Origin of the sequence: Prevotella sp. TCVGH (assembly GCF_023522295.1) — a bacterium.
Lineage (GTDB): Bacteria > Bacteroidota > Bacteroidia > Bacteroidales > Bacteroidaceae > Prevotella > Prevotella timonensis.
In genome coordinates, this window is the sequence record NZ_QFFX01000023.1 from 1 (window position 1) to 46194 (window position 46194).

General features: G+C 40.5%; 42 protein-coding genes and 4 pseudogenes. 22 read left to right on the plus strand and 24 right to left on the minus strand.

Annotated features, from left to right (window positions below; translation table 11 throughout):
- Window positions 1-250: 250 nt before the first annotated feature.
- Together DEM91_RS05980 and DEM91_RS05985 are read right to left on the minus strand one after the other, a co-directional pair.
- Window positions 251-1039 (minus strand): ABC transporter permease, encoded by a 789-nt coding sequence (locus DEM91_RS05980; RefSeq protein WP_249858325.1) that lies wholly within the window; start codon window positions 1037-1039, stop codon window positions 251-253.
- Between the two features lie 4 nt (window positions 1040-1043).
- Entirely contained in the window at window positions 1044-1667 is a 624-nt protein-coding gene (locus tag DEM91_RS05985; protein ID WP_249858326.1) for an ATP-binding cassette domain-containing protein, read from the minus strand.
- Window positions 1668-2353: 686 nt separating this feature from the next.
- Here DEM91_RS05985 and DEM91_RS05990 point away from each other — a divergent pair.
- Both DEM91_RS05990 and DEM91_RS05995 read left to right on the plus strand, forming a co-directional pair.
- Entirely contained in the window at window positions 2354-3403 is a 1050-nt protein-coding gene (locus DEM91_RS05990) for an agmatine deiminase family protein (protein WP_249858327.1), read from the plus strand.
- Between the two features lie 53 nt (window positions 3404-3456).
- Entirely contained in the window at window positions 3457-4344 is an 888-nt protein-coding gene (locus tag DEM91_RS05995) for a carbon-nitrogen hydrolase (RefSeq protein WP_249858328.1), read from the plus strand.
- 236 nt (window positions 4345-4580) lie between these two features.
- On the opposite strand, the gene DEM91_RS06000 is transcribed toward DEM91_RS05995, so the two are convergent.
- Entirely contained in the window at window positions 4581-5558 is a 978-nt protein-coding gene (locus DEM91_RS06000) for an ROK family protein (RefSeq protein WP_249858329.1), read from the minus strand.
- 251 nt (window positions 5559-5809) lie between these two features.
- On the opposite strand from DEM91_RS06000, the gene DEM91_RS06005 reads away from it, so the two are divergent.
- The 4 genes from DEM91_RS06005 (at window position 5810) to DEM91_RS06020 (ending at window position 9626) form a co-directional block, all read left to right on the plus strand.
- A complete protein-coding gene (locus DEM91_RS06005) occupies window positions 5810-6478 on the plus strand; it encodes a LysE family translocator (protein ID WP_195252175.1) in 669 nt (222 codons plus the stop codon).
- Between the two features lie 92 nt (window positions 6479-6570).
- Window positions 6571-7119, plus strand: coding sequence for a DUF4924 family protein (locus tag DEM91_RS06010; protein ID WP_249858330.1), 549 nt, complete (start codon window positions 6571-6573; stop codon window positions 7117-7119).
- Window positions 7120-7122: 3 nt separating this feature from the next.
- Entirely contained in the window at window positions 7123-7971 is an 849-nt protein-coding gene (rfbD, locus tag DEM91_RS06015) for a dTDP-4-dehydrorhamnose reductase (RefSeq protein WP_249858331.1), read from the plus strand.
- An 89-nt stretch (window positions 7972-8060) separates the two neighbouring features.
- Window positions 8061-9626 (plus strand): peptide chain release factor 3, encoded by a 1566-nt coding sequence (locus DEM91_RS06020; RefSeq protein WP_249858332.1) that lies wholly within the window; start codon window positions 8061-8063, stop codon window positions 9624-9626.
- 148 nt (window positions 9627-9774) lie between these two features.
- Here the strand turns inward: DEM91_RS06020 and rny are convergent, their stop codons facing one another.
- The 4 genes from rny to DEM91_RS06040 form a co-directional block, all read right to left on the minus strand.
- Window positions 9775-11307: a ribonuclease Y gene (rny, locus tag DEM91_RS06025; protein ID WP_008123292.1), complete on the minus strand. Its 1533-nt coding sequence runs from the start codon at window positions 11305-11307 to the stop codon at window positions 9775-9777.
- A gap of 165 nt (window positions 11308-11472) precedes the next feature.
- A complete protein-coding gene (locus tag DEM91_RS06030; RefSeq protein WP_036926553.1) occupies window positions 11473-11784 on the minus strand; it encodes a cell division protein ZapA in 312 nt (103 codons plus the stop codon).
- A gap of 8 nt (window positions 11785-11792) precedes the next feature.
- On the minus strand, window positions 11793-12086 hold the full coding sequence (locus DEM91_RS06035; RefSeq protein ID WP_036926489.1) for a hypothetical protein: 294 nt from the start codon (window positions 12084-12086) through the stop codon (window positions 11793-11795).
- 137 nt (window positions 12087-12223) lie between these two features.
- Window positions 12224-12850 (minus strand): hypothetical protein, encoded by a 627-nt coding sequence (locus tag DEM91_RS06040; protein ID WP_036926554.1) that lies wholly within the window; start codon window positions 12848-12850, stop codon window positions 12224-12226.
- 304 nt (window positions 12851-13154) lie between these two features.
- Here DEM91_RS06040 and rfbA point away from each other — a divergent pair, with 304 nt between their 5' ends.
- From rfbA to DEM91_RS06055, 3 genes are all read left to right on the plus strand, one after another.
- Complete coding sequence (gene rfbA, locus DEM91_RS06045; protein WP_195252178.1) at window positions 13155-14036, plus strand: glucose-1-phosphate thymidylyltransferase RfbA; 882 nt, start codon at window positions 13155-13157, stop codon at window positions 14034-14036.
- A 60-nt stretch (window positions 14037-14096) separates the two neighbouring features.
- On the plus strand, window positions 14097-16595 hold the full coding sequence (locus DEM91_RS06050) for a GumC family protein (RefSeq protein WP_195252179.1): 2499 nt from the start codon (window positions 14097-14099) through the stop codon (window positions 16593-16595).
- A gap of 78 nt (window positions 16596-16673) precedes the next feature.
- Complete coding sequence (locus DEM91_RS06055) at window positions 16674-17111, plus strand: BT0820 family HAD-type phosphatase (RefSeq protein ID WP_195252180.1); 438 nt, start codon at window positions 16674-16676, stop codon at window positions 17109-17111.
- Between the two features lie 335 nt (window positions 17112-17446).
- Here the strand turns inward: DEM91_RS06055 and rplI are convergent, their stop codons facing one another.
- From rplI to DEM91_RS06085, 6 genes are all read right to left on the minus strand, one after another.
- Entirely contained in the window at window positions 17447-18025 is a 579-nt protein-coding gene (rplI, locus tag DEM91_RS06060) for a 50S ribosomal protein L9 (protein WP_195252181.1), read from the minus strand.
- An 18-nt stretch (window positions 18026-18043) separates the two neighbouring features.
- The gene (rpsR, locus tag DEM91_RS06065) at window positions 18044-18313 is read right to left on the minus strand and encodes a 30S ribosomal protein S18 (protein ID WP_008123278.1); all 270 of its coding nucleotides are present in this window, start codon (window positions 18311-18313) and stop codon (window positions 18044-18046) included.
- A 2-nt stretch (window positions 18314-18315) separates the two neighbouring features.
- The gene (rpsF, locus tag DEM91_RS06070; RefSeq protein ID WP_025071601.1) at window positions 18316-18660 is read right to left on the minus strand and encodes a 30S ribosomal protein S6; all 345 of its coding nucleotides are present in this window, start codon (window positions 18658-18660) and stop codon (window positions 18316-18318) included.
- Between the two features lie 659 nt (window positions 18661-19319).
- Window positions 19320-20018, minus strand: a complete 699-nt coding sequence (locus DEM91_RS06075; RefSeq protein ID WP_008123271.1) for a response regulator transcription factor — start codon at window positions 20016-20018, stop codon at window positions 19320-19322.
- Window positions 20019-20045: 27 nt separating this feature from the next.
- Window positions 20046-21605 (minus strand): sensor histidine kinase, encoded by a 1560-nt coding sequence (locus DEM91_RS06080; RefSeq protein WP_028900789.1) that lies wholly within the window; start codon window positions 21603-21605, stop codon window positions 20046-20048.
- Window positions 21606-21832: 227 nt separating this feature from the next.
- The gene (locus tag DEM91_RS06085) at window positions 21833-23995 is read right to left on the minus strand and encodes an elongation factor G (RefSeq protein WP_249858333.1); all 2163 of its coding nucleotides are present in this window, start codon (window positions 23993-23995) and stop codon (window positions 21833-21835) included.
- A 131-nt stretch (window positions 23996-24126) separates the two neighbouring features.
- Here DEM91_RS06085 and hemW point away from each other — a divergent pair, with 131 nt between their 5' ends.
- A complete protein-coding gene (gene hemW, locus DEM91_RS06090; RefSeq protein WP_195252183.1) occupies window positions 24127-25287 on the plus strand; it encodes a radical SAM family heme chaperone HemW in 1161 nt (386 codons plus the stop codon).
- On the opposite strand, the gene DEM91_RS06095 is transcribed toward hemW, so the two are convergent.
- Window positions 25262-25606, minus strand: a complete 345-nt coding sequence (locus DEM91_RS06095; RefSeq protein ID WP_195252184.1) for a hypothetical protein — start codon at window positions 25604-25606, stop codon at window positions 25262-25264. The two genes, hemW and DEM91_RS06095, sit on opposite strands and share 26 nt — an antisense overlap.
- Window positions 25596-26966: a uracil-xanthine permease family protein gene (locus tag DEM91_RS06100; RefSeq protein WP_195252185.1), complete on the minus strand. Its 1371-nt coding sequence runs from the start codon at window positions 26964-26966 to the stop codon at window positions 25596-25598. Before DEM91_RS06100 ends, DEM91_RS06095 begins: the two co-directional genes overlap by 11 nt.
- 169 nt (window positions 26967-27135) lie before the next feature.
- Between DEM91_RS06100 and DEM91_RS06105 the strand changes: the two genes are divergently transcribed.
- From DEM91_RS06105 to DEM91_RS06125, 5 genes are all read left to right on the plus strand, one after another.
- Window positions 27136-28290 carry a lactonase family protein gene (locus DEM91_RS06105; RefSeq protein WP_195252186.1) on the plus strand — a complete coding sequence of 385 codons (1155 nt, stop codon included), beginning with the start codon at window positions 27136-27138 and terminating at the stop codon, window positions 28288-28290.
- Window positions 28291-28669: 379 nt separating this feature from the next.
- Window positions 28670-29899 (plus strand): site-specific integrase, encoded by a 1230-nt coding sequence (locus DEM91_RS06110; protein WP_061315253.1) that lies wholly within the window; start codon window positions 28670-28672, stop codon window positions 29897-29899.
- A 12-nt stretch (window positions 29900-29911) separates the two neighbouring features.
- On the plus strand, window positions 29912-31156 hold the full coding sequence (locus DEM91_RS06115) for a site-specific integrase (RefSeq protein ID WP_036861480.1): 1245 nt from the start codon (window positions 29912-29914) through the stop codon (window positions 31154-31156).
- Entirely contained in the window at window positions 31153-31557 is a 405-nt protein-coding gene (locus DEM91_RS06120; RefSeq protein WP_036861476.1) for a hypothetical protein, read from the plus strand. Before DEM91_RS06115 ends, DEM91_RS06120 begins: the two co-directional genes overlap by 4 nt.
- 220 nt (window positions 31558-31777) lie before the next feature.
- Window positions 31778-32236, plus strand: a complete 459-nt coding sequence (locus DEM91_RS06125; protein ID WP_036861588.1) for a GNAT family N-acetyltransferase — start codon at window positions 31778-31780, stop codon at window positions 32234-32236.
- Between the two features lie 63 nt (window positions 32237-32299).
- On the opposite strand, the pseudogene DEM91_RS12665 reads toward DEM91_RS06125, so the two are convergent.
- From DEM91_RS12665 to DEM91_RS06170, 9 genes and pseudogenes are all read right to left on the minus strand, one after another.
- Window positions 32300-32377, minus strand: a pseudogene (locus tag DEM91_RS12665) (class I SAM-dependent methyltransferase); the annotation flags it as partial.
- Between the two features lie 25 nt (window positions 32378-32402).
- Window positions 32403-32933 (minus strand): HXXEE domain-containing protein, encoded by a 531-nt coding sequence (locus DEM91_RS06135; RefSeq protein ID WP_036861473.1) that lies wholly within the window; start codon window positions 32931-32933, stop codon window positions 32403-32405.
- Window positions 32934-33494, minus strand: coding sequence for a GNAT family N-acetyltransferase (locus tag DEM91_RS06140; RefSeq protein ID WP_036861470.1), 561 nt, complete (start codon window positions 33492-33494; stop codon window positions 32934-32936).
- Between the two features lie 20 nt (window positions 33495-33514).
- A pseudogene (dinD, locus tag DEM91_RS06145) lies at window positions 33515-34392 on the minus strand (DNA damage-inducible protein D).
- Window positions 34385-34996: a hypothetical protein gene (locus tag DEM91_RS06150; protein WP_036861468.1), complete on the minus strand. Its 612-nt coding sequence runs from the start codon at window positions 34994-34996 to the stop codon at window positions 34385-34387. The pseudogene dinD and the gene DEM91_RS06150 overlap by 8 nt, the downstream one beginning before the upstream one ends.
- Before the next feature lie 331 nt (window positions 34997-35327).
- Window positions 35328-36020: a hypothetical protein gene (locus tag DEM91_RS06155; protein WP_052041076.1), complete on the minus strand. Its 693-nt coding sequence runs from the start codon at window positions 36018-36020 to the stop codon at window positions 35328-35330.
- On the minus strand, window positions 35992-38886 hold the full coding sequence (locus DEM91_RS06160; protein ID WP_036861583.1) for a class I SAM-dependent DNA methyltransferase: 2895 nt from the start codon (window positions 38884-38886) through the stop codon (window positions 35992-35994). Before DEM91_RS06160 ends, DEM91_RS06155 begins: the two co-directional genes overlap by 29 nt.
- A gap of 275 nt (window positions 38887-39161) precedes the next feature.
- The gene (locus tag DEM91_RS06165; RefSeq protein WP_036861465.1) at window positions 39162-39467 is read right to left on the minus strand and encodes a helix-turn-helix domain-containing protein; all 306 of its coding nucleotides are present in this window, start codon (window positions 39465-39467) and stop codon (window positions 39162-39164) included.
- Window positions 39464-39754, minus strand: a complete 291-nt coding sequence (locus DEM91_RS06170; RefSeq protein ID WP_036861463.1) for a helix-turn-helix domain-containing protein — start codon at window positions 39752-39754, stop codon at window positions 39464-39466. The genes DEM91_RS06165 and DEM91_RS06170 overlap by 4 nt, the downstream gene beginning before the upstream one ends.
- Window positions 39755-40232: 478 nt before the next feature.
- Here DEM91_RS06170 and DEM91_RS06175 point away from each other — a divergent pair.
- The 7 genes and pseudogenes from DEM91_RS06175 to DEM91_RS06205 all read left to right on the plus strand — a co-directional run.
- A pseudogene (locus DEM91_RS06175) lies at window positions 40233-41669 on the plus strand (VapE domain-containing protein).
- A 180-nt stretch (window positions 41670-41849) separates the two neighbouring features.
- A complete protein-coding gene (locus DEM91_RS06180) occupies window positions 41850-42812 on the plus strand; it encodes a toprim domain-containing protein (RefSeq protein ID WP_036861455.1) in 963 nt (320 codons plus the stop codon).
- A 4-nt stretch (window positions 42813-42816) separates the two neighbouring features.
- A complete protein-coding gene (locus DEM91_RS06185; RefSeq protein WP_021669629.1) occupies window positions 42817-43278 on the plus strand; it encodes a DUF3408 domain-containing protein in 462 nt (153 codons plus the stop codon).
- 341 nt (window positions 43279-43619) lie between these two features.
- Entirely contained in the window at window positions 43620-44051 is a 432-nt protein-coding gene (locus DEM91_RS06190; RefSeq protein WP_004346518.1) for a plasmid mobilization protein, read from the plus strand.
- On the plus strand, window positions 44035-45102 hold the full coding sequence (locus tag DEM91_RS06195; RefSeq protein ID WP_036861451.1) for a relaxase/mobilization nuclease domain-containing protein: 1068 nt from the start codon (window positions 44035-44037) through the stop codon (window positions 45100-45102). Before DEM91_RS06190 ends, DEM91_RS06195 begins: the two co-directional genes overlap by 17 nt.
- Window positions 45103-45620: 518 nt before the next feature.
- A complete protein-coding gene (locus DEM91_RS06200) occupies window positions 45621-46001 on the plus strand; it encodes a transposase (RefSeq protein WP_249858334.1) in 381 nt (126 codons plus the stop codon).
- Window positions 46001-46194: pseudogene (locus DEM91_RS06205) on the plus strand (IS3 family transposase); the annotation flags it as partial. The gene DEM91_RS06200 and the pseudogene DEM91_RS06205, both read left to right, overlap by 1 nt.

The window sequence follows — 46194 nt, forward strand, 5'->3', positions numbered from 1 at the left end:
CCAAATTTATTTAGTTATGTTTTGTTAATCAACTCGCTCATTTTCAAACAATTATGTGATTATTAACAGAGTATTGATTTATAGAACCAGCCTTCTGTCATTTATCTCTTTTGTAATTTTACTAATGTCTTTTTGGCTCTATTTTTTTTCTTTGAACCAATTCTCTACGAAGAGACAATGATTGATAACGTAGGACAGTTACGGACAAGGAACTATCACAAAAACTACACGCATCCCTTAACAAAACAGTTCATTCTGCTTGTTGATGTGGCTTATCGCCCTTCAATTGATGATAATCATCCAACAAGTATCTGCGTGACACCACCACCGTGACAATGACAGAAATTATCGAAGCACTAAACATGGCTATCAACAATACCAACTGGAAAGCCAAGGCAGTAAAAACGCCTGCGCCTGCTAACATCATACTCCACAAAATAATAGGAGACACGCCTATTAACATCCGCCCCATAGTGGAGATGTTAAGAAGCGTTGCTCGCTCTATGGTGCGTCGAAACAAATAGCCAAGAGCCTGAGAATGTTTCATGCCATTCCCTAATAGATAATGGTAGAGCTGGCTGTGATGACGCAATCCCATGAAATAAATGTGTAACGCCTGACTGTTCACTTGTATCAAATGCCCCGTCAACAAACCGACAACAGGAATAAGGAAACGAACTTCCAGTGGATTTCTTACACCCACAACAAGCCACAAAACATAAAGCCCAACCACCAAGACGCCTGTGAACGTACCAGCCATTACGGGTACAAACAACTGCCGAATAGGTAATTTAGCACGTCTCACCGTGAGTATCGCACCTATCGTCACCATGAGCAAAGCGAACAAAAGGGTTATGCCCCACTGGTTCAGTGCCATCACTTCATACAGCAGAAATCCTAAGACAAGGAGTAGCCCCATCATCCTTACGGTGGCTCTCACTGTCTTTGTGAGTAAGGTAGAATGATATAGGTACAACACATAACACGGGATAAGCAACAGCAAAAATCCCCACACATATTGCATGAACGTGATTTCCATTTCTTTACTTTGTTAATTTTACTATTACATCAGCCACCTGAGCACTCTCCTCGTCCATGGTAGTGAAACATACGATGCTATCTTCTGAGCTCAAACTTTTTATATACGAGGTAACAATCTTCAAACTTTCCTCTGTTTGATACAAAGTTGGCTGATTCATAAGAATTATTTTTCGGTCTAATATTCCTGCCACCGATAGTACGATGCGTTGCTGAACATCAGTAGGGAGAGACTCCCATACTGCATCATAACAACTTCTCTCAATGGCTAAAGCTTCCCATTCTTTCCAAAGTGCTTTCTTCTGCTCTTTCATCACTGACAGAGAATTACCCATGAGCGTGCGCAAGAGTTTGGATACCTGCATGTTTCCAAATGCAAAATTTGCAGGTACATACGCTATCTTCTGCCTGAAAAAGGGTGCGGAGAGTGGCATTATTTCTTCACCGTCGATGGATACATACCCCTTATTCAAAGGAAGAAAGCCCAAAAAGGCGTGTACCAAGGCAGTCAATGCCTCACTGTTACATCCCACAATAGCTGTTATTTGTCCTTCTCTTGCCATAAAAGAACAATTCTCGAGCAGTGTCTTCCCTGCTATGGTGATGGTGGCATCTTTGATTTCTATCATACATTGGCAAATTTACACAAAAAAAACAAACTGATAGTCAACTAACTTACAAAAACGATATGAATCTTTCTTTTCTGTGTGAATATCGGTGTGAATAATTGGAGGAACGCTGCATGGAAGGAAATAAAATGCTGAATTTTCTTTACAAAGTGCCTCTCATAACTCGCGTGAAAACAACTAACGCCAAAGTTGGTCACAAATACGCGAGAAATGAACGACCTTCATAACACATTGATATTGATAACGTTACGCTTATTTTTTCTCTTTTCATTCTATTTTTTACCATTTCTTGCAGATTAAAGAATTGAGATAAGCTTACTATTTGCATGCTTTAAGCCGGCTGAAGCATGTGAATAACACCTCTAATGTGTGTTTCCAAGACCGTTAAATCAATGTTCCGACTTGAAAAGACATCTATTCTGTTAAAATCAGCCCATTTTTGCATGTCGTTTGCCTATTAATTTTTTCTATTTCGCAGATTTTAGATGGTCGTTTTTTGGTAAAATGATAGGACAAAAACAACGTATTTCATTACTAAATAATAAAATTAAAGAAGACGATTCTTTTCGGTATGAGTATTCGTGTAAATATAATGCACCAAACATAGGTTTTTGAAGAAATCGCACCACAACTCATTTTTTTCATGTATATTTGTAACAATTATTAAAAGCATACTTTATCTGTAAATGGATTTAGAAGACGTAAAATACTACCTGCCAGCCGAATGGGAGCCGCAAAAAGCAGTGCAATTGACATGGCCACATGCCCATACCGATTGGCAACCCTATTTGCAAGACATCATTGACACCGAAATACAACTGGCAAGGGTGATTGCAAAATATCAGGAGGTGCTCATTGTCACACAAGATGTGGCAGAGACGAAACGCCACTTCTCGGCTGAGGAAAGGCAACGAATTAGGTTCGTAGAATGCCCTCTCAATGACACTTGGGCTCGCGACCATGGCTTCATCACCTTACTGTCCAAAGACGGCAAAGCAGCTCCCCTACTCTTAGATTTTCAATTTAACGGTTGGGGAAACAAGTTTGAAGCTTCCAAGGACAATCTGATTAACAGGCAGTTGGTAGCGCAAAACGCAGTAACAGGCGAATATGTAGATTACAACGACTTTGTTTTGGAGGGCGGTTCCATAGAAAGCGACGGCAAGGGAACCATCCTGACCACCAGTCTCTGCTTGCTCGCTCCAAACAGAAACCAACCGCTGACAAAGCAAGAAATAGAACGAAAGTTGCTCAACAGATTGCACGCCAACCGCATTTTATGGATAGACTACGGAAAGTTGGTGGGTGATGACACGGATGGACACATAGACACCACCGTGCGCTTTGCCCTAGATGACACCTTATTATATATAGGTACCGATGACGAGGAGGACGTGCAATACAACGACTTCAAAAAAATGGAACAACAGTTGAAAACTTTCCGAACGATTGATAGAAAGCCTTATCGGCTACTGAGACTCCCTATTCCCCAGCCTATTTTCTACCAAGGTGAACGTCTGCCAGCCACTTACGCCAACTTCGTTGTCATTAATGGGGCGGTGATAGTCCCGACCTATCAACAAGATGAACTAGACAGGCAAGCACTCGACATCATTGGGACAGCCTTCCCCCACCGTGACATCTTTCCTTTAGATGCCACGACGGTTATCAAGCAACATGGTTCGCTGCACTGTCTTACCATGCAATATCCAGAAAATTTTGAACATGAAGCATAGTCTACTCGTAAACTTGTAAACTCATAAACTAAAAAACTCATAAACTAAAAAACATGCACGAAATAAGAATAGGATTATTACAATTGCGGAACACCGAATGTGTAGACGATAACAAAAAGAAAATAGCCGAGAATATCACCGACTTGGCGCAGCGTGGCGCACAGCTCATCGTACTGCAAGAGTTGCACAATTCGCTCTACTTCTGTCAGGTGGAAGATGTCAACAACTTCGATTTGGCAGAACCGATACCTGGTCCATCAACCGAGTATTATGGCAAACTCGCTCAACAATTAGGTGTCGTCATCGTTACCTCCTTATTTGAGAAACGAGCTCCCGGCCTGTATCACAACACGGCTGTAGTGATTGAGAAAGACGGAACTATCGCTGGTAAATACCGCAAGATGCACATACCTGACGACCCCGCTTACTATGAAAAGTTTTATTTCACTCCTGGAGATTTAGGTTTCCACCCTATTGACACCTCCGTAGGACGCTTAGGTGTATTGGTATGTTGGGATCAATGGTATCCCGAGGCAGCCCGACTCATGGCATTGCAAGGAGCACAACTCCTCATCTATCCCACAGCCATTGGTTACGAAAGCAGCGATGACGAAGATGAGCAACAACGACAACGCAACGCATGGATGACCGTTCAACGAGGGCATGCAGTAGCCAATGGGCTGCCAGTCATCACTGTCAATCGAGTTGGACACGAAGACGACCCTTCTGGACAAACCAATGGCATTAACTTTTGGGGTAGTTCGTTTGTGGCTGGTCCACAAGGAGAACTGTATTATCAGGCATGTGATGACGATGAAGAAAGCGTGGTGATAGACATCGACCTAGACCATAGCGAACAAGTACGCCGCTGGTGGCCATTCTTACGAGACCGACGGATTGATAACTATCAGGACATCTTGAAAAGATATATCGATAATTAGAGAATTTCAGCTAATTCCCTAATTATCAACACAGTCATTTGTACTGGACAATGCAATGACGAAGTAAAGAAAAAAGGGGCTACGCCAAGCAGCGCACCCCTTGATACGGTTTAAGTCAAGCTTCCTTTTTATTCCTTTCGTTCATATCAATTATTGAGAGCCCATCTCAGTTTTAATACAGGTATATGAATTGAAAAGAGGAAGAAGTATCTAACAATAGCGATGTGACGAGACTGTTATATTTCCCAACCAATAGCACTCGCACCGAGTACTGCAGCTGAAGAACCGTCTAAGCCACTGATTAAGAACTTTGCCTTATCCTTATAAATCTTCAATACATTTTTATCATAGCTTTCTTTGAGCGGCTTCATGAGCAAATCGCCAGCCTTGGTAAGTCCACCAAAGAAGATGAAGGCCTCTGGAGAACTGAATGCGGCAAAATTAGCACAAGCCTCGCCTAACATCTCTCCAGTAGTCTGATAAACATGTTGTGCGAGCTTGTCTCCTTTTTCTGCTGCGATGCTAACATCTAAAGAAGTAATATCTTCCAATATCATCTCGCGCAACGAAGAAGGTTCTTCGGTGGTCTCTAACAATTCACGAGCTGTTCGAGCAACGCCTGTTGCCGAGCAATACGCCTCAAGACAACCGTTACGTCCACAGCCACAAGAACGTCCGTCCTCACGACGTACCACTACATGTCCTAACTCTCCTGCAAAGCCATCGCTTCCATAAACAAGCTGCCCATTGACAACAATTCCAGAACCTACTCCTGTACCCAAAGTAATCACGATAAAATTTTTCATACCACGAGCCACACCATAGGTCATTTCGCCAATGGCAGCAGCATTGGCATCGTTGGTCAAAGCTACAGGAATGCCTAATTTCTCGGAAAACATCTTCGCCAAAGGTACTACCCCATTATGTCCCCAGCTCAAATTAGGCGCAAACTCAATAGTACCATTATAATAGTTACCATTGGGAGCACCAATACCCATAGCCTTGATAGTGTCGATACCGCCCACTTGGTCGATGATGAGCTGCAAAGCCTCTACGGAAGCTGCTACATAATCATTTACATCTTCATAACCTTGTGTCTTAATTGAAGTCGTAGCCTTAATGTCTCCACGACTATCTACTATACCAAAAACGGAGTTTGTTCCGCCTAAGTCCAAACCGATAACATACGGCTTTAATTTAGATAATGATTTCATTTTAGATATTGTTTTAATTTAGAAGTTAACGTATTAATGAATTTTTTCGTCCACGAGCAGAAGCGTCAATAATACTCCTTAAAAGTCTCCAGTTTGATAACATTCAAATAGAAATAATTTACTAAATACACATCAACGCTTCATGAATTGAACAAATCGATTACGCAAAGTTATTAAAAATATAACTTCAACCAAAGTTTTAATCTATAAATTTGTCCATATCGCATAATTTTTGCAATTTTGCATACCGTATGCCGTTTGAATTTCATATTGATATCATTGACCAGATATGGAAAGGAGTAATCATTGGAGTGATTGCATCAGGACTAATGGGGCCCGTGGGTGTTCTGTGCATCCAACGAACCCTGAATAAAGGACGATGGTACGGATTTGTTACAGGTGTAGGGGCGGCTTGTTCCGATATTATCTATGCACTGTTAACGGGGCTTGGAATGAGTTTCGTCTTAGACTTGATTACCAATCCGAAGAATATGTTTATCTTACAAATATCAGGAAGTCTGTTATTACTGCTATTTGGGATTTATAGTTTTAGAAATAACCCTACGAACCACATGCACGTTAGTGGCACGAAAAAAGGAACATATACCTACAATGGCATTACGGCATTTTGGCTTACATTTCTGAATCCACTCATCATTTTATTGCTTATCGCCATGTTCGCGCAATTTAACTTCGTGATTCCTAACCACCCTATTGAGATGTGTAGCGGATATCTTGGAATCTTTGGTGGTGCCGTATTATGGTGGTATGGGCTGACTTGGCTAATAGATAAAATACGAGGGAAGTTCGATACGAACGGCATCATCATCATCAATAAAATCATTGGAACCATTGTTATCCTGTGTTCATTGGTGATTCTCATCGGTACTGTTTTCAATTTGTATACGGTACATTATTAGCAACACTTGCGATTCAAGGTATCCTTGTTAAAGGAGTGTACATCTACGTAAGACAGGGGCGACAATTGGAATACTAAAAAACTTCATACAACGTGTATATATCTCAACAATTACGCAAAAAGAACATTGCCGAATATCTTTTGTATATGTGGCAAATAGAGGATCTCATAAGAGCCTACGACTGCTCATTGGCTCGAATCCGAAGAGAGTATATTTCTCAATTTGACTATTCTGACGAACAGAAAGATGAAATGACTGATTGGTATGGCAATTTGATTAGAATGATGAACGAAGAGGGGAAACGAGAAAAAGGGCATCTCCAAATTAACGAAATCATTCTACAAGATTTGATTGACTTACACAGTCAGCTACTTCAAAGCACGAACTTTCCTTTTTACAACTCAGAATATTATAAGGTACTGCCGTTCATTGTCGAATTACGACAAAAAGGAGCAAAGGACCAGCATGAAATATTAGTGTGCCTAAATGCACTATACGGTGTCATGCTTCTACGTTTACAACACAAAGAGATAACACCAGAAACAGCCCATGCCATTGAAGAAATAACCACTTTCATCGGGATGCTGTCCGATTATTATATCAAAGACAAGAATCATGGAATTCAATTTGAGGAGGAATAATTTATGAATATACTTATCACAGGTTGCAACGGACAATTGGGACGCGAGATGCAACGGCTTGAAAAGCAGATGAAAGAACACCAATGGTGGAATACAGACGTAGAGGAGTTGGATATCACTGACCAAAAAGCCATTGAAGAGTTTGTGACTACTCACGAGATAGACGGAATAGTGAACTGTGCAGCCTATACCGCTGTCGACAAAGCGGAGGAAAACAAACAATTGGCAACTGCACTAAACGCTGAAGCTCCCGCCTATTTGGCAGCAGCCATAGGCAAAAGAAAAGGGTGGATAATACAAATCAGTACAGATTATATATTTGACGGAACGCAACATACTCCCTATACAGAAATCGATACCCCGTGCCCTAACAGTGTGTATGGCGCAACAAAATTGGCAGGAGAAGTAGCTGTTAGGCAAATTTGTCCTGAGCATGTCATCATTCGAACGGCATGGCTCTACTCCATTCATGGACATAACTTTGTAAAAACCATGATTAAATTAGGCAAGGAAAAGTCGGAGCTGGGCGTCATCTTCGACCAAATAGGAACACCGACCTATGCAGGAGATTTGGCTCAAGCCATCATGACAATCATCAAGAAGGGCATTGTTCCTGGCACCTATCACTATTCCAACGAAGGTGTCATTAGTTGGTATGACTTCACAAAAGCCATTCATCGGTTGGCAGGCATTACCAGGTGTCACGTAAAGCCATTACACACAGCAGACTATCCAACAGCTGCCAAACGTCCACATTACAGTGTGTTGGACAAAACGAAAATAAAAACAACTTACGATATTGAAATACCTTATTGGGAAGAGAGTTTAGCAAAGATGATAGAGGAAAGCTAAATCATATAAGGTGGATTCTTCGACCTGCCACCTTGTACTTCATCCTTTTTCAATTAACAATAAAAACAAACACATCAACGGAATACAACATGAATGAAATACAACGTCGTCGAACCTTTGCCATCATTTCACATCCAGATGCAGGAAAAACGACACTTACTGAAAAATTCCTGCTCTTTGGAGGTCAAATACAAGTTGCTGGAGCCGTCAAGAGTCATAAAATAAAGAAGACAGCTACCAGTGACTGGATGGACATTGAAAAGCAACGTGGAATATCAGTGTCTACGTCGGTCATGGAGTTCGACTACCAAGGCTATAAGATTAACATTTTGGACACTCCAGGACACCAAGACTTTGCAGAAGACACATATCGCACACTTACGGCTGTAGATTCTGCTATTATTGTGGTCGACTCTGCAAAAGGAGTGGAAGCCCAAACACGCAAGCTGATGGAAGTTTGTAGGATGCGCCAAACGCCAGTGATTATCTTTATTAACAAAATGGACCGTGAAGGTCGTGACCCTTTCGATGTACTTGACGAACTGGAACAAGAGTTACAAATTAAAGTGCGCCCTTTGAGTTGGCCTATCGGGCAAGGAGTTCGCTTCAAAGGGGTGTACAACATCTATGAACAACAATTAAATTTGTTCACTCCGAACAAACAACGTGTCACCGAGAAGGTTGAGGTAGATGTTGAGAGTGAAGAGTTAGAGAAAAAGGTTGGCGAAAAAGAAGCTCATCGTTTACGTGAAGACCTTGAACTGGTGAATGGCGTTTATCCAACTTTTGATCAAGAATCCTACCGTGCAGCAGAAGTGGCGCCCGTCTTCTTTGGGTCAGCACTAAACAATTTTGGCGTCCAAGAACTATTGAATTGCTTTGTAGAAATTGCACCAAGTCCTCGCCCCACCTTAGCTGAAGAGAGATTGGTACATCCAGAGGAGCCTAAGTTTACTGGCTTTATCTTTAAGATTACTGCCAACATAGACCCTAACCATCGCTCCTGCATCGCTTTCTGCAAAGTATGCTCTGGAAAGTTTGTTCGCAACCAGCCCTATCTTCATGTACGCAATGGGAAAACGGTCAGGTTTAGTTCACCTACTCAATTCATGGCGCAACGTAAGAGTACCATTGAAGAAGCCTATCCTGGTGACATTGTTGGCTTGCCAGATAATAACATCTTCAAAATTGGAGATACACTCACTGAAGGCGAAATGATTCATTTTAAGGGACTACCTTCGTTCTCACCAGAAATGTTCAAATACATCGAAAATGATGACCCCATGAAATCTAAGCAACTCAACAAGGGTATTGAACAACTCATGGACGAAGGCGTTGCCCAGCTATTCATCAACCAGTTTAACCAACGAAAAGTTATCGGCACCGTGGGACAACTTCAATTTGAAGTTATCCAATACCGATTAGAGAATGAATATAATGCGAAATGCAAATGGGAACCTGTTCATTTGTATAAAGCGTGCTGGATAGAATCGGACAATGAAGAAGAACTGGAAAACTTCAAGAGAAGGAAATACCAATATATGGCAAAAGACCGAGAGGGAAGAGATGTCTTCCTTGCTGACTCCCAATATGTTTTATCAATGGCGCAGCAAGATTTCGAACATATTAAATTTCACTTTACCAGTGAATTTTAAGACATTCATATCATCAGATAATCAAGAGGTATAAAGAACTTCCTCCATACTCTTTGTGATTTCTGAAATAAATCTATAAAATAAATCGACCGTACTTTAAGTAACAAATACGGTCGATTTATTTTATAGATGATAACCAAAGATGCGGTTATTTGGCGTATGCTACACTCCTTGTCTCGCGGATAACAGTAATCTTAACTTGTCCTGGATACGTCATTTCATTTTGAATCTTTGTAGCAATCTCATCCGACAACTTTAAGGTCTCCGCATCATCCATTTTGTCTGCTCCCACAATGACACGAAGCTCTCTACCAGCCTGAATAGCATAAGTTTTGGTTACGCCAGGGTAACTCATCGCAATTGCCTCAAGATCGTTCAAGCGTTTGATATAAGCCTCTACAATTTCTCGACGTGCACCTGGACGAGCTCCAGATATGGCATCACAAACTTGAACAATGGGTGCCAACAACGTTTGCATCTCTACCTCATCATGATGAGCTGCAATAGCATTGACTATCTCTGGTTTTTCCTTGAACTTCTCTGCTATCTTGCCTCCATAAAGAGCATGTGGCAACTCACTCTCCTCGTCAGGCACTTTTCCTATATCGTGCAAAAGTCCTGCACGTTTTGCTTTTTTAGGATTCAAACCCAACTCAGCTGCCATGACCGCACAAAGGTTTGCTGTCTCACGCGCATGCTGTAATAAATTCTGTCCATAGCTTGAACGATACTTCATTTTTCCAACAATTCGCACCAATTCGGGATGAAGTCCATGGATACCCAAGTCTATCACTGTCCGCTTACCAGTTTCGATAATTTCATTATCAAGTTGTTTCTTCACCTTTGCCACCACTTCTTCAATTCGAGCAGGATGTATACGTCCATCCGCTACCAATTGATGAAGTGCCAAACGACAAATCTCACGTCGTACAGGGTCGAATGCGGAAATGACAATAGCCTCTGGTGTATCATCTACAACAATCTCAACCCCTGTAGCAGCTTCTAAAGCACGAATGTTTCGGCCTTCTCTTCCAATAATACGACCTTTGACCTCATCATTATCGATGTGGAAAACACTGACAGAGTTTTCGATAGCTGTTTCAGTGGCAACGCGTTGAATTGTCTGGATAACTATTTTCTTAGCTTCTTGATTGGCATTCAGTTTCGCTTCGTCCATTATCTCGTTAATATAACTGGCAGCATCTGTTTTCGCCTCATCCTTTAAGCTTTCCACTAATCTTCGCTTTGCTTCTTCTGCAGTAAGCCCAGACAGTTCTTCGAGTTTCTCACGTTCTTGTAACTGAAGTTTATCAAGGTCGGCTTGTTTGATTTCCAACAATTTCTTTTCGTTGTCTATACGCTGTTGCTGTCTATCAACTTCTTGTTTGCGACGAGCCAATTCTTCTTGTCGCTGATTTAAGCCAAGCTCTTTCTGTTTGAGTTTATTCTCACTCTGTTGGATTTTCTGATTACGACTTTGAACTTCTTTTTCAAGTTCAGACTTCTTATTCAAGAACTTTTCTTTAACCTCCAGCAGTTTCTTTTCTTTGAGAACCTCTGCTTCTTTATTTGCAGCCGCTATTATCTCATTGTATTTCTTCTTAACAACGTATTGATAAACTGCATAGCCTATTGCGCCAATGACGGCAATGGCTATTATCATTGTGATAATTGTACCCATATTATATAATATAAATTTAATTTCATTTCTAAACTTTACCGTGGAAATGAAAAATCAGATTGGTAGCAGATTGATTTCCATACAATCAATGCAGGCTCTACTTCAAAAAAGTAAAAGACAAATAGGCAGCCTCTCAGTTATTCATCCAGCAATTCTTCGATTCAATCAAGGAATTTGCTTCTTGAATGCCTCTTCAATCTCGGTCGTTAATTGTGCCATCATTTCATGAAAAGGCTTCACGTCATTGCGTCCAGACTCTTTCTCATATCTTAACGCAATATCGATCAGTGCCATATAGAGTATTTCTTTCTCACTCCTTTTGGTCTTAAAAAGTGAGGAGTACGTATTTACAGTGTCCGTAATGAGTTTTGCTGCCTGGCGATAATATTCTTCATCATCCCTCAGAACAGTTACGCTCATGTCTGTATCGTAAACATGTAATCTTATTTGTAGCTTATCTCTATTGTCTCCTGCCATCACTCCGACTATTTTCCACTCAGTAGTGTGATACATTTATTAACATCCCTGATGAGCTTGGATAATTTCTTCTTCGCGACATCCATATCCACATTAGAAACTTGAATCATCCTTGCCATCTTGAGACTATTGTAATTCTGTTTTGCTTGTTCCAGCTGTGCTTCGAGTTCTTTTATCTTCGCATTCTGCTCATCCACCATTTCGTACAAGCCATCATTCTCCTGTTTCATTTCTTGATATTGGAGAATCATTTGCCTGACACGTGTGGTGAAAAGCGATAAAGTCTTCTCGTTCGCATTCATAGATTTACAATTTGGTTACAAATTTAACTTAATAAATTGATAATCACAAATTATCCATCATATTTTTTGCGCTTTACTTTAGCACAGAGCATTGCAAAAGTGAATTTATAAAAGTCATTGATACTGAAAAACAAATGTTATTTCTGCTCATTATCAGCGGGTTTTGGCTCTTTCTTTGCCAACATCACCAATTGATATACGAAGTCAGTAACCCACTTTTGCGAAAACCCTAAACGGTTGTTATACTTTCTAATGGTGACAACCGCTTTCATTGCAGCAGCATCTGTATAATCGTTCTTAGTGAAAATATCGTTAACGGTCTTCTCAGTCATAGTATAAATAGCACTCTTAAAGATTGAAGGAACTCGTAACTTAAACTTCATCAGATTACCTATCAGCATCATTAGCTCCTGTGTAAACCCTTGAAATTGCAAAAGGTAAGTCTGAACATCTTCCATTCTGCGACAGTTACGACGGATACTCTGATCAATCTCCTTACAGAAATTGTCGTTTGTCTTGTAGATATCTTTCAGCATTTTCTTACAATGTACTTTTTCACCAACACCTAATTTGTTATTCACTGTTGGGACTTTTAGTGTTGTCTTGAACGTGCGCAAGTCAGGTAACATTTTCAAATTGTTAATTCCCAATTGCGCTGCCATTGCAGACTGAAAGTAAACCCTAATCAGTGTCATGTAGTCTTCCATGCCACCAGTTTTCTCTTGTTTGCCCTTTTTGTCAAAGATATTTGATAAAAATTTCATCATGATAATGTAACATAATATTTTTCTTCGCATGAGATTATCTCACGGAATGCTCCACAAAGTTACGACAAAACAATAAAAATACAAAACAAAATCAACAATTTCAGGTTTCTCACTTTCCCTATTCAATTATTATTTATATCTTTGTGCCATATATGTGCGCAACGGCACGCAAGATTGGAATGCCATGCCCTGATTGAGTCAAGTCGCACAACTCCAAGTTTATGTAAAGTTGCCGTTGATGAAGTTGTACACTACATTATTCTTAGCGTATAGGTAAATAAAAGAACCAAGTTTTACATTCATGAAAGGAATTATTTTAGCAGGCGGTTCAGGGACACGTTTGTATCCCATTACGAAGGGTATCAGCAAACAATTGATACCTATCTTCGATAAGCCCATGATATATTATCCCATATCTGTACTAATGTTGGCTGGTATTCGTGAAATTCTGATTATATCAACTCCATTTGATTTACCTGGTTTTAAGCGACTGTTGGGAGATGGACAAGACTTAGGAGTGAAGTTTACCTATGCGGAACAACCAAGTCCCGATGGCTTAGCGCAAGCATTTATCATTGGTGAAGAATTTATCGGCAATGAATCTGTTTGTCTGGTCTTGGGAGACAACATCTTTTATGGTTCAGGTTTTTCATCCCTCCTCCACACGGCTGTTGCAGATGCAGAAAAAGAAAATAAGGCAACTGTTTTTGGCTATTATGTCAATGACCCCGAACGATATGGTGTCGTAGAATTCAATCAGGAAGGAAAATGTCTAAGTATTGAAGAAAAGCCAAAAGCCCCAAAAAGCAATTACGCTGTAGTAGGACTTTATTTTTATCCTAATTCAGTGATAGACATTGCCAAGCACATTCAACCAAGCGAACGTGGAGAGTTAGAAATTACCACCGTTAATCAAATCTATCTTGAAAGACAACAACTAAAAGTACAGACATTGCAACGAGGCTTCGCATGGTTGGACACGGGCACTCATGACAGCTTGTCTGAAGCCAGCACATTCATAGAAGTTATTGAGAAGCGCCAAGGGTTGAAAGTAGCCTGCTTAGAAGAGATTGCTTTCAAAAAAGGTTGGATAGGAAAAGAACAACTCATTAAGATAGCTCAACCGATGAAGAAGAATTCTTATGGACAATATCTTCTTGAGCTAACACAAAATAAGAAATAGTTTGAAGCTATATAATAAGTAAGTATTTGGAATAGTAATGAAATAATCACATTTATTCAAATGGAAGATATCAAAAACCAAGAAGTGAAAAAGATTGATGAACAAGAAGAAAGTTCATTTTTTAATTTTGAAACCATTTATACAACTCTTGTTTTTAATTGGAAATGGTTTGTCTTATCCCTCATCATTTGCTTGGGACTTGCAGCAATATATCTAAGGTACACAACGCCTATCTATCAAGCAAATGCTAAAATGCTCATTAAAGAAGAGGATAATTACAGACGTGGCAGAAATAGCGCATTAAACACCTCGACTTTAGGAATGATGACCAACTCGGCAGGTATTGAAAATGAGATGGAAATTTTATCTTCCTTATCACTGGCAGAACAAGCTGTTAGAGACCTGAAGTTGTACACCATTTACACATCAGAAGGCAGAGTGAAAGATGTGTTGATGTATCAAAATCAACCCATTGATGTAGATATCGATCCTGCTCATCTTGACAAGCTATCCACAGCTATCAATTTGTATATACAACGAGAAGGTAATTCTTTTCATGTCACAGGAAATTACAATGCGACAGATGAGCAATCACAAAAGGCATATACAATTGACAAAACCATCAACAAACTTCCAGCAACCTTAGCTACCAAAGCGGGAATCTTAACATTCAACAGTAGAAACGCAGGTTCGTTAAAAGACGGTGAGAGTTTCAAAGTCAGTATTGTCTCTCCTAAAGCGATGGCTGCCAAATTCAAATCATCCTTTAATGTTGCGCAAAGTTCCAAAGGCAATAGCATTGCATTGCTCACACTGAGAGATGAAATTCCCTTTAGGGCAAAAGATTATTTACGGCAGATAGTTATTTGTTATAATCGACAGGCGAACATAGATAAAAACGAAATAGCTCGCAATACAGAAGCGTTCATCAATAGCAGGTTAGAGAAGATTAGTGCAGAGCTCGGAGCTACTGAGGGTGCATTAGAAAGCTATAAGAAACGCAACAGAATGGTCAACCAAGAAATGAATGCTGCACAGGCAATGGACAATGCCAACGCATACGATCAGAAGTTAGCCGAAGCAAATACACAGGTGGCACTGCTTAACAGCGTTCAAGAAAGTATGGGGCGGCCAGGCGGAAAATACGAAACACTTCCTGCCAATGTAGGTATTTCAGACCCTACTGTAAACGGATTGATTAACAAGTATAATGAAATTGCTCTTCAGAGGAATAAACTTTTAAGGAGTGCTTCAGAGACTTCACCAACAGTTACACCGCTTACTTCTCAGCTGGATGATTTGAATAACAGTATTCATCGAGCTATGAACCAAGCAAAGAAAGGACTACAAATACAACGCAATAGCGTGGCTTCGCAATATGGTAAATACCAAGGACAAGTATCTCAGAGTCCTGAACAGGAGCGCATGCTTACCCAAATAGGACGCCAGCAAGATGTAAAATCAGGACTTTACCTTATGTTGTTACAAAAGCGAGAAGAGAACTCAATCTCATTGGCAGCCACCGCAGACAAGGGTACCTTGATTGACGAACCTGCAACTGGCGGACAAGTAAGTCCAAAACGTACGATGATATTCCTAATTGCGCTGCTCATAGCATTGGGTATTCCTTCTTTAATTCTGTTCTTGATACAATTCTTCCGCTATAAGATAGAGGGTCATGACGATGTCGCTAAACTAACCAAGTTGCCAATTTTAGCAGATGTGGCAGTTGCCAGTGAATCGGCTAAAACCAAAGCTGACATTGTGGTTCATGAGAACCAAAACAATCAGATGGAAGAAATATTCCGTAGCATGCGAACCAATTTGCAATTTATGATGAAAGAGAATGAAAAAGTCATCATGTTTACTTCTACCACATCGGGTGAAGGAAAAACTTTCAACGCCTCCAACCTTGCAGTTAGCTTCGCACTATTAGGTAAGAAAGTCATCTTGGTGGGTCTGGATATTCGTAAGCCACGTTTGGCAGAATTGTTCGAAATAGACGATCATCATCATGGTGTTACGATGCTATTGACCAAAGAGCAGCCTACTTGGGCAGAGATACAAAGCCAGATTTTACCTTCGGGTATTAATAACAACCTTGAATTACTGTTATCGGGTCCTGTACCGCCAAACCCTGCAGAACTGATAGCTCGGCCCTCTTTGCAGCTCATCATTGACCAACTGAAACAGCACTATGATTACATATTAATTGATACTGCTCCTGTTGGATTGGTGACAGACACACTCCAAATTGGACGTGTCGCTGATGCAACGGTCTACATGTGTCGTGCTGACTATACCCCTAAAGAGAGTTTCAATCTCATTAACACTCTTGCAAAAGAGAAGAAGCTTCCACAGATGTCCATTGTAATCAATGGCATTGATATGTCCAAGAAGAAGTATGGCTATTATTATGGCTATGGAAGGTATGGCAAATACGGAAAATATGGGCATTATAGCAAGCGTAGTTATGGTAATTATGGCAATTATGGAAGCTACGGTAACTATGCCAATAGCCATTACGGGGATAAAAACGACACTTCCATCAAACGATAGCGAGTTAAAAAATACGGCTTTTTAATTAACTTAAAGATTACTTTCATTAATATTTGATATCGCTTAAAGATTTGCACTATGACTATTGCAGTAGATTTCGATGGAACTATCGTTGAACATCGCTATCCAGAGATTGGCGAAGAACTACCTTTTGCAACGGAAACTCTGAAGATGTTGATAAAAGATCACCACCGATTAATCTTATGGAGTGTACGAGAGGGTAAGCTTCTGCAAGAGGCTATCGATTGGTGTAAAGAACGAGGAGTTGAGTTTTGGGCTGTCAATCGTGACTATCCCGAGGAAGATGGTACCAAGAATAATAATCACTTCTCGCGAAAACTGAAAGCAGACCTCTTTATTGACGATAGAAACGTTGGTGGATTACTCGATTGGGGACAAATATATCATATGATTCACGACCATAAAACGGTAAAAGACTTGATACGAGAAACTGTAAACCAACAGGTACTTGCAGCAGAACCACCAAAACGCAAAAGGCATTGGTGGAGTCGTTAGTCTTTTCCACAAAGACTTCAAGACATAAAGGCAATGCACGAACATACCTAATTCGTGTATTGTCTTTTTTTATCTCCCGTGGGTAATACTAATGAATGATTTGATAATTCCAGCCCACAAAGGGCATACATCCAAGCCTACAAACGCTTATCAATCACAAGAAGCTAAGTGCGGAATAATAGTAAAGCACGGTAGAAGCCGAGAAAAATAAAAATCCCGATGTGGTTTAATGACACATCGGGACACCTATAGATTTGCTTTACAGTGCAATTGGTATCAATATCTAATATTGGTTCACTGCAATTAAGCGTCTTCACCGCTTATTCAGCAGCTTTTTATTCTGCGGTTTTAGTATCGTCAGTTTCTTCAACAGAATCCTTCTGCTCAAGTTCTGCTGTCTCTACAGTGTCAACTGTCTTACCAGTCTCTTTCTCTGTATCAACATTGTCTGACTTCACTTCTGCCTTAGGAGCATTTTCTGCTACTACGGTAACAGGAACTTTCACTTCAACCTCTTTATGGAAGTGGATAGTAGCTTCATATTCTCCCACCTTCTTGATATCACGCATCGTGATAATCTTTCGGTCTACATCAAAGCCTTTCTTCTCTAATTCCTCAGCAACTGTCGCAGCAGTAACCGAACCATAAGTAACACCTGTTGCAGATACCTTTACAGAAATTTCCAATGCTACATTTTCCAACGCAGCAGCTTTCTTCTCTGCCTCTGCTTTCTTAGCTGCCAACTTATGAGCTTGTTGCTTCATATCTTCAGCAAGAACTTTCTTAGCCGATTCGGAAGCAATGACAGCCTTACCTTTAGGTATCAGGTAGTTACGACCATAACCACGTTTAACATCTACAATATCGTTCTTGTAACCAAGACCGATGATATCTTCTTTTAATATAATCTCCATTCTGTTTCCTCCTCTTAATTATTTCATCAAATCAGTTACATAAGGAAGCAGTGCTATCTGGCGGGCACGTTTTACAGCCTGTGCTACACGTCGCTGGTACTTTAATGAAGTTCCAGTAATACGACGAGGAAGAATTTTACCCTGTTCGTTCAAGAACTTTTTCAAGAATTCAGGATCCTTATAATCAATGTACTTGATGCCACTCTTTTTGAAACGGCAATACTTTTTCTTCTTGGTATCCACTGAAGGTGGAGTCAAATAACGAATTTCTGATTTATTCTCTGCCATAATTAAGCCTCCTTCTTGTTAGCATACTTCTGTTTTCTCTTCTCAGCATACTGTGCAGCATACTTGTCCAATTTAACAGTCATAAAACGGATTACTTTCTCGTCGCGGCGGAAGCCAACTTCGAGTGTGTCTACTAATGTTGGCTCACCTTTGAACTCAAACAAACAGTAGAAGCCTGAGTTCTTTTTCTGAATTTGATAAGCCAGTTTCTTAAGTCCCCAGGCCTCTTCATTCAGAATCTCGGCACCATTATCAGTAAGGAGAGTCTTGAATTTAGCGACCGTTTCCTTCATCTGTTCATCAGACAAAACGGGAGTCAAAATGAAAACGGTTTCGTAATGATTCATATTACTTCATTTATTAATAAATATTATTTTTGCAAAATGCGGTGCAAAGTTACCACTTTTTCGTAAGTCTACCAAATCTTTTTTGTACTTTTGCTGTCATGAAGAGGTATCTTAAGAAAATAAAAATAGCGCCAAGCTTCGGCTTATATTGTGTTTATACCGGAGTAGTTGTTTTTCTTCTCTCGTACATCACAGGTTGGTCTCGCTACAACTGGGTCTTATTTTTGGGACTATTTTTTGTGGTGTTGGGTATCGTTGCCTATACTTACTTATCAAGGAAACAAAACAAATATTAATTGTTCACTTCTCTTGTCACCAATAGCACAATAACACGCTATTTCCGCTTCATAAGTGTATTTGCCATAAAAAAGCGTCAATACTATTCTGCTTGAACAAAAGATTATTGCGAGCTTTATAAAACTATAATGATGTAGCGCCGCAAAACTGTCTGTTTTGGCAGTTAAAACAAACTGTTTTGGTGACCAAAATAGTCTATTTTACACGGTTCAGTCAACCCTACATGGACACAAATTGTAAAGCTAAGAACATCAGAGTCTATGGCTTCGTGCTGGAAGAAGAAGTAAAATAGGCATAAAATTTTATTCCATGCCTATTTTAATTTGCAGAAGTTGTTGATACAACAACCTTATACGAGCTTATCAATCCTCTTCGGGAGTAATCAATTTATACCCTTTACCATGAATGTTGATAATCTCTATTTGGTCATCATCTTTCAAGTGTTTGCGCAGCTTTGTAATATAAACGTCCATGGAGCGTGCATTAAAGTAGTTGTCATCAATCCAAATGGTTTTCAAAGCAAAGTCGCGTTGCAATATTTCATTGGCATGAGAGCAAAGTAATGATAACAATTCATTTTCTTTGGTTGTCAACTTCGTTTGTTTATCTCCTATAGTCAACAACTGTTTTTGGGTATCGAAAACAAAGCGACCGATTTGGTAAACGGTTTTTTCCTTTGTCTTTTTGCCACGAACACGACGCAAGATGGCTTCAATGCGCAATACTAATTCCTCCATGGAGAAGGGTTTGGTAATATAATCGTCTGCTCCAATCTTGAAACCTTCGAGTATATCTTCTTTCAATACCTTGGCAGTAAGGAAGATGATAGGCATTTCCGCATTGGCTTGTCTTATCTCCTGCGCCAAAGTAAAACCGTCTTTTTTAGGCATCATGACATCCAACACACAAATGTCATATCTATCTTTCAAAAACTCTTTATATCCCTCTTCGCCGTCTGGACACAAGGTGGCAATATAACCTTTCGCTTGTAAATACTCTCTAAGAAGCATTCCTAAATTCTCATCGTCCTCACACAATAGGATTTTCAATTTCTCTTCCATAGTCTTATTTGTTTTAATGAATAATTATTAGTCTTTAATCACTGGGAGCTTAATCGTAAACGTGGTCCCATTTTTATATTCGCTGTCTACAGAGATGTCGCCTCCATGTAGATTGACGATCTTCTTCACATACGCCAATCCCAAGCCGAAGCCTTTCACATCATGAACATTACCTGTATGCACGCGATAGAACTTTTCAAATATTTTCCTTAAATTTTCCTTTTTAATACCCAAACCTGTGTCTCGAATGGACAAATACAAATATTCTTTGTCATTCCATGTCTTCAAGAAAATATTAAGTGGCTGATTGGGTTTTCCATATTTCACCGCATTGTCCATCAAGTTGAAAATAGCATTTTGAAAATGTACTTCGTCCACATAGATAGTAGAATCAACAGCGCCTATATCGGTATATATCTTTCCTCCCGTATGTTCAACACGCAAAGCAAAGGAGTGCGAGATGTTCTCTATCAGTTCGTTCAAGTCCAATTGTTTTTTCTTGAAAACGGCTTTCTTGCGATCGAACATTGACATTTGCAAAACTTTCTCAACCAAGAACCGAAGACGTTTAGTCTCATCTTGTATCACAGAACCGAGATGGTTCAGCATTGCCTCGCTTTTAGTCAGGCTCTTGTCATTCAACATCTGCGCTGCCAACGAGATACTGGCTATCGGTGTCTTCAGTTCATGCGTCATATTATTGATAAAGTCGTTCTTTATTTCGGTGTAACGCTTTTGCCTAAACACAATCACAATTGTAAAAATGAAAGTTATCAACAAAATCACAGTGAACACAATGGCGGGCATGATGAACCGAACAGAGGAAAAGATATAGCTGTTCATATCCGGGAAATGCAATCGCACCACGCCTGTCTTTGAAGCAGGGTCATTACGGAACAACACCTGTGAATAGGTGTACTCTTCGCCATCATCAGAATAATCAGAGCATCGATAAACCTCTCTCCCATCTTGGGTGGTCACTCTGAAATGATAAGGTATGTTGATTCCATTGTTCATTAACTCTGATTTCAAATCCTGATCAAGTAACTTAAAATTGATTCTTTCTTTCAAAGGCTTTTCAGAGGCTGAGTACAATATCGAATACACTACTTCATCTAAGAGTGCACGCTGATATACATAACGATTTTTCACTATCTCCTGCAAAGATTTTGTAGCTTCCGAAAGGGAGTTCTTGTCACTTTGCAATATCATCCCCTTAGGCATTTGAGACGGTTTTACCGTAATGGTTTTTAGCTCAAACGCTGAATACATCGTCCCATCTTTTCCCGTTACAGAGAATTGATGCGATTGCTGCAACGTTCCATCGGGCTTTCCCGAACGCGTTCCGATAGAGTCTTGAATGAAAGCACGGCGCTCTGTTTCATTGACATCTTTCTGTAAATATCGGAAAGTTTCGTTATATTCAAGATTACGCGCTGCTTGGTTCAAAGCTCTGTTGACAGACTCGTCAAACTGTTCTTTCTTCATGTCTGCCATTTCCTGAAAATATTTCAGCTGTAAAAATAGCAGCACAAGGAAAGAAACTCCCATGATGACCGAGATAATCCAAATCGTCCTCTTTTTCATATAGTACAAAGATAACAAATCTCTTAACTCATTAACAATATCATGTTAAATAAAAAGAGCAGTTTATAGTATATTAACCAAAAATGAAAGTATAGTTGTTTTAATGCAATTAAAGCGATGCATTTGTCACAAAAAAGATAGTAATTGGGAACAACTTACTACCTATTCAAAAAAAAGAGATGCACAAATTTAACATTCGTACATCTCCTTTACATTGTAATTTATTTTTAATCTTCGTCCGAAACTTTCTCTGCTTCGTGTTCAGCAATAAGCTGTGACTGCAAATCATTAGGTACAAGCTCGTAACTTGAGAACTTGGTTGTAAATGAAGCACGACCGCCCGTAATCGAACTTAAAGCTATCGAATAGTTGGAAAGTTCCTTTAGAGGTATCTTAGCAACCAGTTTTTGGTAACCAGCCTCACTATCCATGCCCATAATGAGCGCACGTCGACCTTGCAAATCACTCATCACATCACCCATATAGTCGCCAGGAACAAACACTTCCAAATCATAAATAGGCTCCAAAATCTTTGGTCCTGCATTTTTGAACGCATCGGCAAAGGCATGTCGTGCCGCCAAAGTAAAGGATAATTCATTGGAATCAACGGGGTGCATCTTACCGTCATAGACAACAACTCTAACGTCTCGGGCATAACTTCCTGTCAAAGGCCCTTGCTCCATACAGTCCATAACTCCTTTTTGGATGGCTGGAATGAAACGCAGGTCAATGGCACCACCGACAACGGAATTGATGAAAACCAGCTTTCCTCCCCATGGTAGGTCAACTTCTTCTTTACTCTTGATGTTCATCTTGAACTCTTGACCATTAAACTTGTAGTGAGTAGGATCTGGCATTCCCTCGGCATAAGGCTCAACAATCAAGTGAACTTCACCAAATTGTCCTGCTCCTCCCGACTGCTTCTTATGACGATATTCTGCTCGTGCTTGCTTGGTAATCGTCTCGCGATAAGGAATTTTCGGTTCAAAAAAGTTAATCGGAAGCTTGTCATTGTTTTCAAGACGCCACTTCAAAGTACGCAAATGGAACTCTCCCTGACCATGGACAATAGTTTGTCGCAACTCCTTAGATTGCTCCACTACCCAAGTGGGGTCTTCTTGACGCATCTTTAACAAGGCTGCCATGACCTTCTCCGTATCGCCAGCATTAACAGCTTTCACGGCTCTACTGTATTTTGAATTGGGATATTTAATGAAGTCAAATCGCCATTCGCAATCCTTCTCATTGAGTGTGTTTCCTGTTTTCACATCTTTTAGCTTCACCGTACAACCAATATCACCAGCATTTAGTTGGTCTACCGCAATACGATTAGAACCTGCACAGGCATACAATTGACCGATTCTCTCCCTCGATCCACGATCTGCATTGATGAGATCATCGCCCGATTTCACACTACCGCTCATTACTTTGAAATAAGATACTTCGCCAATGTGTGGTTCAAGACCCGTTTTGAAAAAATACAAAGAAGTGGGACCATCAGAATTTGGATCAATTTCCTCACCACGTGTATTATGGATTTTAGGCATCTCATTCACAAAAGGAACAACATTTCCCAAGAATTCCATCAAGCGACGAACTCCCTTGTCCTGCCCTGCACAAACACAGAATACGGGGAATATGCTTCTCGTCACTAAGCCTTTGCGAATACCTTCACGCAATTCATCTTCCGTTAAGCTTTCTGTATCAAAGAATTTCTCCATCAAACTCTCATCATTTTCGGCTGCTGCCTCGACAAGAGCTTTGTGCAATTCAAGGGCTTTCTCTTTCTCTTCTTCGGGTATCTCCTCAATAATTGGCATACCACCTTCTTCTTTCCAAGAATACTTCTTCATCAACAAAACATCGATAATCTCGTTGAAGTTTGAGCCAGTCTGTACAGGATATTGAATTTGAACACACTTGGAACCATAAATATCCTTCATGGAATTGATGACAACGTCAAAGTCACACTTGTCAGAATCAAGCTGATTGATCAAAAAGATAACAGGCTTTTTAAGCTTTTCGGTATATCTAAAGTTATTTTGCGTACCAACCTCTGGACCATACTGACCGTTAATCAAGATAACAGCCTGATCCGTAACGTTTAATGCAGTAATAGCTCCACCCACAAAGTCATCGGCTCCAGGACAGTCTATGATATTTAATTTCTTGTTATTCCATTCCACATGGAAAACTGTTGGAAATACAGAATATCCATATTCCTGCTCTACGGGGAAGTAATCGCTTACTGTATTTTTTGTTTCTACCGTACCACGGCGCTTAATAATGCCGCTTCCATACAACATACTCTCGGCAAGTGTGGTCTTGCCGCTACCCGCACTGCCAAGCAATGCAATGTTTTTGATTTCGTTTGTCTGATATACTCTCATATCGGTTATAGATTTAAAATGGTTAGTACTAAATGTTCAAAAGTTGTTGACGCCTAAATTACGCATTTTTTTAATAAGTTCCAAAAGTATTATCAGAAAATTAGTATTTTTGCAAATGTATTTGTTTAATCATGGCTGGCTTATATCTTCATATTCCTTTTTGTGCAAGTCGTTGCATCTATTGCGGTTTTTACTCAACCACAAACCTTTCTTTAAGGCAAAAATACGTTGATGCCCTCTGTCAAGAGTTACGACTGAGACGGGATTACCTTTCTGGTATAGAGACCAACCTTTCCGAAGACACCCATTTGATTCGAACAATATATATAGGTGGAGGTACGCCTTCACAACTCACTCCTGCACAACTTCAACAGATTTTTGAGGTAATTGCCAACATCTATTTTAATGGCAATCTGTCGACCATGCGTAGCCAATGCGAGGTAACTCTCGAATGTAATCCCGATGACATATCACCATCGTTCGTTGATTTTATCGAACAATCACCAATAAATCGAATTAGTATGGGGGTGCAAACGTTCTCCAATGCACAGTTGAACTTCCTTCACAGGAGGCATGAAGCAAAGGATGTAGCGACGGCTGTCCATCGATTAAGAGAAATAGGTGTGGATAATATCAGCATCGATTTGATGTTTGGGTTTCCCAACCAGTCGTTGGCTGCTTGGGAAAGAGACATTCTGCAAGCACTAGACTTAGGCGTTGAGCACATTTCCGCTTATAGCTTGATGTACGAAGAAGGCACACTACTCAACCAACTATTAAAAAGCAATAAGATTCATGAAATCGATGACGAACTTTCACTACAAATGTATCAAACGTTGGTTCATCATCTCAAAGCAGCTGGTTACGAACATTACGAGATTAGCAATTTTGCAAAACCAGGAAAACAAAGTCGCCACAATAGCAGCTACTGGCATGCCATTCCTTATTTGGGCATTGGTGCAGCGGCACATTCATATAACATTGAGTCGAGACAATGGAATGTTTCTGACTTAAAGACCTACATTTCAGCCATTGAACGAGGCAAGATTCCTGCAGAAAAGGAATGGTTGGATGCTGACACTCGCTACAATGACCTCGTGACTACTGCCCTAAGAACCTCGCAAGGTATTCGTCTCTCAACCCTCACCACTCGCTATCGAAGCTTTTTACTCCAACAGGCAAAAAGGTTTATTGACCGACATCTCATGGAAATAGAGAACGATTATATTCGTTTAACGGCAGAAGGAATTTATATCAGTGATGCCATTATGACTGATTTAATCTATGCTTAAATTCTTCGTAGGCTTGTTTTTTGACATCTTCCTCTACTTCTGACAGAGACCGATGCCCAGAAAGAGTTGCCTTGATCCAAACACATAGCAAAAAAGTGACGATGACAACAGCAGCCGATATCAGCCAATTCAATATTTCGTTCGCTCCAGCAACCAACTTGAAAGCGAGGATTCCGCAGACCAATGGCACAGCCCATAGTAGCCAATCAAAGCCTGTTCTCATCTTGTAGCTTTCTTCTATCTCTCTATATTCCTTGTTTTTAGACAAGAGTTCACGCCTATGTGACTGCCAATAAAGTTCAAACGCATCATCCTTCACGCATCTCCTCCTCTTTATCTTTAGGTAAAACCAAATTGAGTATTACACCCACGATAGCACTCAGTCCTATGCCACTCATTTTTGTAAGTTCACTTTCACCAGCTGGTAAATAGTAAAAGACCACCAAACTTGCCAAGATGCCACCGATGATACAGCAAAGAGCTCTCCAACGGTTTGATTTGAGCGAGTTTGCGTACATGAGACAAATCACCATTAAGACGCCTATCAAGATGCCACGGAGAGTGAAATCGAGTATAGCACCACCGATTCCCAATGTCAATATAACAGAAACAATGATGACATTCCTTTGATAATTCATGTCAACCTTATGTTGAATAAGATTCTGTACTCCTACACTCGCAATCGTACCAAAAAGCAATAGCATGATTCCCCCCAGTACTGCTTGTGGTATGCTCTGCAAAAGAGCACTCAATTTGCCAATCACTGAAAAGACAATAGCAGTGAGGGCTGAGATGCGTATCACTTGCGGATGGGTCACTTTTGTAATCTGCATCGCCCCTGTCACCTCCGAATAGGTGGTTACAGGAGGGCCGCCAAAGAAGCAAGCCGCCAAACATGCCAAGCCATCACCTAACATTGTGCGGTGCAAACCTGGCTCTTCAACAAAGTCTTTTCCTGCTACTGCTCCCACAACATACACATCGCCAATATGCTCAATGACAGGAGCAATGGCTACGGGTATCATATAGATAAAAGGTTTCCATGCAAATTCGGGCCAATGAAAGTTTGACAATGAACCAGGAAGTGCAAACCATGCTGCCGATTGTACTTTTGAAAAATCAACTTCACCCAATAGGGCTGCCACAATGAAACCAACGATGATTCCACACACGATAGGCACTAATTTGAGCAAACCCTTACCCAACATCAAGACAGTAATGGCGGTGACCAGAGCAACAAATGCTAATAACCAGTTTTCTTTCGCCATATTTACTGCCGAACCCGACAGCGACAGACCTATCAAGATAATCACAGGACCTATCACTACGGGTGGGAAAAGGCGATTCAGCAGTTTCCTTCCTTGCCATTTCACTAAGCCACTCATCAGAAAATAGACCAACGCCACACCCGCAATGCCTGCCAATGTCCCTGGCATGCCCCACATCTTGGAAGCTTCGATAATGGGAGCGATGAAAGCAAAACTTGAACCTAAGAAAATAGGCACTTTTCCTTTCGTTACCAAATGAAAGATAAAAGTACCTATACCTGCTGTAAACAAAGCCGTAGCAGGGTCAAGTCCTACCAATAAAGGAACCAAGACCGTTGCACCAAATGCCACGAAAAGGAATTGCACTCCCACAACACCTTTTCTAAAAGGAGTTAATTGTATGTTATTCATTCTGAGATACAAAAATACAAATAATTCCTTGATAATGCATAAATTTGATTTATTTATTGCCATTGTTTGAAAAAATGAATATCTTTGAACCGTTCTAACAAATCGTGTCACCATGTACACCTTATTATATATATTAGTACGGTGTGGCTTATCAATAACAATATACTCTATGAAACTAAGAAACATTTTTCTCATCATTCTCACTTTTTGTATGGGATTACCACTTGATGCACAAAACAACATTAAGCTCGTTGTCGGTTCTTATGCCAATGGAACAGGCAAAGGTATTTATTCGTTTGACTTCAACCAATCCACGGGCAAAGCTACCCCTATGGATACGTTAGAAGTCAGCAATCCTTCCTTCCTCACTCTCTCTTCAGATGGCGCAATGATCTATGCGGTGAGCGAAAATTCAGAGGACGCTGCGTCAGTCCATGCCATTACCTTTGACCAAGCAACAGGGCGTATGAAGTTACGTCAGAGTATGCCAACAAATGGTGCAGATCCTTGTTATGTGGAAACCAATGGCAACCTTCTCCTCACCGCCAATTATTCGGGTGGGTCTATGAGTGTGTTTCCCTTAAACATTGACGGGTCATTGGTACCCATGTCTCAACAATTCAAGGGGCATGCCAATGGGCCTGATGCGCAACGTCAAAATACGCCTCATATTCATTGTACTCGATTTCTACCCGACGGCAATGGCGTCTTAGCTACCGATTTTAGTGCAGACCAGATGTTAAGATTCGAACTTACAGACATGAAAGCTTTAGGAGATCAGAAGGTGACAGCACAACTCACCAATGGCTCTGGACCTCGTCATATTGCTTTTAGCACTGATAGCAGATTTGTTTATGTCATGAGTGAACTGTCGGGAGCCGTTACCGTTTATCAGTATAACTTCGGAAAGATGAAGAAAATTCAAGAGATATTGTCTGATGAAGTTGGCGCACGAGGAGGTGCAGACATTCATGTTTCGCCCGATGGACGTTTTCTTTACACGAGCAATCGATTGAAAAATGATGGCATCACTATATTTAAGATTGCCAACCGCACAGGGCTGTTGACCAAGGTGGGCTATCAACACACAAGCGTACATCCACGCCATTTCAATATCACCCCCAACGGTCGATTCTTGTTGTGCGCATGTCGAGACAGCAATGTCATACAAGTATTTCGCATCAACAGTGCCACAGGATTGCTCACTGATACGCATCAAGACATTTCGGTGGACAAGGCTTCGTGCGTACAGTTCTACCCTATCGTGATGCAACCCGACCTCAATGGCGATGGTGTATTTAGAGTGATAGAAGTAACCAAATAAGACATCTACCTTTTTTTCGTGTGACAGATGAATAAGCATACAGCGAAAAAATGCCAATTAAACAGTGTTTGTAAAATTGGTGGCGTGTAACTAATCACTGAAAATGAAGAAATATCGAAGCTGATGTAAACTAACTGATAATGAGGAGGAAATACATAAATCAGCATAATACTGCTCTATTTGTAAAGGGTAGAAGGATGCAGATTTAGGCAGAAGTTCAGTTACCAGAGTGTTACCTTATTTTGATGTAGGTAATGATGGTACAGCATTCGGTAACTGAATTATTTTCGCTCGTGTGGCTGTTGCTTTGGTCGGCAGTTTTCTGCGTAAGTGAGGAACGCTTTAATTCGGGTAATTTTGCCCACAAATATTAAAGCGTATGAAAACAGAGAAAATGAAGGTGTTGCTCTACCTTAAAAAGAGCGGTATAGGCAAATCAGGTAAAGCCCCGATTATGGGGCGGATAACACTTGGAAGGAGTATTGCGCAGTTCAGTTGTAAACTTTCCTGCAACCCCGACTTGTGGAATTCACGTGAGAGCAGGATGGACGGCAAGAGCCGTGAGGCGGTGGAGATTAACGGAAGGTTGGAGAACCTGTTACTTTCCATTCAATCTACCTATCAGTCGCTAATTGCCAAAGGACAGCCATTTGATGCAACCGATGTAAAGGAACAGTTTCAAGGCTGTGTACAGGCAAGATGTATGCTCATCGAAAGGTTGGATATGCTCATCAAGGAGAAAGAAAGCCATATCGGTATAGACATCAAGGAAGAGTCTATGTCCGCCTATCATTCCACTCGGAAACGATTACAGGAGTTCATTCAGAAGAAATACCATGTTTCGGACTTGGCTTTTTCGCAGCTCACAGAAAGCTTTATCTACGAATTGCAGACATTCTGTCTTGGCGAACTCGGTCATCAGCAAAGCACATTTTTCAGAGTTGCAGCAGATTTGAAGACCGTCTGTAGGCTGGCTTATCGTGAGGGACTGGCTGATACGCTTCTGTTTGATAAAGTCCATATAGAACGAGGAGACAAGAAAGCACCTAAAGCTCTTGACCAAGAAGCATTGGACAAGTTGAAGGCAATCTGCTTTGATGAGTTGGAAGAGGAAATGGAAACCGCTCGTGATGTGTTTCTCTTCGCCTGTTATACCGGTGCAGCCTATTGTGATTTGATGGAACTAAGCAAGAAGCATCTTGTCCGTGATGATGCAGGCAGTTTGTGGTTGAAGTTCAGCAGACAAAAGACAGGCGTACTTTGTCGTATCAAGTTATTGCCGGAAACTGTTCGGTTAATTGAGAAAATGTACAGCGATGAAAGGGAAGCACTACTGCCTTTCATAAAATATCCCACTTATCAGTCCTGTCTCAAAGCCTTGCGATTACGGGCAGGCATTTCTTTTCCCTTTACTACGCACACTGCAAGGCATACCTTTGCCACACTTATCACCTTGGAGCAGGGCGTTCCTATTGAAACGGTGAGCAAGATGCTCGGACATACGAACGTAAGTATGACCGAACGTTATGCGAAGGTTACACCGCAGAAACTCTTTGAGGAGTTTAACCGTTTCCTTTCTTTTACTGAAGATTTGCGTTTAACCATTTAACCAAGATTTTTTATGAGAAGTACATTCAAGATATTGTTTTACATCAACAAAAAGAAAATAAAAGCAGACGGCAAGACTGCTATTCACTGCCGTATCACCATAGACGGAAAGAGTACCGCCATTACCACAGGCGAGGAATGCAAATCCTCCGAGTGGAACAGCAGGAAAGGACTGACAACCGACAAGAAAACCAATCAAAGAATCGGCGAGTTCAAAGAACTTGTAGAAAAGACCTATCAGGAGATATTGATAAAGGACGGAGTGGTAAGCGTGGAACTGCTCAAGAACCGTTTGCAGGGGATAGCCACCATGCCGACAACACTCCTTGCCATGAGCAAGGCAGAACTGCAATCCGTTAAAGAGTGCGTGGGCAAATCGAGAGCTGAGGGAACCTATCAGAATCTTCTCTATTCAGATAAGTTACTTACGGAGTTTGTAAAGGATAAGGGAATGACGGATATAGTCATAGCCACTATAACGGAAGACTTGTTTGAAGAATACCGTTTCTATCTGAAAAAACGAGGCTTGGCAACAGCAACCATGAATCGCTATCTTTGTTGGCTGAGTAGGCTGATGTATCGTGCGGTCAGTCAAAGGCTCATTCGCTGTAATCCTTTTGAGAATGCCAAGTATGAGAAAGCGGAACAGAAGATAGGCTTTTTGCAAAAGAGCGAAGTATCTAAACTTATGGCACTGAGAGTACTTGATAAGGAAGCAGAACAAGCAAGACGGATGTTTATCTTCTCATGCTTTACGGGCTTGGCTATTGCTGATATGGAACATTTGCAATTGGGACACATTCAAACGGCAGCCGACGGACAGAAATATATCCGTAAAGAAAGGCAGAAGACAAAGGTGGAGTTTATTGTGCCCCTGCACCCGATAGCGGAGGCCGTCATCAATCAATGTAAGGAAGAACAACCCAGCATGAAAGAAATGCAGACGGTGAAAGAAAAAGGTGACGACTTTGTCTTTCACTGTAATTGTAGCCGTAGCGTGATGAGTGCAAAGCTAAGTATCGTGGGTAAGGCTTGCGGTATCAGAGAACGGTTGTCCTACCACATGGCGAGGCACACGTTCGGCACGATGAGTTTAAGTGCAGGAATACCCATCGAAAGCATTGCCAAGATGATGGGGCACGCCTCTATATCCAGTACTCAAATCTACGCACAGGTGACAGACAATAAGATTTCGGAGGATATGGACAGACTGATAAGGAAACATCAAAAAGAGGACACAAAGGAGAAAGCCGTATGAATGTCAATCACCATCAAACAAAAAGAGAGCGCAGCTATTTCGAGTGGAGCGACAATATGCAAATCACTCGCAAAGGCAAAGGCGAGATAGCCATGACAGAGAGCGAGCTCGTTGGTTTCTTCGGTGTAACGTGGCGAAAGCTCAATTATCGATTGCAACTTCTACTAAAAGTCTCTCCCCTGCAACCCGACGAAAGGGATACAGGGGAGCAGGAAGTCTACGTGAACGGACGGCTGCGAGGTCATGCCTTGCTTTATCCACTCACTATCATCATCGCTTTGTCTTATCAATTGGACAGCATGGAAGCCCACTTGTTCAGGAAACATATCTGGCAAGAGTTACAACACCCCACACCTATGGTAGAACAGATATTCCTATACGGAAGTGGCAGTATCAATTGATACACTTTTTTCTTTCACCGATATTATCTTACTACATTACTACAAGGAGGGATAATACGGTGAAAGAAAAAGGATTGGCATTGTGTAGTCAGAAAGGAGAAATCGCTATTACTACAACAAACTACAGTTTGCAACTTTTGCATCGAAAAGCAAGGCGATGCTTGTTTTATATTTCAAACTATTTGTATATCTTTGCAATATAACCGAAACTTTTAACGAGATGAGGGATATTAGAATTGAAAAGGGAATAAATAAAGACAATGCCTTGCTTTTATGTGAATGGTCCAATGAACAAGGAAAAGAGTTTCAGGAGCAATGGATGGGTCCCAAAATTTCTTACCCGCTGGACTATGATAAAATAAAGGACTTGGGAAATGCGTTTTCGATATTCAACCAAGGGGAATTTATCGGAATGATACAAGAAGTACGAATTGGCAAGGATAACATACACATAGGTAGATTTGTAATAGATCCCCGAAAAACAGGATTGGGCTTTGGGACTGAGGCCCTAAAAAGATTTGTAGATTTCATTCTTGAGGATGATAATATTAAAAGTATTTCCCTAACGGTCTTTGATTTCAACCAAAAAGCAAAGAGGATTTATGAGAAACTTGGGTTTGAAATCAATGAAGTAATTGAGACTCCAAGGCTGAAATACATTATGAAGAGATACAGGTAATTCCGAGTTTATCTAACTCAATGCGACAGAGTAGTTTTACTTCCCTTTCTTGATTTTATCCTAATTGTAAAACGAGGAACACAGGTGTATCCTGGTTCTTGCATTCCATGCTTCCTTATTTGTCTTATAATAATCTTCCATCGTTTGTTTCTTGTTAATTTACTATTTATTTTTCCTTTTCCCATCGTTGAAATTTGCCCATACAAAAGAATGCAGAAAACAAACTTAGCACGGTTAGAACAATGCCAATAACTGTCCATAAAACCATTTGGAAGGAAGATAGAACTGTGTTTTTTGAAAATTCAGCAAAAGCATAGATGCAATAAGGTAATGTTAGGAGGCTGGTAATGATAACCGGCACATATTTCCGATACACAATCCATTGCACGATATGTATTAATAGATGAACGGAATACCCTGCCAATGCAGCAAACCACCATTGATATTCTCCTGTCCAAACGGAACAAAACGAAACGACAGAAATAAGTATGAACTCGTGAGCAGTACCAATAACAATGGTGGAAATGGAATAATCGAAAACTCCTCGTCGGGTAAAGAACGATTCGATTTTAGGGAATCGTTTTCTCAATTCTTCCCTGTTTCTGTCAATCCAACGTCCAAACATAATAATTTCCTCGTATTCGTGAACCATGAATACGACAAGGAGAAGCATCATTATCAAGTTTATTCTTGTCATTTATTTCAAGTTACCGATGTTGTTTTTCCAATCCTCTAAAGTGATTTTGGTAAAATGTTCGGTGCGAGTGTCGTTCATCAATGGTACGGGTTTATTATGTTCGGTGTGATGGTATATGAACCCGTATTTCTCTTGTGCACGACGCGATTTTTCATTGCCGTTGTAATAACCGCACCAAACGGAAGAAAGATGCAAATCCTCGAAGGCGTGACGAAGTATTTCGCGTATGGCTTCGGGAATCAATCCTTGTCCCCAGTAGGGTTCACCAATCCAATAACCAATCTCGCATTCAGTGTCTGAAATCTTCACAGTGTGAATTTCGCTTCTTGCGGTCATTATTCCAATGCTGCCAATGGGTTCACTGGTTTCTTTCAATACAACTGCATATGTTTCTTCGCCCGAAAGGACGGTCTTGATTATTTCTCTACTATTTTCAACACTCGTGTGGAGAGGCCATCCTACAATCGGACCAACATTGGAGTTGTGGGCATAGCGATAAAGCTCCTCGGCATCATCTTCGTGCCAGGGGCGCAGCAGGAGGAGTTCTGCTTGTAGTTCCATATTTTACCTTCTGTTTGTACTCATCTACTTAACTTTTTATTCTTCGGTAGTTTTTGCGAAGTTTGCTCTATCTTTCTCTCGTCTCGCGTAACGTTGCGTTCCAATTTCTTAATATCTTCTGCGGGTGGAAGTTCTTCAGGTTTGATGCCGCGCTGCCCCAACATATCGCGCACACTTTGGTTGTTCTGTATGTGTTCCTTAGTAATGGGCTGTTCTCCTTGCAGGTCTTTATTTTCTACGTTGTAATTGGTCATTTCCGTAGCAAGGTTCTTGGCGGCTACGGTAAGTGTGGGCAGAAAGTCTGCCAACGGCCTGTTGGCTTCCACGCCCAGTCGGTTCTTCATATCTTCGGTGGTGTGTCCTCCGAAAAGTGCCGTGTCGCCTTTGGAGCGTATGCGCCCGAAGCCTTTGCCGTCAACGCCTCGCTGGTATATGTTCTGTAACAATTGATTTTCTGCCATTCTTAATTTATCGCGAGTTTTAAGCGAGACAGCAGGTTTAGTCGTTCTTCTATTAATTCTGCTTTTCGTGTTTGTACGGCAAAGTAGCTTTGGGCGAAGGCGATTTCTTCTTTCTTTGGGTCGCCGTTTTGAGCGATGAGGTAGCAGGCATAGCGGGTAAGCATAAAGTCGGATACTTCTCACTTGGCTCCACTACCTAATTCGACCATTTTCGTGACCTCACGAAAATGGTCATCAACGTTGATACCTTGCGCTTTACACGAATCTACTGCCCGTCGTATGGCAACGAGAAAGTTCTCCCAGCGCGCATAGCCCAATATCGTTTGCAATTCGCGTGCAAACCAAACTTCTACCTGTTCTTCGCTATCGCCGCTCTCAATGTATCTGACAATAGTATCGAACGATGATTTATATTGTAATATGCTATTCTTATCCATTGTCTTTTTCCTCAATCCATTTTGTATATTTACTATATTCAGTATCCAGCAAAGTTTTTTTATCTTCTTTGCTCATTATTCCTTTTTTAGCTTCTTCTCTCATTCCATACCATTCAATAGCCAGCCATGATTGCATTAGTGTTATGAACCTATCAATATCTTCTGTTTTATTCTCTACTTGGACTATTTTATCAATCATTTCAATAGCTTTCCTATCCCAATGCTTATTATCCTTATCAGCAGGATTCATCAACAATTTTAATTTATACGACAATTCTTTCAGTTTTTCATTGTCATTTCTTTCAGCAGTTACACAAAACTCTTCAACAGCTTTACGAAGTTCTGCCATATATTCCTTTCTAGCAATCGTTATGGTATTGATAAAAGTATTTTTACTTGACTGTTTTATAGTTGCGGAGATATTCATTGCACTAACAAAAACTGTAAGTATTCCTATTATTAAAGTTGCCCCTACTTGTCCTATTCCTACTTTTTCTGTTAAGAGAATCTCTATTCCTATTCCTAATAATGAAAGAATAGCTATTACAAAGAGTATATTTTGTACTTTTTCCCAGCGTATATTTTTAATTTTTATCCAGTCCATTTTCTATCCTTATAGTTCAATGTTAATCTCTATTTACTAACTTATTTACACTAATTTCTACTGCCTTAAAAGTATAGTTAAATCCATCTTGCTGTGCACCCTCTGGAAATTGTCTTATAGGACTTTTCAAAAAGTCTTATAGGATAATTTTACTACTCTGTAAGGTGCTGATTACCAATGAGTTACAGAGGTGTATTTTTGGCCTTGAGAACGGTGTCTCCGACACATGGAAAATATCCTTTTCGTATGCCGGAAACGCGCTTTCCATCGAGATATTTCTTCGCTTGAATTTTATACTTTATTTGCTGGTTTGCGATATGATTTCCTTTTTTTAGCATTTAAGATCGAGAAAATAGTGGCATAAAACTATTTTGGTATGACCTTTCCTATCATTTATTGATTTTTGCTTAATAACCACAGAATTGCTTTTGGACACAATTTGTAATTTTTCCTCTTGGGATGTCCAGTCAATAATGTGATCTGCTTTTTCACGGCCTAATTTTTCTATTAACTCATTTATTTTCTTTATCCAATGTTCCGAAGAATGTGATTGGACATACCCAAACATCCCGCAAATATTAAGATGACTTCCATGTAGTCTTTTCTTAAATCGCTCCATACCACCACGTGCACCATAGACGTATTCTTTATAATTTGATGTAGTAGATAGGCGTTTAGCCTCAAACTCAAGAATAGTTATGGGAGATGACGTCAATATCTTTGGTCTTGGGAAAACACCTATATCTGTTTCTCGTGTAGAGCCTGGCTGTGTTGGATTTTTTCCGAATCGAAAAGGCATATCTACACTTTTATGAAATTCAAGATAATTTATTAGTGAATCAGTGATTCGGTTCTCTGTATTTGAATCTATTGTCTTCAAAAGAAAAGAGGGGAACCCCTCTATCTTTGAATCGATAAAATCAAGTACCTTTCTGGCTTCGATGTCTTGCGAACTATCCAAGGAATGAATAGATGGCATTGAATTGATAAAACTATTATCTCGCAGCATTCCCGTATCTTGCATTTACATAGTCAGAGTAACATTCGTCGGAATCCCGTAAAGCAATATTTGTTGACCAGTATCGTACATTCTTAGGCTTCACAAGAATAATGCTGTTTTGACCATAAAGTTTTAACACACGCTGAATATGAAATCCAGCTAAAGCCCCCTTTTGAGTAGGAATGACATCTTTTACATAAGAATTAAGTTCTTCCAATTTCGTGAAAGATGATTCTATTATATCTGCTGTATATTCAAAATGTAATGCATAGTATTTACTTGTATCTATAATTTTGAATAATTTAAAAGACTTGTTATTTTCTTCGTATATGTTATTTAATGTTTTACAGAATATATCTGAAAAATGTAGTATCTGCGATTGGCTTGCAGTTTCATCTTTCATTCCTTTACTGGCATAATTGTCCACTGCTTCTTTAATAATCTGATTTTCTAAATCCTGCACTTTTAAATCTGATAGATTAGTGGGAAAAGGCAATCTGTCCATGTCTCTCTTTAAGATAGAAGTTGCTCTTCCAACGATTAGCCTGCTACTTGTTACCAAAATATAGAAACGATAAAGCACATTGAACTCTTGGAAAATGTCATACACTTTTTTCAGTTCATTAATTTCAGAATTTGGTGCATATATTCCTACCATTTCATGGCTAAAGCACATATCTTCATCCAAAAAGACTATTGGTATATTTGTTTTGCCAATATTCTCCTTAATGATAATATGAGGTGCCAAATAGATTTCTTTCTTTTGAAGACGAGGAGCCTCAAAATGAGTATTGCTCTCATAAAAAGTCTTAAAATCCCCATTCCTACCCTTGCCAAAAGTGCGTGGATCTATTGCTTTCTGTCCATGAATAAAAGGGGCAGGATATTTTTTATTTCCAACAGTATATCCTTCATTGTATTTCCAACCGCAATGTTTCTCTTTTTCTGCAAGAAATGCTCCCAGAGTCCTCATTTTCCTGAACCTCTCAATCAAATCGATAATCCGCCCCCCACCTAATAAATCCGCTTTCCAGATAAATGGATTATTGATAATATCATCCTTACTAATAAAATGAAAGTCATAGTGGTCGAATTCTAAAAAGATTCGATTTTTATTGGAAAATGTACGATTGGCAACCAAATGCAATACCGAATTGCTGTCAGGCAAAGACTTTTTAATAAACAAGGCTATTGTAGCTACTCGCGCACCAGCCCAAATGTCTGGCAGTAAAGTAAAATCGATTACCTGTTGTAAGTTATACTTTGAGAACAAAGCTTGCTTGAAACTCATATTGTTATTATACAATATTGGAGCTGCTGGTTGTATCATACACAGTTGACCGTCTGACCTTAATAAATTCATGGACTGTACCAGAAAGTGCAAGGCAGGATTTTCATCAGGTATGTCAAATTCACACCTGTACCCAATATTCTCTCGAAGTGTTTTAAAGAACTTTTTCCTTTTCGGTTCCCTTCCCAATACCGAATGAAGATTGAATGGAGGATTTCCTATCACTAAATCATATGTGTCATCAATATTAGCGGATATGTATTTGAAGAAGTCTGCTTTCTTAATATTCTTGCTGAAGTCTGGAAATTTCAGTTTCTGCCATGTGGGTGGGTTTAGATCTACTTCATCCAACATAGCCAAAGCTAAACTGAACACTGCCAACCGTACCGCATCATCCTCTATGTCAATGCCATATATACTGTTTTTCAACAATCGTTTCAGCACATCCAATGATGGCTTGGACAAATTGCCTGTTTTCAGCCACTCCGCATATCTCCACCATTGTATGATGCGTTTATATGCCTTTACAAGAAAGATGCCGGAACCACAACTTACATCTATCAGTCTGAAATTTTCCCGTGGTTCTTTCAGTGGCATACTCTCATCTATAAGTGTACTGACAACCATCTCAGGTGTATAGACAATATCTTTGCTGTCTGTCAGAAGTTCCTCATACACAGAACTGATAACTTCTACAGGAAGGTGCGAGAAAGAATACAAACGCCAAATTACATACTGGTTGTTCTCAATGTTTCCATCCAAGTAACTTGCCAGTATTTTCACTTCTGATTTTTGAATGGATTCCCTTGCCTCTTTTTCCTTTTCCTTGTCCCATTCGAAAATTTTGCCATTGAAATCCTCTGCAAGATGGTCAAGCAACGCCAATAGTTTTCCTTCTCTTATGATTTCACAAAATTTGGTACAATCAAAGTTCTTTTTAAAGTATGTTTTGGCGAAATATCCGCTTTGAGAAGATTCATCACGTTCTTCCAAATACTTTATAAGAAGGCTTTGCACAAGAAGTTTCAACGATACATGCTTATCTAACCCGGATTTTTCTTGGAAATTTTTGTGAACCTCTTTCAGTCCGCGGATTAAATCTTTAGTTGCGGACTCTTCAAATTGAAATTTTTTCTTATACTGTTCCTCTTCCCAAAACATTCCGTCATCAAAGAACGCCGCATCAAACTCTTTTATGCCTGTGCCGGACAAGCGAAGCAATTCTTCTACATAATGCTCTTTGCCTGTCTGTGCCTTAGTTCTGGCATCAAAAATACTTACAGAGCTTTTCTCTACGATGATATAGATTGGAACGACATACCCGCTCCACATTCTCTTGTGTATGTCCTTTTTGTCTTCGTTAGAAACGTTCCTAAGAGTATAGTCAAAGAAATAAATTTGTGGAATGGAAACTCTACCATCGGAAAAATGGCGAAAATATACAGCGTCTGCAAAAAAGCGTTTGGCGGTATCTATCCCAAAAAGAATTTCCGGAGAACATTCTGGTGGAATACTATTGCATAAAACTACCCCTCCATTTTCAATTGAATACGGAGTGAATTTTAAATCGCTAACAGTATTCGTAAATATAGACTCCATAACTGGCATCGTTCTTTTCGCTACAAAGATACAAAATAATTTTAAAAGGGAGCCTTTCCTCTCTGATTTCTTTGGCCTTTTAACAGAATTAAAAGTATAAATAGATACTAATTTTACTATGTTTTTTCGATTATTTCCCTAACAATCTTCTTCATCAAACTTATCTTTTCTTGGAAAATCTTGTACACCATGCTTTATACAACAACGGCACTTGAAACAGATGCATCTCTGCCCCAAGTGCTGTTGTCCTATTCACCAATATACGCTTATTGTCTTTATCCTGTTCTACTGCTCTTGTAATTCTCCTCCAGCATTTTTTCCAAGTCCGAAGCCTTGTAGAGTATTTTTCCTGCAAACTGCGTGTAGGGAATAATCTTCCTGTCGCGGTAGTCCTGCAAGGTACGGGGACTGATATACAGTCGTTCACACACATCCTTACCCGTGAGGAAAAGTTCGCCTGCAAAGAGTGGCTTGTGTGTCTGTGCCACTTCCACAATCCGTTTCCCCACACCTCTCAATGCCGAGACGACCAGCTGCATCTCGTCTGTCTCCATGTTCAAATCTCTTGCTGTTTCCATCATATCTGTCTGTTTTTAGGTTTGTTCGACTTCGTAAGAAGAAGTGCTTCCACATCCTTGCTCTTGTAATAGCACTTGTGCCCGATTTGCGTAAACGGCAGCACGCCCGTATCGCGATAATGCTGCAAAGTGCGTTTGCTGATGTTCAGCAGTCGGCACACATCGCCGTTGTGCAGCCAGTCCGTGTGCTTGCTTTTCTCTCCGAATGCCTTGTGGCAGCATTCTGCAAGGCTTAAGATTTCATCTCGAAGCTTTGCCCAATTGGTTTCTGTAATGATGTAATAGTTCATAATTTTATATTGTTATTGTTTGTTGTTTCAAATCTTTCCAGTTTCCATCGGCAAAGATAATGGCGTGCGTACACCTCTCAAAGCCGTGGGGAACAGCAGGGAAGTATCGGGAACTATCGGGAAAAGAGCAATCCGTTTCATCGGTTCACATTTGCGTTTTCCTGCCCCGTCTTTTTTCTTTTATTGCAAAGACAATCCAAGCGAGTGTAGAGGAAAGTTCACTTATCCTTTGCCGAGCGCAGCTTGTCTTATGCAAAATTAATATCGGGCATTTCTTATTCCATCACTTTTCATTCACGTGGCAGCTTGTGGCGCTATAACAAGGACAAAAGAGACAGATTGATGTTCTTGCCACTGCACAAATGAGGTTAATAAGGTAATCAAAGCAAAAGACTGCATCTGAAAGCAAACAACGACAATCCGTATTTCTGTTAACCTTTCTTTCCTGTCATCCATTTTTTTCTTAATGAGGCTATAAATGCCCTTCTTGACAGCCTGTTCTCCTAAGAATTTTAAAGCGGACGAGCGCAACATTATACAAGAGGGCTCTGAATGCTTGGAAGTTACGCATTCTCACCCTAACTTCACTCTTGGAAACTAATTCAAGGGAATAATGAAAAAGAACGCAGATGCAGGCAATACAGACAGCAGGAGAAATCCCCATCGAAGGGGTAGTTCATCCAAGAACGTAGAGATAGAAACCTACCTCTCCACACACTATGAGTTCAGATACAACACAGTATTGGGCAGAACCGAATATTGCAGTAAGGGTAATAATCGTTTTGTAAAGGTTGGTCGTTATGAAATCAACACACTTCGCAGGGAACTCGATTGCGATGAAGGCATAGCGACTTCTGCCGAGAACCTTTATTCCATCATTGAAAGCAGCTTTTCTCCCCGTATCAATCCCGTTCAGGAGTATTTAAAAGGGTTGCCATTGATAGATATAGGTGATAGCTGTAGCTGTGATGATGCTGGTTGTAGGGATAGTAATGTGCCTTCTTTTTCACCGAAAGCAATTTCCGATTTGGCAAGCTGCGTTGTTGTCCGTAATTCTAACAAATGGTTGCCGTATCTTACCAAATGGCTTGTGGCGGTGGTCGCCAATGCGATGGACGACCGTGAGTGCCGTAACCATACCTGCCTTGTACTGACAGGTGAGCAGGGTAAGTTCAAGACAACGTTTCTCGATTTGCTCTGTCCGTCCAAACTGCACGGTTACAGTTACACAGGAAAAATATATCCGCAGGAGAAAGACACACTCACTTATATCGGTCAGAACCTTATCGTAAATATAGATGACCAGCTCAAAGCCCTCAATAAGCGAGACGAGAACGAACTGAAGAACCTTATCACCTGTCCGATGGTCAAGTACCGTATGCCGTATGACAAATATGTGGAGGAGCATCCCCACTTGGCAAGCTTCGTGGCATCGGTGAACGGTAACGACTTTCTTACAGACCCGACAGGCAGCAGAAGGTTTCTGCCCTTTGAAGTTCTATCCATAGACATAGAGAAAGCCAAGCGTATTTCAATGGACAATGTCTATGCTGAAGCCAAAACCCTATTAAAGTCAGGTTTCCGCTATTGGTTTGATGATGAAGAGATTGCCGAACTATACAGAGAGAGTGAGGACTTTCAGGTACAAACCGCTGAGATGGAACTTTTGCTGCGTTGCTTTGAAAAGCCAACGGAGGATGAAAACTATTCGTTAATGACTACTACGGAGATACTCACCTATTTGGGTATTTATACTCACCAACCACTTGTTGCCAAGCGTATGGGCGAAGCCTTGAAGAAAGCAGGATACATAAAGGTGAGCAAGCGAAGAAACGGAGGTAGCCCCATCTATGCCTACAAGATTAGGAAAATCTTGCCATGCCCGCTCCTTCAGACTTGTAGTAGCCAAATGTAGTAGTATGTGTAGTATCGTCTTATACTAAAAAGTGCGGCTGATTATCAATCATTTATCACGAAATAGTATGTAGTAAGAAGAATGATGAAAAAGTTTGGAGGGGAAAACTTTGGAAACGGTAAAACCATAAAACAGACAAGCATAAATAATTATCATTCAACCCATTAAAGTATCAAAACAATGAAAGAAGAAGATTTATCACTTATCAAGCGATATCCCATCGTGGAGTATCTCGAAAGGAGGGGTATCAGGCCTGTCCGTAAAACACCAGCCTATGCCATGTACCGTTCACCGCTCAGGGAGGAAACGCGTCCGAGTTTCAAAGTGGACAGGGAAAAGAACCTTTGGATAGACTATGCCGAAGGCAGGGGCGGAAGCATCATCGACCTCTGTATGCGCTTGGAAGGCTGTACGCTCTCGGAAGCCATCTGCCGTTTGGGGCAGAACGCTTCCGATAATACAGCGCACAGCTATTCAAAGACTGAACCCCGTATTGGTCTCAACCAGACAACTACAAGACAAGCAAGCGAAACAAGGAGACTGATAAGCATATCAGACTCCTTGCCGCCGCATTTGCAGGAATACCTTATCAAGGAACGTTGCATCAATTTGAAAAAGGCAACACCCTTTCTCAAATGTATCAACTACGAGGTAAGGGGAAAGAGATATGAAGCCATCGGCTTTGCCAATTCTTCGGGTGGTTATGAACTTCGGGACAACAATACGTTCAAGGGAACGATTGCCCCGAAGAACATCACTCCGATATTTGAGGACAAGGCACAGCCCGTCTGTCTGTTCGAGGGCTTTATGGACTTTCTCTCTTTTCTTTCAATGAAAGGGGAGGTCTCCAACCAATGCCTTGTGATGAATTCCGTGAGTAATGTAGCAAGGAGTATCCACTACCTGAATGAAAGAAATATAACCTCCGTTCGTGCTTTTCTTGACAATGACGATGCAGGGCGAAAAGCTGTGCAGGAATTTGTAAACACAGGTTTTAAGGTAGAAGATATGGCTGTGTATTATGGAGACTTCAAAGATCTCAACGATTTTCACGTCAGACGTGTCCGTGAGCAACGGGAAGAGTTGGAGAAAACTCCAAATACAAGCAACAAAATAAAACAAGTCAAACTTAAAATAAGATAGAGTGATGAAAAAGGAAAGAAGAAACATGGAAGAAATAGATCGTTTCATAGGAAAAACTTTTGGTATGAGCCAAGCTGAAAATTCAAGTGAACAATCTGTCTCTGAATTCCGGGAAAAGGGAATGAAAACTATTCAAGAGCAAAAACAACAAGAAACAGGACATGCCATAGAGCATGCCACGCCATCCGAGCCTGCACAGCATACAGAGAGCGCAACCGTTCAACGACGCATCAGTGCCAAAATGAGAAAGGAGACTCTCGAAGCCTATAAGCAGGCGTTCCTTGTTCCAACAAAGCTAAGCGAGAGAAAGGCGGTCTATCTGAGCAGGGAGACACAGGAACGTGCCGACTTCATCGTACGCAGGCTGGGCGACAGAGGCAGCAACCTTTCAAGCTTTGTGGAGAACATCGTTCGTCAGCATCTGGAGGAATATGGTGAAGACATAGAGAAGTGGAGAAGACTGTAAGCCGTAAGAAAAGGGTTGACGGTTTTCAGAAAAAGGGACGTTCCTTTCACTCAAAATCCTCGACCGTTTTAGGGTAGTACCGATAACAGTTTTTTGCTGAATACATTGAATGGAGGGAATGCCACGAACGCAGTTAGATACTGAATGCACGGCATTCGTTTTTGGACGGCAAAACGCTTTATGCGTAAACGTTTCGTTAGCTGACATTGCAAGACGTCAGTTTGTACCCACAAACTGCGCTTGCTCCCCTCATTCGATTATCGGGGAGATTAGACCGTAATCACTCCGTTCTCATCGGTCAGCCATCAGAAATTAAGAAATAACGAAAAGAGGACTTTTATATGAACAGAAACAACAGAAAGACTGCCCGATGGCAGCAACAGGAGAAGAAAGAACAGCGGATGAACAAGACGGAGTTCATCAAGGTAAGATGCACCTTAGAGGAAAAGCAACGAATTAAATCAAAGGCAGAAAGCACAGGACGGAAGTTCTCTGATTACTGCCGCGAGATGCTTCTTAGTGGAGAAGTTATTTCTGTTCCTAAGATGACGGACAATGAAAAGGAAGCCATAGAGGTGTTGAGACGAACTGCCTACTTCTTTATGCATATTTCCAACCTTATCAAGGTAAAGGATGATGCGTGGGTACTGATTACCCAAAGCCTTTCCTATCTGGCAAGGGAAGCTTTTAAACGTTTCTTTAATCCCAAATACCGTATTGAGGAAAGGGCAATTAAACTCTTAAATCTGATGGAGAATGATAGGAAAATGTAAAGCAATAGCACATGGCAGTAATGCACTGGAGTATATTTTCAGAGAGGGAAAACTCGGAAAAACGCTTCTCTTTCACAATCTCTGCGGCACTACGCCAAAGGAGATCTACGAGGAAATGAAGATGGTCAGCGATTACAACACACGGTGCAGAAACAAGTTCCTGCGTATCGAAATCGGCATAGCACCACAGGACGAGAAAAGATTGAGTCTTGCATCCGTCCGTAACCTTGCGTCAAACTTTGCAATACGCATGGGACTTGCCAACCATCAATGGGTGGCGGTTACACATAAAGACACCGACAATATGCATATCCATATCATCGCCAATCGCATTAGTCTGTATGGCAACGTTTATGACACTACCTTTGTGAGTAACAAGGCAGCAAGGGTTGCAGAGGAACTCAGCCGCAAGTATGGTATGACCATCGCAAAGGAAGTCAAGACGGAAAGGACACACAAAAAGATAAAAGCTAGCCCAACAAGAGAACAAACAAAGCAGCAGGTACAGAAGATATGCTATGCTTTACTTGATAGGTACAAAGGCACAGGCATCACAGGGCATTCGATGTTCCTCTACGACCTTAGCAAGAGTGGTGTAACCATTGAACGCTTAAAGAACAAACAGGGAAAGATATATGGATTGAAGTTCGCATATAGAGGACAGACTTTTAAGGCATCTGAAATCGGCAGGGAGTTCGGCTATCGTTCCTTGCAGAAGAATTTTGAGATAAGTAACAAGACAGAACCAAAGAAAGCTACGACAATGGCAGATGAGCTGGCAAAGAACAAAATTCAATCCGATACAGGTTATCAACTTGTTCCTCTCAGCCGCACCTATACGTCACCTGCCAACACAAATGAAAATTCATCTATTGCACAAGCCGTAGGTAATGTGGCAAGTACTGCCATAAATGCAGCCAAAGAAATCATTTCCGGAGCAGGTGAGTTAATCAACCCACAGACACACGGTGATGATTATGCCGAGACAGCATGGCAACACAGGCTCAGAAACCAAGCCAAGAAAAAGAAGAAAAGAGGAAGAGGATTGTAACCACTTTTCGTTATCCCTGTCTTTCCCCAAAACGAAGACAAAGCAAAAGAGAGAAATCTTCATCAAAAACGCTTGTTATTCAAAGCAAATGATTATCTTTGCAAATAGAATAACAAGCGTTCTTTGTTAATGCAGAAACCCGCGACTAAAAGCAGTTCGCTCGTTTCCAAATCGTTACCTGTTTAGTTTATGCAACAAGCTAACTTCTTTATTTTCAATTAGATACGTTTTGAAAATTATCTCAGTATGTAAAATGGATTGATAATAAATGCTGAATTTTCTTTACAAAGTGCCTCTCATAACTCGCGTGTAAACAACCAACGGCAAAGTTGGTCGCAAATACGCGAATTTTGAGAGACTTTTGTAATTCGTTGCTATCGAACACGTTACACATAAATCATTTCTCTTCATTCGATTTTTTACCATTTCTGGACGATTAAAGCATTGAGATAAGCGTGGAATTTGTCTTATACTGAAATAGCTTGACATATTATTAACCTCATAAAAAGTAAAATAATATGACAAAAGAACTTAAAAGAAGAACCTTTAGTGATTTATTTAAGCTTGAAGTATTAAGCGAGTATTATTCAGAAGGCGTATCTCAATTGTCCATAACTCGTAAATATGGACTTAAAAATGGAGCTTTATTAAGCTGGATAAAAAAGTGGCCGGTTGATTCGAAAGTATTATCTTTGCCTTCAGAAATCATAAGTTCCTATCAAATGGCTCATCCTAAAAAAGAAATCTCCTCAGAAGAAGCACTTCATAAACGGATATCGGATTTGGAAAAATCTCTTGAATATGAGCGACTTCGTAATCTTGCTTATAAGAAATTGATAGAAATTGCAGAAGCAGAAGAAGGAATTTCAATATTAAAAAAAGATGGTGTCAAACAGTGATGGCGCTACGCAAAGAATACCCTAAAGTATCTATCGAAAAATTGTGTAGTCTGTTTGACAAACGACGCCAATCGTTTTATGACAAGCGTAAAGTGGTTATATCTGAGCGTCAGCGAGAACATTTACTCATAGCTGCAGTAGAGTCTTATCGCCATTACTGTCCTGGTATTGGAGGTGTAAAACTACATTGGAT

Excerpts from the sequence above, each read along its gene's own strand:
- DEM91_RS05980 (WP_249858325.1), bottom strand. The coding sequence starts at position 1,039 with ATGGAAATCACGTTCATGCAATATGTGTGGGGATTTTTGCTGTTGCTT.
- DEM91_RS05985 (WP_249858326.1), bottom strand. The coding sequence starts at position 1,667 with ATGATAGAAATCAAAGATGCCACCATCACCATAGCAGGGAAGACACTG.
- DEM91_RS05990 (WP_249858327.1), top strand. The coding sequence starts at position 2,354 with ATGGATTTAGAAGACGTAAAATACTACCTGCCAGCCGAATGGGAGCCG.
- DEM91_RS05995 (WP_249858328.1), top strand. The coding sequence starts at position 3,457 with ATGCACGAAATAAGAATAGGATTATTACAATTGCGGAACACCGAATGT.
- DEM91_RS06000 (WP_249858329.1), bottom strand. The coding sequence starts at position 5,558 with ATGAAATCATTATCTAAATTAAAGCCGTATGTTATCGGTTTGGACTTA.
- DEM91_RS06005 (WP_195252175.1), top strand. The coding sequence starts at position 5,810 with ATGCCGTTTGAATTTCATATTGATATCATTGACCAGATATGGAAAGGA.
- rfbD (WP_249858331.1), top strand. The coding sequence starts at position 7,123 with ATGAATATACTTATCACAGGTTGCAACGGACAATTGGGACGCGAGATG.
- DEM91_RS06020 (WP_249858332.1), top strand. The coding sequence starts at position 8,061 with ATGAATGAAATACAACGTCGTCGAACCTTTGCCATCATTTCACATCCA.
- rny (WP_008123292.1), bottom strand. The coding sequence starts at position 11,307 with ATGGGTACAATTATCACAATGATAATAGCCATTGCCGTCATTGGCGCA.
- DEM91_RS06030 (WP_036926553.1), bottom strand. The coding sequence starts at position 11,784 with ATGGCAGGAGACAATAGAGATAAGCTACAAATAAGATTACATGTTTAC.
- DEM91_RS06035 (WP_036926489.1), bottom strand. The coding sequence starts at position 12,086 with ATGAATGCGAACGAGAAGACTTTATCGCTTTTCACCACACGTGTCAGG.
- DEM91_RS06040 (WP_036926554.1), bottom strand. The coding sequence starts at position 12,850 with ATGAAATTTTTATCAAATATCTTTGACAAAAAGGGCAAACAAGAGAAA.
- rfbA (WP_195252178.1), top strand. The coding sequence starts at position 13,155 with ATGAAAGGAATTATTTTAGCAGGCGGTTCAGGGACACGTTTGTATCCC.
- DEM91_RS06050 (WP_195252179.1), top strand. The coding sequence starts at position 14,097 with ATGGAAGATATCAAAAACCAAGAAGTGAAAAAGATTGATGAACAAGAA.
- DEM91_RS06055 (WP_195252180.1), top strand. The coding sequence starts at position 16,674 with ATGACTATTGCAGTAGATTTCGATGGAACTATCGTTGAACATCGCTAT.
- rplI (WP_195252181.1), bottom strand. The coding sequence starts at position 18,025 with ATGGAGATTATATTAAAAGAAGATATCATCGGTCTTGGTTACAAGAAC.
- rpsR (WP_008123278.1), bottom strand. The coding sequence starts at position 18,313 with ATGGCAGAGAATAAATCAGAAATTCGTTATTTGACTCCACCTTCAGTG.
- rpsF (WP_025071601.1), bottom strand. The coding sequence starts at position 18,660 with ATGAATCATTACGAAACCGTTTTCATTTTGACTCCCGTTTTGTCTGAT.
- DEM91_RS06075 (WP_008123271.1), bottom strand. The coding sequence starts at position 20,018 with ATGGAAGAGAAATTGAAAATCCTATTGTGTGAGGACGATGAGAATTTA.
- DEM91_RS06080 (WP_028900789.1), bottom strand. The coding sequence starts at position 21,605 with ATGAAAAAGAGGACGATTTGGATTATCTCGGTCATCATGGGAGTTTCT.
- DEM91_RS06085 (WP_249858333.1), bottom strand. The coding sequence starts at position 23,995 with ATGAGAGTATATCAGACAAACGAAATCAAAAACATTGCATTGCTTGGC.
- hemW (WP_195252183.1), top strand. The coding sequence starts at position 24,127 with ATGGCTGGCTTATATCTTCATATTCCTTTTTGTGCAAGTCGTTGCATC.
- DEM91_RS06100 (WP_195252185.1), bottom strand. The coding sequence starts at position 26,966 with ATGAATAACATACAATTAACTCCTTTTAGAAAAGGTGTTGTGGGAGTG.
- DEM91_RS06105 (WP_195252186.1), top strand. The coding sequence starts at position 27,136 with ATGAAACTAAGAAACATTTTTCTCATCATTCTCACTTTTTGTATGGGA.
- DEM91_RS06110 (WP_061315253.1), top strand. The coding sequence starts at position 28,670 with ATGAAAACAGAGAAAATGAAGGTGTTGCTCTACCTTAAAAAGAGCGGT.
- DEM91_RS06115 (WP_036861480.1), top strand. The coding sequence starts at position 29,912 with ATGAGAAGTACATTCAAGATATTGTTTTACATCAACAAAAAGAAAATA.
- DEM91_RS06120 (WP_036861476.1), top strand. The coding sequence starts at position 31,153 with ATGAATGTCAATCACCATCAAACAAAAAGAGAGCGCAGCTATTTCGAG.
- DEM91_RS06125 (WP_036861588.1), top strand. The coding sequence starts at position 31,778 with ATGAGGGATATTAGAATTGAAAAGGGAATAAATAAAGACAATGCCTTG.
- DEM91_RS06135 (WP_036861473.1), bottom strand. The coding sequence starts at position 32,933 with ATGACAAGAATAAACTTGATAATGATGCTTCTCCTTGTCGTATTCATG.
- DEM91_RS06140 (WP_036861470.1), bottom strand. The coding sequence starts at position 33,494 with ATGGAACTACAAGCAGAACTCCTCCTGCTGCGCCCCTGGCACGAAGAT.
- DEM91_RS06150 (WP_036861468.1), bottom strand. The coding sequence starts at position 34,996 with ATGGACTGGATAAAAATTAAAAATATACGCTGGGAAAAAGTACAAAAT.
- DEM91_RS06155 (WP_052041076.1), bottom strand. The coding sequence starts at position 36,020 with ATGCAAGATACGGGAATGCTGCGAGATAATAGTTTTATCAATTCAATG.
- DEM91_RS06160 (WP_036861583.1), bottom strand. The coding sequence starts at position 38,886 with ATGGAGTCTATATTTACGAATACTGTTAGCGATTTAAAATTCACTCCG.
- DEM91_RS06165 (WP_036861465.1), bottom strand. The coding sequence starts at position 39,467 with ATGATGGAAACAGCAAGAGATTTGAACATGGAGACAGACGAGATGCAG.
- DEM91_RS06170 (WP_036861463.1), bottom strand. The coding sequence starts at position 39,754 with ATGAACTATTACATCATTACAGAAACCAATTGGGCAAAGCTTCGAGAT.
- DEM91_RS06180 (WP_036861455.1), top strand. The coding sequence starts at position 41,850 with ATGAAAGAAGAAGATTTATCACTTATCAAGCGATATCCCATCGTGGAG.
- DEM91_RS06185 (WP_021669629.1), top strand. The coding sequence starts at position 42,817 with ATGAAAAAGGAAAGAAGAAACATGGAAGAAATAGATCGTTTCATAGGA.
- DEM91_RS06190 (WP_004346518.1), top strand. The coding sequence starts at position 43,620 with ATGAACAGAAACAACAGAAAGACTGCCCGATGGCAGCAACAGGAGAAG.
- DEM91_RS06195 (WP_036861451.1), top strand. The coding sequence starts at position 44,035 with ATGATAGGAAAATGTAAAGCAATAGCACATGGCAGTAATGCACTGGAG.
- DEM91_RS06200 (WP_249858334.1), top strand. The coding sequence starts at position 45,621 with ATGACAAAAGAACTTAAAAGAAGAACCTTTAGTGATTTATTTAAGCTT.